This is a genomic window from Yersinia aldovae ATCC 35236 (genome assembly GCF_000173735.1).
GTDB classification, from domain to species: Bacteria; Pseudomonadota; Gammaproteobacteria; order Enterobacterales; family Enterobacteriaceae; genus Yersinia; species Yersinia aldovae.
The window spans coordinates 1-44,661 of the sequence record NZ_ACCB01000034.1; the positions used below are offsets into that span (position 1 = coordinate 1).

Consider the following 44,661-nt stretch of genomic DNA (forward strand, 5'->3'; position numbering starts at 1 on the left):
AAAATAACCCGATTAATGGCTTACACTGGAAAGTGGGACAAATTTCGATTTCAATCCCCCGAAAGCCCGCATTTCTACTTCAATTGTTTCGTTATCTATTGTTTTTATCTCGGTAATCAAGAAAATATTGTGGGGAAGAAATATTCTCGCCTCCTCACTATTTTCTAGCAGGGTTGAAATATCTGTACTGTAGGTCATCCCTTCGGGATAATGGATGGTATATAAGATATTAACCTCTCCATCCTCAAGATTATCCATATTAAAACTCATGGCATACTCCTTTTCCGACGTTGTGCTGAAAAAGGCATCATTACTGACGATTTCCTCCTCTATGACCTGTGTTTCAAAATCAACTTTGTTTCTGACCTCGCCGCGATAAACAACATCAGTATTTTCTGCGCTTAAATGTTTGAACGACCTATTTCTAAGGGAGATATTTATATCTGAATGGCGTTTGAGTGCATTGGTCAATTGTTCTATTTCTATTTTAATTTCTGGCGTGATATTGTTGCTTCGTATGGCATTATTGACTCTGACATAGCCAGCTTCAGTATAGTCTCTGAAGGCAAAGTAATCTTGGAAACTGATTTTTTTATCAGTGCTTAATCTATTATATTTTTCAATCTCATCATGTATATCCAGATTGGTTTTATGCCAAAACCCCTCGCTGTAAATACTTTCCATTTCTTTAATGACGACTTCTATTTCACTTTCCTGAATAGGGCTTCTCCTATGTATGACAGTGAATTTACTTTTTTCAGATTGCTGATAATTATCATCCTCGATATCAGATTCTTTCATACTTGATGTATCATATTCATAGTAAGAATCTGAATCCGAGTCTACATTTGATTCTGAGGTGTCTATGTTTAGACGTTTCATCGGTGGTTCTCCACTAAAACTCGGTGCGTCTGGATCGCCTAAAAGATAGCCAATACTGCCATTAATCCTTTTAATATCCCTTTGGCTTTCGGTTTTGAGCTCACAGATAATAAGGCCGTTTTTTCTGTATTAGCACTGAGTTTAGGTGCTGTGGAGATTCTGGTGGGGGATAGCGCTTTTGTGGTCGGTTTAATTGGTAGCTTTCCTATGGAAAATTTAAATCCTCTAGGTTGTGGTGTTGGCCCTCCAGATAGAATACCCAGGCCAACCTCCAAAGCAATTTCTTCATCTGTTCTTGCGGGTAATTTCCCCTCATCTTCGGGCACCTCTTTACATGTATGCCCCCTACGCCATTTACAGTGTTGGTGCTGAAATTCTTTCCAATCTTGCCCCACTCTACGTTTAGGTTCTATTGGTCTGGCGTGGGTATCATTAATAAATAGTATTATTAATGGCAGAGATATCATTGCTATTTTATTCATGCAGTATCCTTTTGTATAGATACAATAATTTTTGCTTTAAATGTTTCTGGCGTGATGACGTTATATTTTTTTCTTGTGTAAATGAATTTTATTTTTTAAAACGAGGGGAATAAGCTATAGATGACAAAATATAATGGAATTTATAGTAATATTAATATAGAGCCTGAGTGATATTCTTTATTTAGGGATAGAACCCATTACGTAATTGACTGGGCGTGATATTAAAAGTGCGCCGTAAAGCAGTAGCAAAGTTAGCAGGGCTGGTATAACCCGCAATAGTTGCCGCTTGATCGATGCTGATCCCTTCTTTCTGGATAGCCAGCATGGCGCGTTTTAAACGGCAATGGCGCAAATACTCAAATACCGTAATGTTGTAGCTTTCACGAAAACGTCGCTGCAAAGTGCTTTGACTCATATTGACCAAACGCGCCAATTCACCCATCGATAGATGGTCTGCCTCGCCACTTTCCAGCCAATCACGTACTTGCTGGATTCGATTCATGCCACGTAAAGAGACTTTATTTTGCTGTAACGCCTGCTGCTCCAGCGAACTGAATGCTTCGATAATTAAGCCAATACATTGTGTTTCACAATGCAAACGTTCCAGTGGGGTTGAAAAGGGCGGAGCACTCGCTATTTTCTGCGCGATGGCTTGGGCGTGAACTGATGGCCGCCATAAATGAATCGCCAGATGTTGCTGAGTAAAGTTGTATAACGTATCCCAAGAACCGGCTTGCGGTAATAGATCGCCATACAGCCATTCACGGTCAAAGGTGAGGGTCAGAGTGCGCTCATGGCTATTGTTCTTACCGTGGCGAGTAAATAGGGTGTTTTCAGTCAGGGAAACCAGTGAGGCATCGCCCTTTTCCTGCAAATGCAGTTCTTTACCGCCAAATGAGATATGTGCACTGCCACTGACCACAATGGCTAGTTTCAGCGCCGGATTGAGCTGATTCTGGGTTTTGATATCGTAGAGGTTAGTCACATTCGCGGTATGCAGGATCAGATGCGGATTCAGACGTAATACCTGAAAATCGCCATACAAAACCGGATCAGTGGACAATGACTTCGCGCCACTCAGTTGATAGTCGCTGGCCACCAGATTTGACTGTTGCACAATTTGGTCGCGATAAATCGGTTTGGATGACGGGGAAATATTGCGCAACTTGTTTTTTTTCACCGCCGACATGATGGCCTCTCTAACGATATTCATGTTTTGACAACATTGACTTTATAACAAAGGGTTTTGCTGTTTAGACAAACCTTTTTCCCGATTGCAAATGTAACAATTAGCGCGATGAATTGATAATGAAAATAATTATCAATCTTGTTCGTTTTTGTTGCCCTATGAATAGATTGGCAGAGACTTTCCTCTGCTGACATTGGTTGTGGGCGTTTGCATCGGGGAAAGTGTAATGAAAGTAAAATGGCAGCGGCGCTCTCTGACGACCTTAGCGAGCTTGATTGGTCTTTGTATTTCGACTCCGCTTTGGGCGCAGACACAAGATACCACTCAGGCAGGGTCTGATACAGCCGCAACACAACAACAAGAAACAACGGCTAGCGACAACAAAGCAGCCACCGGCGATACCTTGGTGGTCACGGCCCAGCAGCAAGTCCGTCAAGCACTTGGCGCATCGACTATCACGGCGGAAGATATCCGCAAACGCCCTCCGGCCAATGATTTGTCTGAAATTATCCGTACCATGCCTGGCGTTAACTTGTCCGGTAACTCAGCCAGCGGTCAGCGCGGGAATAACCGTCAGATTGATATTCGTGGCATGGGGCCTGAAAACACCCTGATTATGATTGATGGTATTCCGGTGTCGAGCCGTAATGCCGTGCGTTATGGCTGGCGTGGTGAGCGTGATACCCGTGGTGATACCAACTGGGTACCGGCAAATATGGTTGAGAAAATCGAAGTGTTACGTGGGCCTGCTGCCGCACGCTACGGTAATGGTGCCGCCGGTGGCGTGGTGAATATCATCACCAAACAGCCGGACAAAGAGCTGCATGGTAGCTGGAATGCTTACATGAACCTGCCGCAGCACAGCGAAGAAGGCGCGACTCGTCGTACCGACTTCAGTCTGTTGGGGCCACTCAGTGATACCGTCAGTTTCCGCTTATACGGTGGATACAATAAAACTGATGCTGATGATTGGGATATTAACCAAGGTCATGAATCAGCCCGAACCGGTAATCAGGCTGGCACATTGCCTGCCGGACGTGAAGGGGTTCGTAATAAAGATATCAACGGGTTACTGCGTTGGGAGTTTGCGCAGGGCCAATCCCTGGAATTCGAGGCAGGTTATAGCCGTCAGGGGAATATTTATACCGGTGATACACAAAATACTAACAGCAATGCCATTGTGCGCAGCCTGTATGGCGCGGAAACCAACGTAATGTATCGTGAGAATTTCTCGTTAACACACCGTGGTTTTTGGGATAACGGTGTTAGTTCAACCTCTTATGTCCAGTATGAACAAACTCGTAACTCGCGTATCAATGAAGGATTAGCCGGCGGAACTGAGGGAATATTTTCTAACAACGGCTTTAACACTATTAAGCTGGACAACTATCTGGCCCATTCCGAGGTTAACCTGCCATTTGAGTTAGGGGTTAATCAAGTGCTGACTGTCGGTGCGGAATGGAATGACCAGAAAATGAATGACCCGACTTCCAACATCCAGACGACAACTGAGGGTGGCAGTGTCAGTGGTTTAACGGGAACAGGCCGAAACACGCGCACCTCAGCACAGATAGCCTCAGTGTTTGTTGAAGATAATATCGAGCTGACAGACACCACAATGCTGACCCCCGCGCTGCGTTTTGACCATCACAGCACCGCAGGGAGCAACTGGAGTCCGGGGTTAAACCTGTCACAGGAACTGGGCGATTACTTCACCATGAAAATGGGCATTGCCCGCGCCTATAAAGCGCCAAACCTCTATCAAACCAACCCCAATTACCTGCTGTATAGCCGTGGTCAGGGCTGCTATGGCGGTGGCGGCAGTTGCTACCTGATGGGTAATGATTCTCTGTCTGCTGAAACCAGCATAAACAAAGAGATCGGTTTTGAATTCCATGATGATGGCATTATTGCGGGTATCACTTATTTCCGTAACGATTACCGTAATAAGATTGAGCCAGGTTTAGTTTCCCTGGGAACGGCCAATGGCGGCAGCGGAACTTATGCTAATTCCGATATTTTCAAATGGGAAAATGTGCCGAAAGCCTTGGTTGAAGGGCTGGAAGGTAATCTGACGGTGCCCTTCACTGAGACAGCACAGTGGAGCAGCAATCTGACCTACATGCTGGAGTCGAAGAACAAAAGCACCGGTGATTACTTATCGATCACGCCGGAGTTTACTTTGAATAGTTCACTGAACTGGCAGGCAACTGATGATTTGTCACTGCTATCCACTGTGACCTGGTATGGGCGTCAGAAGCCGAAAAAATATGACTATCAAGGTCTGCCGGTTACGGGTACGGCACGCAATGAAGTCAGCCCTTATGCCATCTTTGGTCTCAGTGCTAGCTATACAGTGACAAAAAATGTCAGTGTCACCACCGGTATTGAAAACCTGTTCGATAAGCGCCAATTCCGTGAGGGTAATGCCCAGAACGTCGCGAATATCGCCGGTGCCGGTGCAGCAACCTATAATGAGCCGGGGCGGACATATTTTGTTAGCTTGAATACCCAGTTTTAAATGTCCCTTCATACTTGGGGCCGCAGGGGTGTTAGCTACACGCACTAACCCGAATCACTTACTCATGTAAGCTCATCGGGATTAGTGTGCTTGCTGCCTACCTGCAACCCCAATTATTTTGGACATTAGTTTTTTGTTACAGCAGAAACAGTCATTATCGGCTGTTTCTGCTTTATTTATCGCCACAATATGTTCCCCTCCTCATTCCGCGTTCTAAAAGCCCCATCAACAGCACGAGATTTTCACCGAGAGATGGTATCCATTCCTAATGTATGGTTATTATGCGGGGAGGTTTTGCGGATGTTCGCCCGCTTGCAAGGGGCTAACTGAGAGCGGTTATCAATAGTTCAGGTGATTACACTGCGCTCAACGATTCAGCAAAAATTTAATGTTGCTTTTATGTGAACGAATTAACACTGAGTTCAAATACTGGTATGCTGGCTGAGCGAAACTGGGCATCTTACCTTACACCTGGTGCATCATTGATGATGGCTGGTGACTACAGATAAGCCTGGCAAAATATATGATAATTAAAGCGAGGAGAGAGTCGTGCTAGAAGAATACCGTAAGCACGTGGCCGAGCGTGCCGCTGAGGGTATCGTCCCCAAGCCATTAGATGCATCACAAATGGCAGCGCTGGTTGAATCATTAAAAAATCCGCCTGCGGGCGAAGATGAATTCCTGTTAGATCTGCTGATTAACCGTGTTCCCCCCGGTGTTGATGAAGCAGCTTATGTTAAAGCCGGTTTTCTGGCGGCCATCGCCAAAGGTGAAGCCCACTCCCCACTGATTACCCCTGAGAAAGCAATCGAACTGCTTGGTACCATGCAGGGCGGTTATAATATTCATCCGTTGATTGATGCATTAGATAATGAAAAGCTGGCTCCGATTGCGGGCAAAGCTTTATCTCATACCCTGCTGATGTTTGATAACTTCTACGACGTGGAAGAAAAAGCTAAAGCGGGTAATCCGCACGCTAAAAAGATCATGCAGTCCTGGGCGGATGCCGAATGGTATCTCTCCCGCCCACCTTTGGCTGAGAAAATCACGGTAACCGTATTCAAAGTCACCGGTGAAACCAATACCGATGACTTGTCGCCGGCTCAAGATGCCTGGTCACGTCCTGATATCCCACTGCATTCACTGGCAATGTTGAAAAATGCCCGCGAAGGCATTCATCCGGATCAGCCGGGCAGTGTTGGCCCAATCAAACAGATTGAAGAGCTGAATAAAAAAGGCTTCCCGCTGGCCTACGTTGGCGATGTGGTCGGAACCGGTTCTTCTCGTAAATCAGCCACCAACTCGGTGCTGTGGTTTATGGGCGACGACATCCCTTACGTGCCGAACAAGCGCGCTGGTGGTGTGGTACTGGGCAGCAAAATTGCGCCCATCTTCTTTAACACCATGGAAGATGCGGGTGCACTGCCGATTGAAGTGGATGTCAGCAACCTGAATATGGGCGATGTGATTGATATCTTCCCGTATCTGGGCGAAGTGCGTCATCATGATACTGGCGTGATTTTAGCCACTTTCGAACTGAAAACTGACGTGTTGCTGGATGAAGTGCGCGCCGGTGGCCGTATCCCATTGATCGTCGGCCGTGGTTTGACCACCAAAGCGCGCGAAGCGCTGGGCCTGCCCGTCAGCGAAGTCTTCCGTGTGGCGAAGCCGGTTGCTAAGAGCAACAAAGGTTTCTCGCTGGCACAGAAAATGGTGGGCCGTGCCTGTGGCGTTGCCGGCGTGCGCCCGGGTGAATACTGTGAACCTAAAATGACCTCGGTCGGTTCACAAGACACCACCGGCCCAATGACCCGTGATGAGCTGAAAGACTTGGCGTGTCTTGGTTTCTCCGCTGATTTGGTGATGCAGTCATTCTGTCATACTGCCGCCTATCCGAAGCCAGTAGACGTGACCACTCACCACACATTGCCTGACTTCATTATGAACCGTGGCGGCGTGTCACTGCGCCCAGGTGATGGCATCATTCACTCATGGCTTAACCGCATGTTGCTGCCAGATACTGTCGGTACTGGCGGTGACTCCCACACCCGTTTCCCTATCGGCATCTCCTTCCCGGCGGGTTCGGGTCTGGTGGCCTTTGCCGCAGCAACAGGTGTCATGCCGCTGGACATGCCGGAGTCGGTGTTGGTGCGCTTTAAAGGCAAGATGCAGCCGGGGATCACGTTACGCGATCTGGTGCATGCTATCCCTTACTACGCGATTCAGGAAGGCCTGCTGACAGTTGAGAAACAAGGCAAGAAGAATATCTTCTCTGGTCGAATTCTGGAAATTGAAGGCTTGCCAGAGCTGAAAGTTGAACAGGCATTTGAACTGGCTGATGCTTCCGCCGAGCGTTCTGCTGCTGGTTGTACCATCAAACTGGATAAAGCGCCGATCATTGAATATCTGCAATCCAACATTGTGTTGTTGAAGTGGATGATAGCTGAAGGTTACGGCGATCGTCGTACACTGGAACGCCGTGTCAATGGTATGGAAAGCTGGTTGGCTAACCCGAATCTGCTGGAAGGTGATGCGGATGCGGAATATGCTGCGGTGATCGAAATCGATCTGGCGGAAATAACCCAGCCGATTCTGTGTGCGCCAAACGATCCGGATGATGCGCGTTTGCTGTCTGATGTGGCTAATAGCAAAATCGATGAAGTGTTTATCGGTTCCTGCATGACCAACATCGGCCACTTCCGTGCGGCTGGTAAGCTACTGGATCAGCACAAAGGCCAGTTGCCAACTCGCCTGTGGGTCGCGCCGCCGACTAAAATGGATGCCGCGCAACTGACCGAAGAAGGTTACTACAGCGTCTTTGGCAAAAGTGGTGCTCGTATCGAGATTCCGGGCTGCTCATTGTGTATGGGTAATCAGGCGCGTGTAGCCGATGGGGCGACGGTGGTTTCTACGTCGACCCGTAACTTCCCGAACCGCTTGGGGAATGGGGCGAATGTGTATCTGGCGTCGGCTGAACTGGCAGCGATTGCATCACTGCTTGGGCGTCTGCCAACTCCTGATGAATATCAAACTTATATGGCTCAGGTTGATAAGACCGCAGCAGATACTTACCGCTATCTGAATTTTGATCAGTTGAGCCAATATACGGATAAAGCGGATGGTGTGATCTTCCAAACCGCCGTCTAAACCGCTATATTCCAGCACTCACGGGAGGCCTATGGTCTCCCGTTTCTATTTTAAAAGTGAAATATTGCCGCTATTTACTGGCTTTGCGAGCTTGCGCTAAGCGAGATAACTCAATACGGTTACAATAATTAAAAGAGCATTAGGAGGACGTGCTATGGACTATGAATTCTTGCGTGATTTAACCGGGCAAGTGCTGGTCAGATTCTCCATGGGACATGAAGTGATCGGCCACTGGCTCAATGAAGAAATTAAAGGCGATTTAGCCAAACTCGATCAAATTGAAGCCGCAGCGGCTGAAGTCAAAGGCAGTGAACGTCAGTGGCAGCTGGATGGTCATGAATATACCTTGTGGCTGGACGGTGAAGAAGTGATGGTGCGCGCCAATCAATTAGATATTGAAGGCGACGAGATGGAAGAAGGCATGAATTACTATGACGAAGAAAGCCTCTGCCTGTGTGGTTTAGAGGATTTTCTGCTGGTGTTGCAAGGCTACCGTAACTTCATCATAACTAAATAAAATACCGACCCAAAGAACGTGGAGTTGCAGGTAGGCAGCAAGTGTAGCTAACAACCCTGCGGCTTCAGGCCCGAAGGGGAGTGCGGCTGGCAGACCAACATAACAACGAGCCGAGCACGACCATAGCAACCCCCGGCCAGAATGCGGCAGAGGGAGGAGTATTGAGCCATAAACTGGCAATCAGTATTGATAACAACGGTGTGAAGTAAGAGAGGGCAGCGACCAGTGTGGCGTTGCCTTTTTTCATGGCGATATCCCAGCACAGATAGGCCAGCGCGGTATTGGCCCCCATCAGTAACAGCTCAAAAGTGGCGCGTTGGGTGAAATGCAACTTACCGGGTGTCAGCATAAAGAACATCACCCACAGGCATAGCGCACAGGCGAGCAAAAACAGTGGTAATGCCCCAGGCCCTCGGCTGTATACCCGCACCAGATTGGAGTAACCGGCCCAGGTAAAGGCCGCAATTAGCGCCAGACTATAAGCCAATGGGTTACTGCTAATATTGGTGCGCAAAACAGTGATATCCAGTCCATCACCGCCACTGACTACCCAAATCACCCCAAACAGGGCCAGAGCCGCGCCGAGCCACAGCCACCACCGTACGCGGAGTTTAAGTAACGGCACCGCCAACAGCAGTGTCAGGCTCGGCCACAGATAATTGATCAGGCCTATCTCCAGTGTCTGCTGACGGTCATTGGCCATACCGATGGCTAAGGCAAAAGCCACCATATATACCACAAACAGCAAACCACAACCGTACAGATAAGCCGGATGCTGCCCACGCAGAGTCGGTTTACCCGCCACCAGCCACACTAAAATGCCACTGACACTGTAAATGGCTGCTCCCGCGCCAAATGGCCCCAAGGTTTCAGATAGCCCGCGCGTCAAGGCGACACTCATGCTCCAAAGCAGGATCGCAATAATGCCATACAGGGTCGGGAGGCGGTTCATAACAGGGGCGTCATCCTTGAAGTGCTAACCGGGCAAAATACTGTCTGCCCGGTTAATTGGGGTCAAATTGGGTGTATTAGTGATTAATAGCATTTAACTTAATGATATTACTCAAACTACATCACACTTCCGGAATATTGCGGCCATAGTAGATTTCCTGCATTTCTTTATATAGCAGGCGGGTGATGCTTTCTCTTTCTTCTGCGCTCAGCTCTTCTGGCTTGGCATTAAACAGATAATGCTTTAGATCGAAATCTTTTAGCATCATCTTGGTATGGAAGATATTTTCCTGATAAACGTTCACATCCATCATGTGATAAAGCGACTTCATATCGTCAGACATAAAGTTCTGAATAGAATTAATTTTATGGTCGATGAAGTGCTTTATCCCATTGATATCACGAGTGAAACCGCGCACGCGGTAATCCATGGTGACGATATCGGATTCCAACTGATGGATCAGGTAGTTCAGTGCTTTTAGCGGTGAAATCACCCCGCAGGTTGAAACTTCAATATCTGCGCGGAAAGTACATAAACCGCCTTCTGGGTGACTTTCCGGATAGGTATGGACACAGATATGGCTCTTATCCAGATGGGCAACCACCGCATTTGGCAGCGGGCCTGGGTGTTCGGAGGTATCGACATCACGCGGATCGACCGGTTCTTCGCTGACCAAAATGGTGACACTGGCACCCTGAGGATCGTAATCCTGACGCGCGATATTGAGAATGTTTGCGCCAATGATCGAGCACGTCTCAGTTAAGATTTCAGTCAGGCGATTGGCGTTGTATTGTTCATCGATGTAGGCGATATAGCCATCGCGGTCATCAGGTGTTTTGGCATAGCAAATATCGTAAATGCAAAAACTCAGACTTTTGGTCAGGTTGTTGAAGCCGTGCAACTTAAGCTTGGACAATTGGGTTCACCTCCTTATTAATGCTCAATATGTCGCCGTTAATGCATTCAGCAGATACTGTGGCAAGGCAAAGCTGCCGACATGAATGGCGGGATTATAGTAACGGCAAGTCAGACCGGCTTCGACAAAGCGGTTTTGCAGCGTGGTCAGATCCAATTGGCGCAATGCCGGGTTTTGTGTCGCCCAGGCAAAGGTCATGATACCGCCGTAATAGGTCGGGATTGCGGCCTGATAAAAACTCACATCACTGAAATAGTGGCTAAGTTTGTTATGACTATCGACCGCTTCATCTTGTTGCAGGAAGCAGACACCGTTTTGTGCCACGAAAATACCGCCGTCGTTCAGACTGCGGGCGCAACCCGCGTAGAACGCAGAGGTAAACAGGCTTTCACCAGGGCCGATAGGATCAGTACAGTCAGAGATGATGACATCGAATTTTTCAGCGGTCTGATTAACGAAGTTAACGCCATCATCTATCACTAATTTGAAGCGGGGATCGTCATAAGCACCAGCGCTATGATTGGGCAGATATTGGCGGCAGAACTCAACTACTCCGGCGTCAATCTCCACCATAGTGATTTGTTCAATATTCTTGTGGCGGCTGACTTCGCGTAGCATCGCACCATCGCCACCGCCGATGATAAGTACTTTCTTCGCCTGACCGTGGGCCAGCAGAGGAACGTGAGTCATCATTTCGTGATAGATAAACTCATCGCGTTCGGTGGTTTGCACCACGCCATCCAGCGCCATGACCCGCCCCAGTACTGGATTTTCAAAAATCACTAAATCCTGATGCGCGGTTTTTTCGCGGTAAAGTACATTTTCTACTGAAAAATACTGACCGAAGTTGGCATGTAATGTCTCATACCATAGTTCTTCCTGTGACATGTTCGGGGCTTCTCCTTCGCAGTAACAGCCATGAAAAATGGGGCAACATCATAGCCAACTCTGCCTGAGGTTGCACGGCGGAATTTCAGGCAGGTGGGGTAAAGCAGGATCGTTAGTTTGCGTATGCCAATAAACTTAAAGAGTCACGCGCCAGAGATTTGCATTTACCAGGGGCTGGAATAGCGATACCTCGTAGGTCACGGTAGCTCTCTTCACCCAATGCTTTCATATTGAAGCTATTATAGTTGCGTAGGTCCCAACGATTCTGTTGAGCAAAATAGACAATGGCCCGTTTGATCTCGTTATTAGGTAAATCGTTATAACCGCAATCATTTTTCAGATAAACAAAAACGGCGGTCAGATCAGCAAGATCTTCCGCTTCAGATTCACTTAAGGCAGAACTGGCAGATGAGAATCCGCACAGAGCGAGCAGCAGTATAACTAACGTTGTTCTTTTCATGGCGGAAATAGGCTTATTAATCGTCAACAGACGTTATCACACTGCGATGCCACTGACTAAATTTTATTACATGGGGAGCGATTCACCGCATGATGATTGCTTCTTGACCTTCCCGTAAGGGGAGGGTTTAAGCTCACCTCTATACTGCGGTTTTATGCGCCAAGCCGGTGCTTACTTACACTCTAGAATGGAGACGACCATGCATCGCCGTGATTTTATCAAGTTAACGGCCGCTCTTGGAGCCGCCACTTCACTGCCTTTATGGAGTCGTGCGGCATTGGCTGCCGATTTTACCCCCTTACCGATCCCGCCGTTGTTGCAGCCGGATGCTAATGGTCATATTAATCTGAATATTCAGACGGGCACGATGGCGTGGTTACCCTCAGCCGCCACTCAAACCTGGGGCTATAACGGTAATTTACTGGGGCCAGCTATTCGCTTGCAGCGGGGTAAACCGGTCACTATTGACGTAACAAATTCCTTACCGGAAGCCACGACCGTACACTGGCATGGCCTGGAAATCCCCGGTGATGTTGATGGTGGGCCACAGGCGCTGATTCAGCCGGGAGCAAAACGTCAGATTGCTTTCACTCTTGATCAACCGGCGGCAACTTGTTGGTTCCACCCCCATACTCACGGTAAAACGGGCCATCAGGTGGCGATGGGGCTGGGGGGGCTGGTGCTGATCGATGACAGTGACAGCGAGAAGCTTCCGCTACCAAAACAGTGGGGCGTTGACGATATTCCGGTGATTTTACAGGATAAATTGCTGGGTAAAGAGGGCCAGATTGACTATCGACTGGATGTAATGACGGCGGCGGTGGGCTGGTTCGGCGACAGAATGTTTACCAATGGTGCGCGCTATCCGCAACAAATTACACCGCGTGGTTGGGTGCGGTTAAGGCTGCTGAATGGGTGTAATGCGCGCTCACTGAATCTGGCTCTCAGCGATGGCCGCCCGATGTATGTGATTGGCAGTGATGGCGGGTTACTGGCTGAACCGGTGATGGTACGTGAATTGCCGATACTGATGGGCGAACGCTTCGAGGTGCTGGTAGATACCTCTGATGGTAAGCCACTTGATCTGGTGACTTTGCCGGTAAAACAGATGGGAATGACACTGGCACCGTTTGATAAACCGTTACCGGTACTGCGCATTCAACCGTCATTGGCCGCTGGCAGCAAAGTGTTACCTGACTCGCTAGTTATCGTGCCAGCGCTGGTTGACGCCACGGGCCTGCAAGAGCGCTGGTTCCAACTGATGATGGACCCTAAGCTGGACATGTTAGGAATGCAGGCGCTGATGAGCCGCTATGGAATGCAAGCAATGGCGGGTATGAGCATGGATCACGGCGCGATGAAAGGGATGGAGAGTGGCAATATGGCCGGTATGGACCACGGCAATATGAAAGGCATGGCGAGTGGCGCGATGAAGGCCGCTCCTGCCTTTGATTTCAGCCATGCCAACATGATTAACGGCAAAGCGTTTTCAATGACCGAACCGGCGTTTGACGCCAAACAGGGCAAATACGAGAAGTGGACCATTTCTGGCGAGGGCGACATGATGCTGCATCCTTTCCATGTTCATGGCACGCAGTTCCGTATTTTGACAGAAAACGGCAAGCCACCGGCGGAGCACCGTCGTGGTTGGAAAGATATCGTTTGGGTGGAGGGCGCACGCAGTGAAATATTAGTGCGATTTAGTCAGCTTGCTCCCGCCGCGATGCCGTATATGGCCCACTGCCACCTGCTGGAACATGAAGATACCGGCATGATGCAGGGCTTTACTGTCAGCGCTTAAGTCACTCCCCGGTGAGTTGGCCGGGGATATTCTCTCTTTTATACTTCTAGCAGTTCAGTTAAGGCGGGTTGGAGTATCTGATGACCGCTTTTATCTTTCTTAATGATAAATCCCTGATAATAGCTAAAGCTATCTCTCTGAATTTCTTCTATCAGCCATTCTGAACGTTGGAGAGCGAGTAGACTTTTGGCGGTCAGCCACATCTTGCTGATAAGAAAACAGATAATCACTATCGCTAACCCCACTATCACCCAGAGCATATACGGGGTATCAGAGGGGGCCAGTTCAACGGTTTGTGTTAGAGCTAAATAAAGGGTTACAGCTTGCAGCAACAGTTTGATGACCAGAAAACGGCGGAAGAAGGATGTGAGATGCACGATGCTGAGAAAGCAGGGGTTTTTTAAGGAGGTACGCGTTTCTTGCACCGGGATCCCCCGGACATAAACCATCCATTGTGTCTTTTCTGTCATCAGATAAACCACCCCTTTCTCTGCCATTCGGTGCAAATGTAATGAAACCCAAACACTGAAGACCAAACCGACAATAAGGTAGTAAAAGATCGGGGCGCTCAGGCCAAAAAAGGCGACAAACAAGCTGATGGCGGCGATTACCGTAAAAGTGACGGAATAAAGCCAGATGCTGGTTGATTGATAATTCATTCAAACATTCCTTGTCGAGGGGCTATCCAGAGAAAATACCTGAGCCAAATTTATGGCGCTAGTATATCTCTCAATACGCCAGCTGTTTATCTTTGTTATACTTTCGCCCCGCCACTCCGCGGGGAGAGTGGCAGGATGTCCTGTGAATTGTGTTAAACTAGGGGCATCAATCTGTATCAGTGAAGCTATCTGCACCGGCGACTCATTGATATAAAATCAATAAATTTAAATAGGTATGTTGGCTGTGAAACACACTGTAGAAGTCATGATTTCCGAGCAGGAAGTCAAAACCCGAATTGCCGAATTAGGCCGCCAAATCTCCGAACACTACCGCGACAGTGGCAGTGAAATGGTGCTGGTCGGGTTACTCCGTGGTTCATTTATGTTTATGGCTGATTTATGCCGTGCCATTGATGTTTCCCATGAAGTCGATTTTATGACCGCTTCTAGCTATGGCAATGGCATGAGCACCACCCGCGATGTGAAAATCCTCAAAGACTTGGATGAAGATATCCGCGGCAAAGATGTGCTGATTGTTGAAGATATCATCGACTCAGGTAATACATTAAGTAAAGTGCGTGAAATTCTGCAACTGCGTGGCCCTAAGTCATTGGCAATCTGCACATTGCTGGATAAACCGCAGCGCCGCGAAGTGCAAGTTCCGGTTGAGTGGGTCGGTTTCACCATTCCTGATGAATTCGTGGTGGGTTATGGCATTGATTATGCACAACGTTATCGGCATTTGCCGTATGTTGGCAAAGTCGTGATGTTTGACGAGTGATCGGCTACTGCGCGTTGTACGTGCTCAGTCTGACTTAACTTGCAACATCTTGTTCTGATATTTGTAGTGATTCGCTAATGCCGTCTTGAATTACAGATTTAGCAGAGGTTGTTGATGGGAGAGGGTGCGCTCAAATCCTCTCCCATAGTGACTGATCAATCTTGTTTATCAGAATCTTGCTGTAACAACTTCGGTAATGCTTGGTGGTAAAGGGTTTCAAGTTCGTCCTGCCCACGGGCGGAGACTTTTAAATCACTCAGTAAGCCGTCCTCAATACCGTATACCCAGCCGTGGATTATCACTTTCTGCCCGCGATTCCAGGCGGCACGAACAATGGTTGAGTGACCAAGGTTGTATATTTGTTCTATCACGTTGATTTGACATAAAACATTGCTACGTTCTTGCTCGGTGGGTAGTTGCTCCAATATAGGGCGATACTTATACCAGATGTCTTTGATATGCAGTAACCAGTTATCAATAAGCCCCAATTCGAGATTTTTTTGCATCGCCGCTTCAACACCGCCACAACCCAAGTGACCGCAGATAATGATATGCTCGACCTGCAAAACGTCGATGGCGTATTGCACCACGGACAAGCAGTTCAGATCGGTATGGATAACCAGATTGGCTACATTGCGGTGAACAAATAATTCACCCGCCTTCAGGCCAGTTAACTGTTCTGCGGGGACTCGGCTGTCTGAACAACCAATCCACAGAAAACGTGGTTTCTGTGCTAACGCCAAGTGTTCAAAAAAACCAGGATCGTCTTTACTGATGGCTTTTGACCAGACGTCATTATTCGCGAGGAGCTTCTCTATTTCTTTCATTAGTATAAATAGCCTGTAATGAACGGATTGCGATAGGATAATATACGATAAGGATCACGATTTTGAAATCGGAACAGTGGCCCTGTTGATCGCACCTTTTTATCTGCGCAACATCTTCTCTGTATCTAACTGCTTCTCCTGCCCCCGTAACTTGCCCTGACAGGGAGGGTTATGCAAGCCACGGACGTGCTGTGACCGCTGGGGGCTTCATAGAATAAGGTTCTTTTTTACTTATGACATATGCACTGGAAATAACGCAACTGACCAAAACCTATGCAGGTGGCGTTCAGGCACTGCATGGCATTGACTTGCACGTAGAGGCAGGCGATTTTTATGCTTTACTTGGGCCAAACGGCGCAGGTAAATCCACCACCATCGGTATTATCAGTTCATTGGTGAATAAAACTTCCGGTAAGGTACAGGTTTTTGGTTACGATATTGATAATGACATCGTAAATGCCAAACGCCAGCTCGGATTAGTGCCACAAGAATTCAACTTTAACCCGTTTGAGACGGTGTTACAGATTGTTGTCACGCAGGCGGGATATTACGGTGTCACCCGCCGCGAAGCGATGCAACGAGCGGAAAAGTACCTCACTCAATTAGATTTATGGAGTAAACGCAATGAGCGGGCTATTCGTCTCTCCGGTGGGATGAAGCGCCGTTTGATGATTGCGCGTGCGCTGATGCATGAACCTAAGTTACTCATCCTCGATGAGCCGACTGCTGGGGTGGATATTGAGTTACGCCGCTCCATGTGGGGCTTCCTGAAAGAGCTGAATGCGCAGGGAACCACCATCATTCTGACTACCCATTACCTGGAAGAGGCAGAGATGCTGTGCCGCAATATCGGTATTATCCAAAATGGCAAGCTGGTAGAAAATACCACTATGAAACAGTTGCTTGGCAAGCTTGAGTCAGAAACTTTTATTTTTGATATTGGCGTGAAAAGCCCGCTGCCGAAACTGGAAGGCTATGGCTATCGTCTGACCGACACCTCAACTTTGGAAGTGGATGTTAAGCGTGAGCAAGGTCTGAATGGGTTATTCAGCCAACTGAACGCACAAGGAATTCAGGTACAAAGTATGCGTAATAAGGCTAACCGCCTGGAGGAGCTATTTGTTAACTTGGTTAATGGCAACGGGGGAGATAAAGCATGACCCGCTTGTATTGGATAGCATTGCAGAGTATTTGGATCAAAGAGATCACGCGTTTTGCCCGTATCTGGGTCCAAACATTAGTGCCGCCGGTCATTACCATGTCGCTCTATTTCGTCATTTTCGGTAACCTGATTGGTTCCCGAATTGGTGATATGGGCGGTTTTGATTATATGCAGTTTATTGTCCCCGGCCTGATTATGATGGCAGTGATCACCAACTCTTATGCCAACGTTGCCGCCTCTTTTTATGGTGCGAAGTTCCAGCGCAGTATTGAAGAGCTGTTGGTTGCGCCAGTTCCCACCCATATCGTGATTGTGGGTTATGTGGGTGGTGGCGTGGCGCGTGGGATTTGTGTGGGCATTTTGGTGACGATTATCTCATTGTTCTTTGTGCCACTGCATGTCCACTCCTGGTCAATGATTGCACTGACATTAATGCTGACGGCAATTCTATTTTCCCTCGGTGGATTACTGAATGCGGTGTTTGCCAAGACGTTTGATGATATCAGCCTGGTTCCCACCTTTGTGCTGACTCCCTTGACTTATCTGGGCGGGGTATTTTACTCGTTATCCTTATTGCCCCCGTTCTGGCAGGCGGTATCAAAACTTAACCCTATCGTCTACATGATCAGTGGATTCCGTTATGGATTCCTCGGAATTACCGATGTACCACTGGTGTTGACCATTGGTGTTTTAGTCGTTTTCATCGCGATATTTTATGCGTGGGCTTGGTATTTGATAGAGCGTGGTCGCGGCCTACGCACCTAATCCCCTGCGGCCTTGGCGCTACAGCGGTGTTGGCTACGTCCACTTACCCGAATCACTTACTGATGTAAGCTCATCGGGATGCGTTGACTTGTCGCCTTGCTGTAACGCCAATGACTTTGGGTATACCTGCGGCCTTGGCGTTGCAGGTGGAATGCCCGCCTGCAACGCTAACTATTTATCTGTTTTCGTAAATTATTAGTTAGTTAATTGTTGTTAATGCTGGAATTTTGTCGTAAGAAATAATGTCGCCATTCAATATCCTCTTTCTCAACGTCCTGCGTCTCGTGCTATGCTGGCGCACCAGATTCTCCCTTTTCAATTCAGCGCCGAAAGCGCATAAGTAGAACGATAATGTGGCATAAAAACAGAATAGCTATTGGGATGCTACTCAGTATTGTCATGTCGGTAATGATACCGGCAGCCTATGCAGATCTCTTACCAAACGAATCGATCCTCACGCCCAGATATATGGTTGCAGAACGCGACAGCGAAGTTTATTCGTTGGTCGGTGAACGGGTGATCCCGGTCGGTGAAATTAAAGAAGATCAACTGATTCAAATATATCCTGCTGCGGCAGAATATTATGAGTTCAAATTTGGTAATGGCATTGGTTTTATTGATAAAGATGATTTACGCGATATCACTAAGGCACGAAAAAGTAACGATTTCCTGGGTGATTTGAATAAACCATTACCAAATCAAAATATTCTGATTAAGCGTGAAACGCATGTTTATTTGGCCCCAGATGTGCGCAGTGAGCAATTTGGCACTTTGGCAGATAATCTGCGCTACCCAATTGTGGGTAAATTAAAAGACCGGCTTAATAACACCTGGTATCAGGTCAATATTGGCGATCGTCTGGGTTATATCAGTAGCGCCGATGCTGAGATAGACAATGGTATTCCTATTCTGACGTATCACCATATGTTGAAGAATGAAGAGAACAAACGTTTTCGGAATACATCAACGACGACTTCAGATGTGGCGTTCAGTAATCAGATGGCCTATCTCAAGCAGGCGGGTTATGACACCATTTCTCTCTATCAGCTTGAAGGTTATCTCAATAACCAGATTAATCTGCCAGCCAAAGTGGTCGTGCTGACATTTGACGATGGCCTTAAATCGGTTCATCGCTACGCTTATCCGATATTGAAAGAGAATGGTTTCCGGGCCACGGCGTTTATTATCTCATCACGTATTAAGCGCCATCCGCAGAAGTGGAACCCGGACACTTTACAGTTTATGAGTATCTCAGAACTGAAAGAGATTCAGGATGTATTTGATATTCAGTCGCATACGCATTTTCTACACCGGACTGATAATAAACGTAATCCTATTTTATTGAGCCGCTCTTACCATAATATCGTTTTTGATTTTGAACATTCACGGCGAGCATTATCACAGTTTAATCCGCATGTGATTTTTCTGTCATATCCCTTTGGTGGTTTTAACCAAACAGCGATTAATGCAGCGAAGAGTGCTGGTTTCCATCTGGCGGTGACCACCATGCAAGGCAAGGTTAAACCGGGCGATAATCCGTTTACGCTTAAGCGGCTTTATATTTTGCGTACCGATTCAATACCGACAATGGCGGAACGTATCGCCAATGAGCCAGGCCCGGTAGCTGTCAAAGCACCTCCGGTTGAGATGGAGTCTGATTAGCCGTTTCATATCGTGACATTAATATATGAAAAAGGCGCTTTAGTTAAGCGCCTTTTCTATTGGGACAAGGTCAAGCACGGAAGGGGTTAAGCGACCTGAACCGGCACCGCTTTGGCCTTACGCAGCAACGCATTTTGGCCTTCAAAATAGGCCACTTTCGGGCGGTGCAGACGGGCATCAGCATCAGACATCTGTACATAAGAACAGATGATCAGTTTATCGCCGACACACGCGCAACGCGCTGCTGCACCATTTACCGAGATAATCCGTGAACCACGCTCGGCGGCAATAGCATAAGTGGAAAAACGCTGACCATTATCAACGTTATAAATATCAATAGCTTCGTATTCAAGGATACCAGCGGCTTCCAGGAAATCCTGATCGATGGCGCAGGAACCTTCATAGTGCAAATCAGCTTGAGTGACTTTGACCCGGTGCAGTTTGCCTTGCAACATAGTGCGTATCATAACTCTTACCTTTGACCCTGATTAAATCTGGTGCCAGACCCTATAATCTACTGATACAAGGGAGGCTCAACCACCTACGAATAAAGTGTGCGGCTCAGTTTTGCTGATTTTATGCAACTTGTCTATGGCTGACTTTAATCCTGTAGGGATTGTTCATTTAAAGACAAATACGGTGACGCCATAGCCAGCTCTGGGGGGAACCGCATTGAGATATCAGCTTCGCAAATCAACTTGTTGATTATCAATTAGCCGCGCTTTACCCAGCCAGGCTGCCATCAAAATAACCGCTTGTTTGCTGTCAACAGTCAGAGGCTGCAAGGTGTTGGCATCGCGGATAAACAGCTCATCTGGAGTGAAACCAGCGCTTTGCAATTGCTCTGCGGTATCTTCCAACAAATCACCAATCTGCCGTTCGCCTATCATCAATTTATCTGCCAGCGCTCGCATTATCTTACACAGCTGTGGCGCGATTTTACGCTCTTCAGCAGTGAGGTAACCGTTGCGGGAGCTTAGTGCCAAGCCGTCTTTAGCGCGTACAATCGGCACACCAACGATATTGATGTCATAGCCCATATCCGCCACCATTTTGCGGATAAGTGCCAGCTGCTGATAATCTTTTTCGCCAAAACAGGCCACATCCGGCTGAACCAGATTGAACAGTTTGCTGACGATTGTCGATACACCACGGAAGTGACCGGGGCGGCTGGCACCTTCTAAAATGGTAGAGAGTGCCGGGACGTCGACATAGGTTTGGCTTTCCAGACCGGCTGGATAAATATCTGCGGCAGCCGGTGCGAAGACCAAATCCACACCGTGGCGAGTCAGTTTTTCACAATCTTCCTGCAAGGTGCGTGGGTAGCAGGCTAAGTCATCCGGGCGTTCAAATTGCAGCGGATTGACAAAAATACTCACTACCACCACATCGGCACGGGTTCTGGCATCTTCCACTAATGTCATATGACCTTCGTGCAGATTGCCCATCGTGGGAACCAGAGCAACTCGCTTGCCTTCCTGCCGCCAGCGGCGAATTTGCTGGCGCAGCAGCGGCAGAGTTTCAATTATCAGCATTCTCTTCTCCGGTAATGAATTTCTTATCATAATAACTTACTGGAATGTGTGCTCTTCAGCCGGGTACACACCGCTCTCAACTTCTTGAATATAGAGCTTGATGGCAGCGCGAATATCACCTGCACTTTGCGCCAGGAAGTTCTTGCTAAATTTAGGGGTGTGGCCGCAGGTAATCCCCAGCGCATCATGCATAACCAGAATTTGACCGTCGGTTACATTACCAGCACCAATGCCTATCACGGGGATCGCTAGCTCTTCAGTTACTCTCTGCGCCAGCTCTACCGGCACGCATTCCAGTACCAGTAATTGCGCCCCGGCATTTTCAAGCGCCAGCGCATCTTTTAGTAGCTGATTCGCCGCAACTTCTTCTCGGCCCTGAACTTTGTAGCCACCAAAAACATTAACGGATTGTGGGGTTAACCCCAAATGCCCACACACCGGTACGGCACGCTCCGTAAGCATTCGAATCGTGTCGCACAGCCAACTTCCCCCCTCCAGTTTTACCATATTAGCCCCGGCCCGCATCAGCTCGGCGGCGTGGGTAAAGGTCATCTCTGGTGTGGCGTAACTCATAAACGGCATATCAGCTAATAACAGGCAATGAGGCGCACCACGGCGCACCGCACGGGTATGATAAGCCACATCAGCAACGGTGACTGGCAGGGTAGAATCGAACCCTTGCAGCGTCATTCCGAGTGAATCCCCTACCAGCAGCACGTCGATGCCCTGCTCGATGAATAACTGGGCAAAACTGGCATCATAGGCAGTCAGTGTTGCAAACTTACGCTGCTCAAGCTTCCGTTGGCGTAAGTGGCTTATGGTGGTGGCTTTCATCACTCTGTCTCCTGAAGTCGTCCTGTTTATAAAGTTATCTACTTTATAAACAGGCGGATAGACTAATAACGGTGAGGTTATTCGTCGTGAATATAAGATTAACTGTATATCATTCTACTGCAACCTTAGCACCACGGCGAGTAGTGCTATTTTATTTTTATAATCATTAGGATAGCGACGTTTTACTCGGTGAAAATATTAAGATGTGGGGTTGGCTAAAAGATGCAATAAAGAAAAGTGAGAGAGAAGTAGTGGCGATACGGAATTACCAAAGCACCAAACCATTTTTATCTATCCGTTTAAGGCATTCAGATAACGCTTCGCCATCGGGGAAAATAAGATCAGGTGCAATATCTGCCAACGGGTAGAGCATAAATTCGCGCTCTTTCAAACCATAGTGTGGCACAGTAAGGCGATCGGTTTTAATCACCAGTGAGCCATACAGCATGATATCCAGATCCAGCGTGCGTGGCCCCCAGCGCTGTTCTTTCCTCACCCGCCCTTGGTTACGTTCAATCGCCTGTGTGTGGTCTAACAATTGCTCTGGCGGGAGGTCAGTATCTAACGCCACCACAGCATTAAGGAAATCGGGTTGATCTTGCGGGCCTAACGGCTTGGTGCGATAAAACGGCGAACACGCCACTAACCGGGTGCGCGGCAGATGCTCCAACGCTTCCAACGCCGTTTTGACCTGTTGCAGTGGCATGGACTGGTTACTGCCCAGCGCGATATAGACCCGGTTCATGATGCGAATTATGCCCCTTCTTTACGTGGTGCAGGTTTCCGTGGGCGGCGAGGACGTGAACGCCGTGGTGCCGGATCCGCACCTAATGTATTTAGCATGTTTTTCTGTTGCAGTGGCGTAGCTTCCTGGAATTCTCCCCACCACTGTGCCAGGCGCTGCAACTCATGGTTTTTTTCCACTTCGGAACGCAGCAACAGTAGGTCATAAGCGGCGCGGAACTTTGGATGCTCCATCAGTTTATGTGCCCGTTTGCCCTGACGACGCGACAGGCGCAGTTGCAGTAACCAGATATCCCGCACCAGCGAGGTAATACGCTTTGGAATTGCTAACGAACGGCACTCTTCATCCAGCACATCATTCATTGCCAACGCAAAAGCATCGTAATAGGCCAGGCCGCTTTCTTGCGTCAATTTCTGCGCATGTTCGATCAATGGATACCAAAGCATAGCGGCAAATAAGAATGCTGGATTGACGCGTTGATCATTATGCAAACGATGGTCGGTATTTTTCAGCACCTGTTCCAGGATGCGTTCCATCGGCGAGTCATGCTCTTCGGTGAAGTGACGCGCAATCAGTGGGAATAGGGGCTGAAATAGCTGATATTCACACAGTTTCAGATAGGTTTTATAGCCATAACCCGATTGCAGCAGTTTGAGCGATTCTTCAAACAGGCGGGCGGGCGGGATCTCGCGTAGCAAGGAGGCCAGACGTGGGATCGGCTCGGCAGTTTCTGGGCTAAGAGCCATATCAAGTTTTGCGGCAAAACGAACAGCACGCAGCATCCGCACTGGATCTTCACGGTAGCGGGTTTCAGGAGAGCCAATTAGACGGATAATGCCTGCTTTCAGATCACGCAAACCGCCGGTGTAATCGCGCAATGCAAAATCAGAAATACCGTAATACAGGCTGTTAATGGTGAAATCGCGGCGTTGGGCATCATCTTCAATCGTACCGAAGATATTATCGCGCAGTAGCATACCATTTTGCGCCTGCTGAGAAGAATTCTTGTCGCTATCTTCCGCAGGTTGTTGTTCATGGTGACCACGGAAAGTCGCGACTTCAATGATTTCCGGGCCGAACATCACATGAGCCAAACGGAAACGACGGCCCACCAGACGGCAGTTGCGAAACAGCTTTCGTACCTGTTCTGGAGTGGCGCTGGTGGTGATATCAAAATCTTTAGGTTTCTTGCCCAGCAATAGATCACGGACACCGCCGCCCACCAGATAGGCTTCATAGCCCGATTTGTTCAGGCGATAAAGAACCTTCAGCGCATTATCGCTGATATCTCTGCGAGAAATATTGTGTTGATCTCGCGGAATAATCGTCATCGAACTCTGTTGTGAAGAGGGCACAGCATGATTTTTGTGGCCGGTATTTGTTCTGGTGGGCCTTCTCTCTTTGCGCGCCACGTTATCTTCACCGGGCACTTTATCTTTACAGGCACTGTTATCACGGGCCGCATTGTCACGGACAGTTTTGTCATCGCGAATCAGTACCTTACGGCAAAAGTTGGCTACTCGGGTAAAAATGGTACACCTCGATAGTGGCTAATAAATAACAGAACTACAGAAAAACAGCGGCTAATCATAGCTCACCGTGCTTCTTTTGAGAATGCTGTTGTGTTTTCAATGGGGGCTATCGCCCCCTGACGCGGGATTGAGGCCAGCGTCCAATGTTCGACTGCAAAACGTAATAATAACGGCAAATCAAGATCTTGCCAGCATTCTGGCAAGGGTTGACGCAAAAAATTCAGCGCATCAACTAAAACGGGCCGTGGATCGCCATTCGGCAGCGGTATAGCATGATTCTGCTTGGAAAGCTTATTACCCTCATTATTGAGCGCCAGCGGCAGGTGTAAGTAGCTGGGGGCCGGCTGCTGCAACTGCTGATAAAGGGCTATCTGGCGAACTGTCGGTTCAATCAAATCAGCCCCGCGCACCACTTCAGTCACCCCTTGAAAAGCATCGTCAACCACTACTGCCAGATTATAAGCGAACAACCCATCACGGCGACGAATAATAAAATCCTCTTCGGCCAGCGCGGGTTCGGCATACAGTTCACCCAGTAATTTATCACAAAAGACGTAAATCGGCTGAGTCTGTCGTAAACGAATGGCGGCCCCATGCGCGGGCAAATGGCGATCACGACAATGGCCGTCGTAGAAGCCTCCAAGGTGTTGGATTCTGCTGCGGGTGCAGGTGCAGTAATAACTTAATCCTTGCTGCTTCAACCAATTAAGGGTGGCACGATAAGCGTCATGACGCTGTGATTGATAGATAATCGGGCCATCCCAGTGCAGGCCATAATGGTCTAATGCGGCCAAAATGCGGGCGGCAGCGCCAGGGATTTCACGCGGGGGATCAATATCTTCAATACGTACCAGCCAGCTCCCGCCTTGGGCACGGGCTTGCAGGTAGCTACCGAGTGCGGCAATCAGCGAACCGAAATGCAAATCACCTGACGGAGAGGGTGCAAAGCGCCCTACATAGCCTGACTGTCGAGCATTGATATTTTCGGACATAAAAGGGAAGGGAGACCCAACGTGATAAATACGGTGCCGGAGGTGACTCAGGCACCGTGTCATATCCTTGGTATTTGGAGCTGTAGGGTTGTTAGCAACGCTCTCTCACCCGAATCAACTTACTTGAGTAAGCTCACCCTGGGGCCAGCACTGTTCAAAATGGTTTACAACCAATTTGTCATTTGCTTGCTGCCACCTATAGCTCCAACTTCTTTGGATATACAGATTATTGCTGTATTAGCCTGCCATCTGCTTTTCGCGGATTTCGGCAAGAGTTTTACAGTCAATGCATAAATCTGCAGTTGGCCGTGCTTCCAGACGGCGAATCCCAATTTCTACGCCACAAGACTCGCAGAAACCGAAATCGTCATCCTCGACTTTCTTCAGCGTTTTCTCGATCTTTTTAATCAGTTTACGCTCGCGGTCGCGGTTACGCAGTTCAAGACTGAACTCTTCTTCCTGCGCAGCACGGTCTACCGGATCTGGGAAGTTAGCAGCTTCGTCTTGCATATGCGATACAGTACGATCTACTTCATCCCTGAGCTGGTTGCGCCATGCTTCAAGAATCAGCTTGAAATGCGACAACTGGGCGGCGTTCATATACTCTTCGCCTGGCTTCTCTTGGTATGGTTCTACCCCAGCGATGGCGAGAATGCTCAAGGACGAGGTTTTACGTTTTTGCCCTTCTTGCATGATGCTTCTCCTACAATCATACGCACTTTCGAAATCCCCAATAGGGGGAAAAATCAGGCCGCTATAAATAACAGAAGGAAGGTAGGTTGGCAATTATTCCTGTCGCCTGCTTGACAATGATGTGAAGGAAGGCGTATTTGGCGAGCCACTCAATTCAATAATCGCTTCTTTATTCAGCGCTTGTTGATTAGAGCGTTTCGTCCAGTAATAGCGGTAAACGGGCATCCAGCGCGATACCGTCAGGCGATAGTTGAAAACCATAACAAATAACCTCCACTCCTGCTTGCTGAGCCTGAGCCAGCAATTCTGCATAGCGACTGTCAATGTGTCGGGCCGCAGAGACTTGTCTGATACCCGTATGCAATACGGCAAAAAAAAGTACTGCCCGGTGACCGTGGGCAACCATGCTTTGTAGTTCTCTAAGATGCTTTTGCCCTCGCAGAGTGACAGCATCTGGGAAATACCCACAGTGTTGTTGTAATAAGGTCACCGACTTGACTTCAATATAGCAGTTAGACCTATTTTCTGCCTGTAATAACAAGTCTATACGGCTGTTCTCATCCCCATATTTAATCTCTCTTTTGACAGAAGTGTAACCAGATAATTCAATTAGCTGGTTATTATCTATCGCTAAACTAGCTAACTCATTGGCACGTAGAGTATTTACGCAAATCCAATCACCGGTTTGGGTTTGAGTTAGCTCCCAACTGTGGGGATATTTCCGTTTCGGATTGTCCGATGTTGAGTACCAGACCGTATCCCCTGGAGTTGCACAACCGGTCATTGCTCCTGTATTAGCGCAATGAATGGTCAACGCTTCTCCGGCGGGCGTCACAATATCAGCTAAAAAGCGTTTATACCGCTTAATAAGTGTGGCTGGCTGTAACCTTGGGTTAAAAGATAACAATTTGGTGTCAAACAGCATTAAATTTCCTTTTCCTCACGGGCAGCCAGCGGCCAACTTTGCACTATTTTATAGCGGGTGCGGCCTCGGGCGAAGACGGATTCATACAGTGAAAAAGAATTCACAGGGAAAATTTCATTTGTGGTTCTGGCCGGAATGGCGACGGGGCGAATAGCTCCGCGGAATAAGGTGACATGGGGATGAAAAGGCAGTGGTGTTTGGTAACAGCCACTACGCGCTGCTTGCGAACGCAGTAACTGAGCCAACTGTAACAGTCCGCGCGGGGGATTTTTACAGCCCAACCACACCACGCCGGAGCCGGGCCAATGGCCGATATCATCCAATGTGACATTAAAACCAGGCTGACTGATGCGCCCGGCTTGTTGCTGTAAGACCTGTGCTTTGGCGTGACTGACCTCGCCGAGAAACGCCAGCGTCAGGTGAAGGTTAGCCGCAGCAATAGGTCGGCCAGCTTGTGGCGGGAAGTTATCTGCTCGCCATTGCACCATATTTTGTTGCAAGGTATCAGGCAGTGTCAGGGCAAAAAACAGACGCCTAAAGCTAGTTTTATCAACGGTATTAATCATTAGGCTGGCATAATCACTCGGCTAAATACGCTATACGGTCATGATGTTACAATGACTGACGATGAAAGTAGAGAGTATGGGGAAGAATGTGGTGAGTCAGAGAGAAAATAATGCGCAGATGGGCGCTTTACCGGTAGGTGAAGTGCTCAGTGAGATTTTGTCTGCGTTGCGAACCTCACCGCAAGTTTTGCTCCATGCCCCTACCGGGGCCGGTAAATCGACGTGGCTACCGCTGCAAATTCTAAAATATAGCGGATTGCCAGGCCGGATTATTATGTTGGAACCCCGACGGCTGGCGGCGAAAAATGTGGCTTACCGTTTGGCTCAGCAATTGGGTGAACAGCCGGGGCAGACCGTGGGTTACCGGATGCGAGCCGAAAGCAAAAGCGGGCCGAATACCCGCCTTGAGGTGGTAACCGAGGGTATTTTGACCCGCATGCTTCAGCAAGATGCCGAGCTTACCGGCGTTTCATTGGTGATTCTCGATGAATTTCACGAACGCAGTTTGCAGGCTGATTTGGCGCTGGCGCTGTTACTTGATGTGCAGCAAGGGCTGCGTAATGATCTCAAACTGCTGATTATGTCCGCCACGCTGGATAACCTGCGCCTTTCTGCATTGCTGCCATCCGCCCCAGCGATTGTCTCTGCCGGGCGCAGCTTTCCTGTCGATCGCAGCTATCAGCCCTTATCGAGCCATGAACGGCTGGAGGACGGTGTTGCGAATCGCGTTAAACGATTATTGAACGAGCAAACCGGTTCTTTGCTGCTCTTTTTACCCGGTGTCAGTGAGATTCATCGCGTTATGGAACGGTTACACGGCCAAGTTGCCCGTGATACTGACCTTTGCCCACTGTACGGCGCACTGCCGCTCAGTGAGCAGCAAAAAGCCATTCAACCGGCCCCGGCTGGGCGGCGCAAAGTGGTGCTGGCAACCAATATTGCTGAAACCAGTCTGACCATCGAAGGTATTCGGTTGGTGGTGGATAGTGGGCTGGAACGGGTGGCGCGTTTTGATGTCAAAAATGGCCTGACCCGTTTGGTAACGCAACGCATCAGCCAGGCATCGATGGTGCAACGAGCCGGTCGTGCCGGGCGGTTGGAACCGGGCATTTGCTGGCATCTGTTTGCCAAAGATCAGGGCGAGCGGGCTGCGGAATACAGCGAGCCGGAAATCCTTAATAGTGATTTATGTAACCTGTGGCTGGAACTGCTGAACTGGGGATGTCAGGATGTGGCGCAACTGAGTTGGCTGGATCAACCGCCATCGGCTGCTCTGGCTGTCGCCCGCGACTTGTTGCTGCGGTTAGGGGGCATCAATGTGAACGGCCATTTAACCGGAGCAGGGCGCACGATGGCGACGCTGGGCTGTGACCCCCGCCTGGCCGCCATGTTGTGTGCCGGTGCAGCACAAAGCCCCGACGCACTGGCAACGGCGGCGCTGCTGGCAGCCATTTTGGAAGAACCGCCGCGTTCCGGCCAGATTGATTTACATGATTGGCTTAGTCACCCGCAACCCCACTGGCTGCGGCGAGCAAGGCAGTTGACGCAACGCTTTAATCAACGCGCTGGCAGTATTGACAGCTCACTGGCAGGCCAATTGTTGGCGCAGGCTTATCCGGACAGGGTGGCGCAACAGCGAGGGCAGGATGGTCGCTACCTGCTGGCTAACGGAATCGGCGCGGCAATGGCACAAGACGAGGCGTTATCCCGTGCCCCTTGGCTGGTGGTTGCCGGGTTACTACAAAGCCACAGCGGGCCGGATGCGCGCATTTTACTGGCATTACCGATTGACATTGAATCGTTGGCTAAGCAATTACCACAGCTCGTTGAAGAACGCACCGTGGTGGAGTGGGATGAAGATAAAGGCACGCTGCGCGCCTGGCGGCGCTGGCAAATTGGGCGATTAACCTTACGGGCGCAACCATTAGCGAAACCGAGTGATGAAGCATTGCAATCGGCATTGCTAAACTGGGTGCGCGAGCAAGGGATGCAAGTCCTTAATTGGGATGAAAATGCCGAGCAGCTCCGCACCCGCTTACAATGCGCCAGCCGCTGGCTGCCAGAAGAGCCGTGGCCTGCGGTGGATGATGACAGTTTACTGGGCAAACTGGAGCTATGGTTGCAGCCGTCGTTATCCGGTGTGCGGGATTTGCGCAGATTACGGCAAGTGAATATTAGTGAGGCATTAACCCGTTTGTTGAGCTGGCAGTTACGTCAACGGCTGGATACTGAGCTGCCAACTCATTACACTGTGCCCACCGGTAGTCGTCTGCCAATCCGTTATTATATTGATCGGCCCCCGGTGTTGGCTGTGCGTTTGCAGGAAGTGTTTGGTGAACAGCACAGTCCGATGTTGGCAAGCGGGCGGGTGGCGGTAGTGCTAGAGCTGCTCTCCCCGGCACATCGGCCATTGCAGATTACCGGCGATCTCGCCGCTTTCTGGCAAGGGGCCTATCGCGAGGTACAAAAAGAGATGAAAGGGCGCTATCCCAAACATGTCTGGCCGGATGATCCCGCGAATACCCGGCCAACACGCAGGATCAAGAAGTATCAGGATAACTAACAACATCTGGCCAACAGCCAATAATTTCAGATGTTTCCCCTTTCTATTCGATAAATTGGGGAATATATGATACCCAAAGTAATTCGAGTTGCAGGAAGGCAGCAAGCCAGAGACAAATTGGTTGTAAACCACTTTGAACAGCGCTTGCGCTGGCCCGCAGGGTGAGGCTCTGATGAGGCTCATAGTCCCGATAAGCATACTGTAGTCAGTGATTCGGGTGATTGAACGCAGCCAACGCGTATGCAGCTTGAAGTATGACGGGTATAAGTCGCAATAATCGCCAACGCGCGTGGAGAGAAAGACATGTCTGGGGATGACCGCGAGCCAATTGGACGTAAGGGCAAGAAAGCCCAACCCAAAGCTGCACCGAAACGGCCACTGCGCCGGCGGCGTGATGAAGATGAATACGAAGAAGAGCATTTTGATGACGAAGAGTATGACGATGATGACTACGATGATGAGGAAGAACCGATGCCAAGAAAGGTAGCATCACGTCCGCCACGTAAAAAACGCCGCTGGCTCGGCTTGTTTATCAAACTGTTCTTGGTCGGTGCCGTGGTGCTGGCTATTTACGGGGTTTACCTCGACTCGCAAATTCGCAGCCGTATCGATGGCAAAGTCTGGCAATTGCCCGCTGCCGTTTATGGACGTATGGTTAATCTCGAACCGGGCATGTCTTATAGCAAAAAAGAGATGATCGATTTGCTGGAAGGGATGCAATACCGGCAGGTCACCCGTATGACACGCCCGGGTGAGTTCACTGTTCAGGGTGACAGCATTGATATCCTGCGCCGGCCGTTTGATTTCCCGGATGCGAAAGAGGGGCAGATCCGCGCCCGTTTGGTGTTTAAAAACGATCGTCTGGCCCAGATCCAAAATCTGGATAGCCAGCGTGATTTTGGCTTCCTGCGCCTTGATCCTAAGCTTATCACCATGTTGCAATCCCCGAATGGTGAGCAACGCCTGTTTGTGCCGCGAGCCGGTTTCCCTGATTTGTTGGTCGATACCTTGCTGGCAACCGAAGACCGCCATTTCTATGAACATGATGGTATCAGCCCGTACTCTATTGGCCGTGCAGCTATCGCCAACCTGACCGCCGGAAAAGCGGTGCAGGGCGGCAGTACTCTGACACAACAGTTGGTGAAAAACCTGTTCCTGACCAATGAGCGTTCGCTGTGGCGTAAACTTAACGAAGCTTATATGGCGTTGCTGGTCGATTACCGTTACAGCAAAGACCGGATACTGGAACTGTATCTGAACGAAGTCTATCTCGGTCAGAGTGGTAGCGATCAGATTCGGGGTTTCCCGCTGGCGAGTCTCTATTACTTCGGCCGCCCGGTAAACGAACTGAGCCTTGATCAGCAAGCCATGCTGGTGGGTATGGTCAAAGGGGCATCGCTGTACAACCCGTGGCGTAACCCAACACTGGCACTTGAGCGGCGTAATTTGGTGCTGCGTTTGTTGCAAAATCAGGGCATTATCGACGCCGAGCTTTATACCATGCTCAGTGCTCGCCCGTTGGGTGTGCAGCCCAAAGGCGGCGTCATTACGCCCCAACCGGCCTTTATGCAGATGGTACGTCAGGAGCTGCAACAGAAGCTGGGCGACAAGATAAACGATCTGTCCGGTGTGAAGATCTTCACCACGCTGGATCCGGTTTCACAAGATGCGGCAGAAAAAGCCATCGAAGACGGGATTCCAGCGCTGAAAGCGGCCCGTCATCTGGATGATCTGGAAGCGGCAATGGTGATAGTTGACCGCTTCAGTGGTGAGGTACGTGCTATGGTCGGTGGGGCGCAGCCGCAATATGCCGGTTTTAACCGCGCAATGCAGGCTCGCCGTTTGGTCGGTTCTCTTGCCAAGCCGCCAACCTATCTGACCGCCCTGAGCCAGCCGGATAAATACCGCCTTAATACCTGGCTTGCAGATCAACCGCTGTCGATCAAATTGCCAAACGGCACATCGTGGCAGCCGAAAAACTACGATCGCCAGTTCCGGGGGCAGGTGATGTTAGTCGATGGGTTGGCTAACTCGCTGAACGTGCCAACGGTCAATCTGGGTATGTCGGTTGGGCTGGATCAGATAAGTACTATGTTGCAGCGTCTGGGCATCCCGAAAGCGGTAATTACTCCGGTTCCGGCCATGTTGTTGGGCGCAATAGATCTGACGCCAATCGAAGTGGCGCAGGAGTATCAGACTATCGCCAGTGGTGGCAATCGTGCGCCGCTGTCTGCTGTGCGCTCAGTGATTGCAGAAGACGGCACCGTGCTGTATCAGAGCTTCCCGCAGGCGGAGCGCATGGTGCCTGCACAGGCGGCTTATCTGACACTTTATGCAATGCAACAAGGGGTTGCGCGCGGGACATCCCGTTCGCTGTCGGTAAAATTCTCTAAATATACGCTGGCGGCTAAAACCGGTACCACCAACGACCTGCGTGATAGCTGGTTTGCCGGTATCGATGGTAAAGAAGTGGCAATCGCCTGGGTTGGGCGTGACAACAATGGCCCGGCGAAACTGACCGGTGCCAATGGTGCGTTGACACTGTATCGCCGCTATTTGGAGAACCAAACTCCGCTGCCGTTGGTATTGCAACCACCGGAAGGGATTAGCCAGATGAACATTGATTCGGCGGGTAACTTTGTCTGCGGTGATGCCAGTGGTATGCGCTCCATCCCTGTCTGGACTGAGAACCCACAAGGGCTGTGTCAGGCGGCTCAACCTACTCAGGCAGATACCAAGCCGGATGGCGATGGTGTCGCAGGTTGGATCAAAGATATGTTCGGTCAGTAATGTTTTGCTGATTGGCACGGTTGTGATAACCGTGCCAATCACTGTCGTTCCTCTGCCTCCCACAATTCCAGCCTATTCAATCGCCACGGTATTGCGCTTGCAGTTCGCTGTGAGTTACGCATAAACTACCTGCTTTGATAATTATTTCACTTTGATAACTATTATCGTTTCGATTCACTTTCTCGCTATCTTCCGATAACGTTTGGGTCGTAATAACCATCAAATTTGTTAACTTTTAATTGCGCACAGCAGGGTACCATTTTGGACCAACAGGCAAGCCAACCCAGCACTTTCATGCTTCGCGAACTGAGTTTCTCGGTTCCCAGCCGAACCTTATTACAGCCACTGTCACTTACCTTTCCACAGGGAAAAGTCTGCGGCTTAATTGGCCATAACGGTTCCGGCAAATCGACACTGTTAAAAATGCTGGGTCGCCACCAACTGCCTTCCAGTGGCGATGTTCTGCTTAATGATGTGCCGCTGGCTCAATGGGATAGCAAAGCTTTTGCGCGCGAAGTAGCGTATTTGCCGCAGCAGTTACCGGCAGCCGAAGGGATGACCGTGCGTGAGCTGGTGGCGATTGGCCGCTACCCATGGCATGGTGCGTTAGGCCGTTTTGGTCAGAAAGATCGCCTGCAAGTAGAAGAGGCGATTGCGTTAGTCGATTTGAAACCGCTGGCAGGGCGTTTGGTGGACAGCTTGTCCGGTGGTGAGCGGCAGCGGGCTTGGTTGGCGATGCTGGTGGCGCAAAATAGCCGTTGTTTGTTGCTTGATGAGCCGACTTCTGCGCTGGATATCGCACATCAGGTAGAGGTTCTGGGGCTAATTCAGCACCTCAGTCACGAACGTGGCCTGACCGTCATTGCCGTGTTACACGATATCAATATGGCCGCTCGCTATTGTGACCATTTGGTCGCGCTGCGCGGTGGTGAAATGATAGCGCAAGGCCCGGCAGACTGCCTGATGGAGGGCAAGGTCTTGGAGCAAATCTACGGTATCCCCATGGGGATCTTGCCACATCCGGCCGGTGGCGCGCCGGTAAGTTTCGTTTATTAATGAAAATGTTGTCAACCTTGGTTCAACGCCACTCATCGGCACCGGATTATACTCGCCGCCGATTACTCACTGCTTTGGCATTGTCGCCGCTACTGTTTGCCCTACCGGGACGGGCGACGAATGTGCCTCAAATTGATATAAATCGCATAGTTGCACTGGAATGGCTACCGGTTGAATTACTGCTGGCACTGGGGGTAACCCCTTATGGGGTGGCGGATATTCATAATTACCGGTTATGGGTTGAAGAGCCTAACTTACCTGCCAGTGTGATTGATGTCGGTCAGCGTACTGAGCCAAATCTGGAGTTATTGCAACAGATGGCTCCGTCGCTGATTTTAATGTCGCAAGGCTATGGCCCTTCGCCAGAAAAACTCTCGCCAATCGCGCCTTCCATGAATTTTGCTTTTAATGAACAGGGCAGCTCCCCGCTGGCGGTAGGTAAAAACTCATTACGCACTCTGGGGCAGCGCTTGGGGCTAGATGCTGTTGCAAATCAACATATTGCAGACTTTGACGACTTTATAGCATCAGCCCGCTTGCGGCTGTGTGATGATTGTCAGTCACCCTTATTGATGTTCACTCTGCTCGATACTCGCCATGCGCTAATTATCGGTCAGGGCAGCCTGTTTCAGGATGTTTTGAACAGCTTAGGCATTGAAAATGCCTGGCAGGGCGAAACCAATTTTTGGGGCAGCACCGTGGTGGGCATTGAGCGTCTGGCGACGATAAAGTCGGGCCGGGCAATCTATTTCGGGCATGGTAATAGTGAAATGTTACAACAAGTTGCCCGTACCCCGCTGTGGCAATCCATCTCTTTTGTACGCGACAATCAGTTACGAACAGTACCTGCGGTCTGGTTCTACGGTGCGACGCTGTCAGCGATGCGCTTTGTCCGTTTATTGGAACAGGCATGGGGTAAATCATCATGATGATGAATACCTCGCGCAAGAGCCTTCCGCTACCTGTGGGTTTACTGAGTTTGCTTTTGATTACAGCAGTAGCATTGACGCTATACAACTTGTGCCAATTATTACCGGTTTCATTGTGGGCTGAGGCGTTGTGGCGGCCAGATAGTGATGATGTGCGCCAAATGTTATTTTATTACAGTCAGTTACCCAGATTGGTCGTCGCGCTACTCACCGGTGCCGGGCTGGGGTTAGTGGGGGTGTTATTCCAGCAAGTGCTGCGTAATCCACTGGCTGAACCGGCCACGCTTGGCGTAGCCGCCGGTGCCCAACTTGGCTTGACGGTCGCGACCTTGTGGATGCTACCGGGCGGTGAACTGACCCGCCAACTGGCGGCAATGGCCGGAGGGACGGCTATCGGCGCGTTGGTTTTTGGCGTGGCTTGGGGTAAACGCTTATCGCCTGTTACCTTGATTTTAGCGGGATTGGTTCTCGGCCTGTACTGCGGTGCGGTAAATGGTTTGCTGGCGCTATTTAACTATGACCAACTGCAAGGACTGTTTTTGTGGAGCAGCGGCGCGTTGAACCAGCAGGACTGGAGTACCGTACAGTTTATTCTGCCACGCTTATTGATCACCTGCGTATTGGCTGCGTTACTGATTCGCCCATTAACCCTTTTGGGGCTGGATGACGGTATTGCCCGTAATTTGGGCTTGGGATTATCATTGGCACGCCTGAGCGCATTGGGTGTGGCAATCCTATTCAGTGCAATGTTAGTTAACGCGGTAGGTGTGATTGGATTTATTGGTCTGTTTGCGCCGTTACTGGCAAAAGTTCTCGGTGCGCGACGGTTAGCACAGCGCTTGATTCTGGCACCGATCATCGGGGCGTTACTGTTATGGGTTACCGATCAGAGCATCATCTGGCTGACGCAAGTTTGGCGGGAGATTCCTACCGGTGCTGCGACCGCATTAATCGGCGCTCCGCTACTGTTGTGGCTGCTGCCGCGTTTACACAGTGCTAGCGCCCCAAATATGGATTTTGGCGGCCATGTTCCGGTTGAACGCCAGCGTTTGCGATTATGGGCCGGTGCCGGTTTACTGTTATTGCTGGCGGGGATGATTGTCGCGTTGATGTTTGGGCGTGATAGCCAGGGCTGGAGTTGGGCCAGCGGTGATCAGATACAGGCGTTGTTACACTGGCGCTGGCCACGGGTGCTGGCAGCATTGGCTGCTGGCATGATGCTGGCGGTAGCAGGAACTTTAATCCAAAAACTGACCGGCAACCCAATGGCTAGCCCTGAAGTGCTGGGCATTAGCTCGGGGGCGGCGTTTGGTGTCGTGATTATGTTATTCATCGTACCGGGTAATGCATTGGTGTGGTTGCTACCTGCGGGTAGTTTAGGCGCGGCGGTAACGCTGTTACTGATTATGGTGGTTGCCGGGCGAGGGGGGTTCTCTCCGGGTCGAATGCTGTTGGCGGGCATTGCGATCAGCACCGCCTTTACCACCGTAATCACCATGTTGCTGGCCAGTGGCGATCCACGTATGCGAGGAGTGCTGGCATGGATTTCAGGTTCAACCTACGCTGTTGGTAGCCAGCAGGCATTGACCACTGGGCTAATTGCCGTGATATTGATAGCGTTAGCACCGCTGTGCCGCCGCTGGTTAGTTATCCTGCCACTGGGAGGGGCAACGGCCAGATCATTAGGTATGGCGCTGGCACCGAGCCGGTTAGCGATTTTACTGCTAGCCGCCTGTTTAACCGCCGCCGCTACGCTGACAGTCGGCCCGTTAAGTTTTCTTGGCCTGATGGCACCCCATATGGCTCGTATGCTCGGTTTCCGCCGTGCAATCCCCCAACTGATGATTGCCGCAATGTTGGGGGGCCTACTGATGATATTTGCCGACTGGTGTGGGAGGATGTTGCTATTTCCTAACCAGATCCCGGCAGGGTTATTAGCGACGTTTATCGGTGCACCGTATTTTGTTTATTTATTACGCAAACAAGGGCGGTGATTTTACTGTCAGTCAACTGTACCACCAATGTGATATACAAATATGATATTGGGTGATGCAGTTTTAAAAGAAATCCCCACGATTTCATCACATATTTTGTCCATTAATAATCATGGCAGTAATGTTATTTTGTGAATAATATTCGTTCATTTTATAGCACACTGCTTTGGTCGGGGATATTCATAATATAATTAACATCGATAATAAAATGATGCATTCTCCTTTTTATCTGTGTCATTAATTCCTGGTATATTGTCGGGTGTTAGCCTGTTTTTTTTCGGCCATAAACAGACCAAATAACAACAACCGATAGAGCATAGAATGCTAAAATACATAATATGGCTGTAATGACAGACCCGGTCATTGCCAGCGAAGAACCCATGATTTTAGGAATAAAGAAACCACCAGACGCACCGATAACAGAAATAAAACCCAATGCTGTTGCTGTGTCTGCAACCGCATGGCGCTGGGCATCTTCATCACTACCGCCCTGTGCTTTAATCCGGTTAGCAGAGACTTTACGAAATACGACGGCGATCATCTGGTAGGTTGAACCACTACCAAAACCAGCAGTAACAAATAACATCATAAAAATACAGAAGAAAGCTGCGAACGAGCCGTTGTTGTTAGCATCTGGTAAGGTGAAGATCAGCATCAATATCAAGATTGCCATCAAGACAAAATTTGCCGCCGTCACTAAAGCCCCGCCAAAGCGGTCAGCAAGGATTCCACCTAAAGAACGGGCCAATGCCCCAAGAAATGGCCCAAAAAAGGCGAAATATAAAATCTCGATCTCAGGAAACTGGACGGTCGATAACATGGCAAAAGCTGCCGCATAGCCAATAAAGGAGCCATAAGAGGCGAAATACAACAGCCCCAGTACCCATAAGTGACCATTTTTTAAAATTCCCAATTGACTATTTAATGAGGGTTTCTGTATTGCGAGGTCATTCATACCAAACCAGGCCAGTAAGGTTGCGATGCTCAACGGAATCACCCAGATCCATGCTGCATTCTCTAGCCACATTCTTTCGCCATTGGCTAATTCTTTACCTTCACTGCCAAAAAAGCTGAATAAAGAAATTGAGATTATAACGGGTACAATCAATTGCATGGCACTGACGCCCAGATTACCAAAACCACCGTTATAACCGAGAGCTTGCCCCTGTTTATCCTTTGGATAAAAGAAGCTGATATTTCCCATGCTGGATGCAAAGTTTGCACCGGCGAAACCGCAAAGGAGTGCAATAAGAACAAAGGTTTCGAAGGTTGTGGACAGGTCTTGCACGGCAAATCCTAGCCAGGCGCAAGGAATAATCAAAAAGCCAGTGCTAATTGCAGTCCAGCGGCGACCACCGAAGATGGGCACCATAAAGGAATAAGGAATACGTAATAATGTTCCTGACACAGAGGGTAATGCTGCCAATAGAAATAATTTCTCTGAGGCGAAAGTAAAACCAATATGATTCAAATTTACGGCTAATGCGCTAAATAACATCCAAACGCAGTATGCTAATAGCAGGCAGGCAATGGAAATATATAAATTTCTCTTGGCTATATGTTGCCCTGTCTGCTCCCAGAATGTTGTGTTTTCTGGTTGCCAGTGGGACAGTAAACTACCTTTTTCATTGTTATATACATTCGATGTTTGCGTCATGAAATCCTCTTTCTAATTCATTTAGATTCGCTCTCATTCTTTTGAGTTATTACCAAGATCTGAGAGTAAATGTTGTAGCCCATCTCAGCTTCCTATTGTTATCACAGCACATAATATGTATTTAATATTTGTTTTTTCATTAATACAACTTAAATTAACTTGTTATTTCATTAAAAGTAATTAATTTAAAATTAATAATGTTATTAATTGTTTTATGATAGACATTTATGTTTTTAATCATGACGAAGTGATAGATAAACTATTTGTTTTAGTATCTTTGGGCGGGCAGATTGAAAAAAACCTAAATTCTGTGGAAAACAGAACTCAGGTTTTCTGTTGTAGTTTAAAATCACCTCAGTAAAGAGATGGCTTTCTATCTATTTGAAATCAAGTATCCATCAATATTAAAGTTTAGCGAAGCACCGGCGGGCGGCATCGATAGTCTTCTGGATATCTTCTTTACTGTGTGCCACAGACATAAAACCTGCTTCAAATGCGGAAGGAGCCAAATAGACGCCTTCGTCCAGCATCAAATGGAAGAAACGTTTAAAGCGTTCAACGTCACAATTCATCACATCCTGATAGCAGGTAACAGTTTCAGCGTGAGTAAAGAAAATACCGAACATGCCTCCGACATGATTTACCACTAGCGGGATATTCTCTGTTTTAGCTGCTTTTAACAGACCGTTTGCTAATGAGTCGGTCAGTTCAGTCAGCGTTTCATGTATACCCACCTGTGCGACTGCGGTCAGACAGGCAAAACCGGCTGCCATAGCGATAGGATTACCGGACAGCGTGCCAGCCTGATAAACCGGGCCAGTCGGTGCCAGCGCATCCATAACATCACGACGGCCGCCGAAAGCACCTACCGGCATACCACCACCAATGATTTTACCCAGGCAGGTCAGGTCAGGAACTACTTTGTAGTAATCCTGCGCGCCGGCTAAGGCGACACGAAAGCCGGTCATGACCTCATCGATAATCAGCAAGGCACCGAATTCATCACATAATTCACGCAGGCCAGGCAGGAACTCCGGTAACGGCGGAACGCAGTTCATGTTGCCTGCAACCGGTTCGACGATGATGCAAGCGACTTCCTGTGGGTATTGCTCAAAGGCTTCCCGCACGGAGGCCAGACAGTTATAGGTACAGGTTAGGGTATGTTTGGCAAAATCGGCAGGGACACCTGGAGAGTTTGGTTGGCCGAGGGTCAATGCGCCGGAACCTGCTTTTACCAGCAGGCAATCTGCGTGACCGTGATAGCAACCTTCGAATTTGATGATTTTATCGCGGCCAGTAAAGCCCCGTGCCAGGCGGATAGCACTCATGGTAGCTTCTGTGCCAGAGTTGACCATTCGTACCATGTCCATTGTTGGCACCAGATTAGTGACCAACTCAGCCATTTTGACTTCCATTTCAGTTGGCGCACCGAAACTTAAACCACGTTCAACGGCTTCAATCACCGCCTGGCGGATAGCCGGATGATTGTGGCCCAAGACCATCGGCCCCCAAGAGCCAACATAGTCAATGTAAGCTTTCCCATCGACATCAAACAGATAAGCGCCGTCAGCACGTTCAATAAATAGCGGAATGCCCCCAACACCGGTGAATGCACGTACCGGAGAGTTAACCCCGCCTGGAATTAACTTTTTTTGCCTCGGCATACAGAGTTTCAGATTTATTCATAAACTGGCTCCTAAATTGGTATTGGCTCACTCAGGCCAAATGAAGAATGCTGCTTATTCTAAAGAACTGACAGCGGTTATCAAATGATTGGGCATATTTAACGCTTAGCTTGCGCGGCGTGCCGCAAATCATCAGAAATAACAGTCGCTATCAATAAAAGCGTCTTTCTGAGCCAGATCATTTCTCCAGCGCTTAAGCAGGCGCATCATATGTAACTGCGTTAGACTTACGCAATTGCATATTTGTATTACTTATTAACTAATCGATAAACATATTAATTATGACTGATTCAACATCAAATATTGCTGCTGAAAGTGTCACTGAACTTAAGCGTGGTCGCTTTATCAGAGCATTGGTTAATCGTGATAAGACGCCGTTGGTGATCCTTCTCATGGCCGCTCTCGTCGGGGTTATCACCGGTTTACTCGGTGTTGCATTTGATAGAGGCGTTGATTGGATTCAGCAACAGCGGTTGGCAACACTGGCGAAGGTGGCTGACTATGCGATTCTGGTGTGGCCGCTGGCTTTTATTATGTCGGCTCTGCTGGCAATGATGGGCTATTTTTTGGTTCGTCGTTTTGCGCCGGAGGCGGGTGGTTCGGGGATACCCGAAATTGAGGGGGCGATGGAAGAGGTGCGGCCGGTGCGCTGGTGGCGGGTTATTCCGGTTAAATTTATCGGCGGCCTCGGCACCTTGGGGGCGGGTATGGTATTAGGTCGTGAGGGACCGATGGTACAGATGGGGGGGAATAGTGGGCGCATGGTTGTGGATATCTTTCGGTTGCGCAGCCCTGAAGCCCGCCACTCATTATTAGCCACCGGTGCGGCAGCCGGTCTGTCTGCGGCATTCAACGCACCTCTGGCTGGGATTTTGTTTGTTATTGAAGAGATGCGCTCGCAGTTCCGTTACAGCCTGGTTTCGATCAAAGCGGTCTTTGTTGGTGTCATTACTTCGACTATTGTTTATCGTTATTTTAATGGCGAACGTTCAGTTATTGATGTCGGTAAGTTGAGTGAAGTTCCGCTGAATACCTTATGGCTCTACCTGCTGTTAGGTATTGTTTTTGGTGCCGTGGGGGTGATTTTCAATGCATTAATATTCCGTACACAAGATATGTTTATGCGTTTTCATGGCGGTGATTGGCGTAAACTGGTGTTGATTGGCGGCCTGTTAGGAGGAATGTGCGGTTTATTAGCATTGATTCATGGTGAGGCAGTTGGCGGTGGTTTTGCGCTGATCCCTATCGCGGTGGCGGGCAACTTTAGTATTGGTATGCTGCTATTCATATTTATTGTGCGGGTTGTCACTACCTTACTGTGCTTTGGTTCAGGTGCTCCGGGCGGGATATTTGCACCGATGCTGGCATTAGGAACCATTCTTGGAACCGCCTTTGGTCTGGCCTGCGCGCATCTATTCCCGCAATATGGCATTGAGGTAGGGACTTTTGCCATCGCAGGTATGGGGGCACTGTTTGCCGCTTCAGTTCGTGCGCCGCTGACCGGTTTGGTGCTAGTTTTGGAAATGACCGATAACTATCAACTTATTTTACCAATGATAGTGACATGCCTGGGGGCGACATTAATCGCGCAGTTTATGGGGGGGAAACCCTTGTATTCTGCTATCTTAGCCCGCACATTACAAAGACAAGCGCAAGCGGTGGTGGTTGAAAATGATGCTCAAACAGGCAGATAATATATAACATTAGCCAGCAATACTTGAATGAATTACTCAGGTATTGGATAATTGATCCTTAGATCAGGCTGCCATTGTAGTAACCTGCAACTCGAACACCGGTTGGGAGTGATGAGTATGAGCGATGAAACAGTACTGCCCCTACAGTTTACCGAGGCAGCGGCGAAGAAAGTTAAACTGCTGATTTCTGATGAGGAAAACCCGAATCTGAAACTGCGGGTTTACATTACCGGTGGCGGATGCAGCGGGTTCCAGTATGGCTTTACTTTTGATGACCAAATCAACGATGGCGATATGACCATTGAGAAGCAAGGTGTTGAATTGGTAGTTGATCCAATGAGTCTGCAATATCTGGTTGGTGGTGCGGTGGATTACACCGAAGGGTTAGAAGGTTCACGTTTTATCGTCACTAACCCGAATGCGAAGAGCACTTGTGGCTGCGGTTCCTCCTTTAGCGTTTAGTCCATTTGCCGAAATATTGGTATAAAAAAACCGCAACCTTCACCGTCGCGGTTTTTATCATCTGAATCGCCATTCTACAGTAAATCAGTTGTGTTATCGGACTATTGCTACTCAGCGATATGTTGCCTGGCGCAATAAAGGAATGACTGATTATTTAAGAACTTGAAGATCTGAATTACATAAATTCAGCCAATGAATCTATCAATGTTCTATTTCAAATGTGGGCAGTTTTAAGCGCCAGCGGATAGCGGCAAGCCGAATTCCGAGGGTAATGCCCATGCCCAGCATCATCGCCTGTTGCAATGGCATATTAAAAGTATAGAACGCGGTGGCATGAACGATGCCACCAATGATACAGGCTGTGGCATAAATCTCAGTTCGCAGGATCATGGGGATCTCGCGCGCTAAAACATCACGAATAATTCCGCCGCCAACACCGGTGATAACCCCCATACAAATTGCCACTAATGGGCTGGCCCCGGCAGCAAAGGCTTTATTTACGCCGATACCCACGAATACCGCCAAACCAATGGCATCAAGCACTGGTAGAATCCATTTCGGGGTGCGTCGGGGCTGGCGGACTAACAAAATAGTTGCCAGACAAGTCACCATTGCGACCACCAGATCGGTTGGATCTTTTACCCAAAACACGGGGCCATTAGCCAGTGCCATATCGCGAATAGTGCCGCCACCGACGGCGGTAACCACCCCCAATACCAGTACCCCGAATGGGTCCATGCGTAACTTCCCTGCCAGTAATACACCAGAAATAGCAAATACCGCAGTACCTAAAATATCCAGCCAATAAACCAGCATTAATGTGACTCCGCCACCGGGGTTGGGATACTGGCCATTTGTTGGCACAGCTGTTTAGCGGCCAGCAGAATACGTGGGCCTGCACGATTAAACCAGTCCTCATTAAGGGTTATGACGGGTGCGTCAATTTGTGGCTGCCAAAAAGCGCTGACGTTATCGGCTTGTGACTGTGTTCCACCGACGACGATCAGCTGTGGTTGACGGGTCATTACTTGCTCTCGGCTGACCTGCGGCCAAGGGACGGGACTTGCGGCAAAAATATTTTTACCGCCGCACAGCGAAACGACTTCGCTCTGCAAGGTGTGGCCAGAGCTGGTAAATAAGGGTTGTGTGCCAAATTGGAGGAAGGTGCGCAGTGGCTTATTACGTGCATAACGGCTGCGTAACTCCGCTACCTGCTGGCGGAACTGCTCCGCTGCCTGATGTGCCTGCTCTGGATGTGGGCTGTATTGCGCCAATTTATCCAGATCAGATGCAATCTGATCAAGGTTAATCGGATCAGAATAGAGGATCGGAATACCAAAAGCTGCCAGTTGATCCAGTGGACGCTGTGGATTACCGCCGCGCCAGGCGAGGATCAGATCTGGCTTTAAAGCCAGAATTCGCTCGACGTTAACTCCCTGCCATGATGCCACATGTTCAAGCTGTTTGGCTGCTTCTGGATAATCGGAGTAAGCGCTCACCGCTACCAATTTATCGCCTAAACCGGCGGCATACGCCAGCTCAGTGGTGCTGGGTGATAAACTGACAACTCGCTGTGCAGCCCAGAGGGGGAGTGTCAGCAGGCCGGTCAACAATATTGCACCCAGCCGTATCATAGAAACCCTACTGAACGGCATCATTAAGCGGGTTGACCCAGAGTGGCCAACATTGCTTCTATCATCCGAGTGGATTGTTTAGCCGCAACCACCAGGAACTCGTCAAAACTGAGGTGGGATTCCTGATCAGCCACGTCAGAAATGGCGCGAACGACAACAAAGGGCGTTTTGAACAAGTGGCATACATGGCCGATGGCGGCGGCTTCCATCTCTACCGCCGCTACTGTCGGGAAGGTTGCACGGATGCGTGCCAGAGGCGCTGCGCCATTAATAAAAGCATCACCGCTGCAAATCAGGCCGCGCACTGCGTTCAGATTCAATTGTTTGATGCAGTTTTCTGCCAATGCAATCAGCTCGGCATCAGCAACGAAAGCTGCCGGGCAGCCCGCCATTTGGCCGGGTTCATAGCCGAAAGCGGTCACATCAGCGTCGTGATAGCGCACTTCGTTGGAAACAACGATATCGCCGACTTTCAGGTTGGGGGCCAGGCCACCCGCAGAACCGGTGTTAATCACCATATCAGGCTGGCAATGCTCTAACAGCAAAGTCGTGCCCATTGCCGCAGAAACCTTACCGATGCCAGATTTAAGTAATGCAACGTCAATGCCATTCAATTGGCCGGTGTAAATTTCACAGCCAGCACGCGCCAGTGTTTCACGGTTTTTAATCTGGTCGCGCAGCAACGTCACTTCTTCTTCCATTGCGCCTATAATGCCTACTTTCATATGTATTCCCGCTGATTTAAAGAGTGAATTAGTCTGTAA

General features: G+C 49.2%; 35 protein-coding genes and 2 pseudogenes. 15 read left to right on the forward strand and 22 right to left on the reverse strand.

Annotated features, from left to right (window positions below):
- Nucleotides 1-12: 12 nt before the first annotated feature.
- Both YALDO0001_RS14730 and YALDO0001_RS14735 read right to left on the reverse strand, forming a co-directional pair.
- A pseudogene (locus tag YALDO0001_RS14730) lies at nucleotides 13-1,364 on the reverse strand (ADP-ribosyltransferase).
- A gap of 181 nt (nucleotides 1,365-1,545) precedes the next feature.
- Nucleotides 1,546-2,553: an AraC family transcriptional regulator gene (locus YALDO0001_RS14735; RefSeq protein WP_042840176.1), complete on the reverse strand. Its 1,008-nt coding sequence runs from the start codon at nucleotides 2,551-2,553 to the stop codon at nucleotides 1,546-1,548.
- 226 nt (nucleotides 2,554-2,779) lie between these two features.
- On the opposite strand from YALDO0001_RS14735, the gene YALDO0001_RS14740 reads away from it, so the two are divergent.
- From YALDO0001_RS14740 to yacL, 3 genes are all read left to right on the forward strand, one after another.
- Nucleotides 2,780-5,074 (forward strand): TonB-dependent siderophore receptor, encoded by a 2,295-nt coding sequence (locus YALDO0001_RS14740; protein ID WP_004704229.1) that lies wholly within the window; start codon nucleotides 2,780-2,782, stop codon nucleotides 5,072-5,074.
- 549 nt (nucleotides 5,075-5,623) lie between these two features.
- Nucleotides 5,624-8,221 (forward strand): bifunctional aconitate hydratase 2/2-methylisocitrate dehydratase, encoded by a 2,598-nt coding sequence (gene acnB, locus YALDO0001_RS14745; RefSeq protein WP_042840177.1) that lies wholly within the window; start codon nucleotides 5,624-5,626, stop codon nucleotides 8,219-8,221.
- A gap of 154 nt (nucleotides 8,222-8,375) precedes the next feature.
- Nucleotides 8,376-8,738: a protein YacL gene (gene yacL, locus YALDO0001_RS14750; protein ID WP_004704231.1), complete on the forward strand. Its 363-nt coding sequence runs from the start codon at nucleotides 8,376-8,378 to the stop codon at nucleotides 8,736-8,738.
- A gap of 64 nt (nucleotides 8,739-8,802) precedes the next feature.
- Here yacL and yddG read toward each other — a convergent pair whose 3' ends face one another.
- From yddG to YALDO0001_RS14770, 4 genes are all read right to left on the reverse strand, one after another.
- Nucleotides 8,803-9,690, reverse strand: a complete 888-nt coding sequence (gene yddG, locus YALDO0001_RS14755) for an aromatic amino acid DMT transporter YddG (protein WP_004704232.1) — start codon at nucleotides 9,688-9,690, stop codon at nucleotides 8,803-8,805.
- Nucleotides 9,691-9,811: 121 nt separating this feature from the next.
- Nucleotides 9,812-10,606, reverse strand: coding sequence for an adenosylmethionine decarboxylase (speD, locus tag YALDO0001_RS14760; protein ID WP_042547835.1), 795 nt, complete (start codon nucleotides 10,604-10,606; stop codon nucleotides 9,812-9,814).
- 24 nt (nucleotides 10,607-10,630) lie between these two features.
- A complete protein-coding gene (speE, locus tag YALDO0001_RS14765) occupies nucleotides 10,631-11,494 on the reverse strand; it encodes a polyamine aminopropyltransferase (protein ID WP_004704234.1) in 864 nt (287 codons plus the stop codon).
- 112 nt (nucleotides 11,495-11,606) lie between these two features.
- The gene (locus tag YALDO0001_RS14770) at nucleotides 11,607-11,954 is read right to left on the reverse strand and encodes a YacC family pilotin-like protein (protein ID WP_042840178.1); all 348 of its coding nucleotides are present in this window, start codon (nucleotides 11,952-11,954) and stop codon (nucleotides 11,607-11,609) included.
- Nucleotides 11,955-12,153: 199 nt separating this feature from the next.
- Between YALDO0001_RS14770 and cueO the strand changes: the two genes are divergently transcribed.
- The gene (gene cueO / locus YALDO0001_RS14775) at nucleotides 12,154-13,755 is read left to right on the forward strand and encodes a multicopper oxidase CueO (RefSeq protein ID WP_042840180.1); all 1,602 of its coding nucleotides are present in this window, start codon (nucleotides 12,154-12,156) and stop codon (nucleotides 13,753-13,755) included.
- Nucleotides 13,756-13,793: 38 nt separating this feature from the next.
- Here the strand turns inward: cueO and YALDO0001_RS14780 are convergent, their stop codons facing one another.
- Nucleotides 13,794-14,414: a hypothetical protein gene (locus tag YALDO0001_RS14780; protein WP_004704237.1), complete on the reverse strand. Its 621-nt coding sequence runs from the start codon at nucleotides 14,412-14,414 to the stop codon at nucleotides 13,794-13,796.
- Nucleotides 14,415-14,649: 235 nt separating this feature from the next.
- Here YALDO0001_RS14780 and hpt point away from each other — a divergent pair, with 235 nt between their 5' ends.
- Nucleotides 14,650-15,195, forward strand: a complete 546-nt coding sequence (gene hpt, locus YALDO0001_RS14785; protein ID WP_186366999.1) for a hypoxanthine phosphoribosyltransferase — start codon at nucleotides 14,650-14,652, stop codon at nucleotides 15,193-15,195.
- Between the two features lie 155 nt (nucleotides 15,196-15,350).
- Here the strand turns inward: hpt and can are convergent, their stop codons facing one another.
- The gene (gene can / locus YALDO0001_RS14790; RefSeq protein ID WP_004704240.1) at nucleotides 15,351-16,022 is read right to left on the reverse strand and encodes a carbonate dehydratase; all 672 of its coding nucleotides are present in this window, start codon (nucleotides 16,020-16,022) and stop codon (nucleotides 15,351-15,353) included.
- Between the two features lie 233 nt (nucleotides 16,023-16,255).
- On the opposite strand from can, the gene YALDO0001_RS14795 reads away from it, so the two are divergent.
- From YALDO0001_RS14795 to YALDO0001_RS14805, 3 genes are all read left to right on the forward strand, one after another.
- Nucleotides 16,256-17,182 (forward strand): ABC transporter ATP-binding protein, encoded by a 927-nt coding sequence (locus YALDO0001_RS14795; protein ID WP_004704241.1) that lies wholly within the window; start codon nucleotides 16,256-16,258, stop codon nucleotides 17,180-17,182.
- Nucleotides 17,179-17,949, forward strand: a complete 771-nt coding sequence (locus tag YALDO0001_RS14800; RefSeq protein WP_042547842.1) for an ABC transporter permease — start codon at nucleotides 17,179-17,181, stop codon at nucleotides 17,947-17,949. Before YALDO0001_RS14795 ends, YALDO0001_RS14800 begins: the two co-directional genes overlap by 4 nt.
- Nucleotides 17,950-18,300: 351 nt before the next feature.
- Nucleotides 18,301-19,611, forward strand: a complete 1,311-nt coding sequence (locus tag YALDO0001_RS14805) for a polysaccharide deacetylase family protein (RefSeq protein WP_004704246.1) — start codon at nucleotides 18,301-18,303, stop codon at nucleotides 19,609-19,611.
- Between the two features lie 86 nt (nucleotides 19,612-19,697).
- On the opposite strand, the gene panD is transcribed toward YALDO0001_RS14805, so the two are convergent.
- The 9 genes from panD to thpR form a co-directional block, all read right to left on the reverse strand.
- Nucleotides 19,698-20,078, reverse strand: coding sequence for an aspartate 1-decarboxylase (panD, locus tag YALDO0001_RS14810; protein WP_042547844.1), 381 nt, complete (start codon nucleotides 20,076-20,078; stop codon nucleotides 19,698-19,700).
- A gap of 213 nt (nucleotides 20,079-20,291) precedes the next feature.
- Nucleotides 20,292-21,146, reverse strand: coding sequence for a pantoate--beta-alanine ligase (panC, locus tag YALDO0001_RS14815; RefSeq protein WP_004704249.1), 855 nt, complete (start codon nucleotides 21,144-21,146; stop codon nucleotides 20,292-20,294).
- A 36-nt stretch (nucleotides 21,147-21,182) separates the two neighbouring features.
- Nucleotides 21,183-21,980, reverse strand: coding sequence for a 3-methyl-2-oxobutanoate hydroxymethyltransferase (gene panB / locus YALDO0001_RS14820; protein ID WP_004704251.1), 798 nt, complete (start codon nucleotides 21,978-21,980; stop codon nucleotides 21,183-21,185).
- A 265-nt stretch (nucleotides 21,981-22,245) separates the two neighbouring features.
- Nucleotides 22,246-22,725, reverse strand: a complete 480-nt coding sequence (gene folK / locus YALDO0001_RS14825) for a 2-amino-4-hydroxy-6-hydroxymethyldihydropteridine diphosphokinase (RefSeq protein WP_004704253.1) — start codon at nucleotides 22,723-22,725, stop codon at nucleotides 22,246-22,248.
- A gap of 8 nt (nucleotides 22,726-22,733) precedes the next feature.
- Entirely contained in the window at nucleotides 22,734-24,056 is a 1,323-nt protein-coding gene (pcnB, locus tag YALDO0001_RS14830) for a polynucleotide adenylyltransferase PcnB (protein ID WP_231585779.1), read from the reverse strand.
- 263 nt (nucleotides 24,057-24,319) lie between these two features.
- Complete coding sequence (gluQRS, locus tag YALDO0001_RS14840) at nucleotides 24,320-25,249, reverse strand: tRNA glutamyl-Q(34) synthetase GluQRS (RefSeq protein WP_004704258.1); 930 nt, start codon at nucleotides 25,247-25,249, stop codon at nucleotides 24,320-24,322.
- Between the two features lie 237 nt (nucleotides 25,250-25,486).
- The gene (gene dksA, locus YALDO0001_RS14845; RefSeq protein WP_002209354.1) at nucleotides 25,487-25,942 is read right to left on the reverse strand and encodes an RNA polymerase-binding protein DksA; all 456 of its coding nucleotides are present in this window, start codon (nucleotides 25,940-25,942) and stop codon (nucleotides 25,487-25,489) included.
- Between the two features lie 187 nt (nucleotides 25,943-26,129).
- Nucleotides 26,130-26,867: a DNA/RNA nuclease SfsA gene (gene sfsA / locus YALDO0001_RS14850; RefSeq protein WP_004704266.1), complete on the reverse strand. Its 738-nt coding sequence runs from the start codon at nucleotides 26,865-26,867 to the stop codon at nucleotides 26,130-26,132.
- Nucleotides 26,867-27,433, reverse strand: a complete 567-nt coding sequence (gene thpR / locus YALDO0001_RS14855; RefSeq protein WP_042840182.1) for an RNA 2',3'-cyclic phosphodiesterase — start codon at nucleotides 27,431-27,433, stop codon at nucleotides 26,867-26,869. Before thpR ends, sfsA begins: the two co-directional genes overlap by 1 nt.
- A gap of 76 nt (nucleotides 27,434-27,509) precedes the next feature.
- Here thpR and hrpB point away from each other — a divergent pair, with 76 nt between their 5' ends.
- From hrpB to fhuB, 5 genes are all read left to right on the forward strand, one after another.
- Nucleotides 27,510-29,996: an ATP-dependent helicase HrpB gene (gene hrpB, locus YALDO0001_RS14860; RefSeq protein ID WP_042840184.1), complete on the forward strand. Its 2,487-nt coding sequence runs from the start codon at nucleotides 27,510-27,512 to the stop codon at nucleotides 29,994-29,996.
- A gap of 303 nt (nucleotides 29,997-30,299) precedes the next feature.
- Nucleotides 30,300-32,786 (forward strand): bifunctional glycosyl transferase/transpeptidase, encoded by a 2,487-nt coding sequence (gene mrcB, locus YALDO0001_RS14865; RefSeq protein ID WP_004704270.1) that lies wholly within the window; start codon nucleotides 30,300-30,302, stop codon nucleotides 32,784-32,786.
- 261 nt (nucleotides 32,787-33,047) lie between these two features.
- The gene (gene fhuC / locus YALDO0001_RS14870; RefSeq protein ID WP_042840185.1) at nucleotides 33,048-33,842 is read left to right on the forward strand and encodes a Fe3+-hydroxamate ABC transporter ATP-binding protein FhuC; all 795 of its coding nucleotides are present in this window, start codon (nucleotides 33,048-33,050) and stop codon (nucleotides 33,840-33,842) included.
- On the forward strand, nucleotides 33,842-34,771 hold the full coding sequence (gene fhuD, locus YALDO0001_RS14875; RefSeq protein ID WP_042840186.1) for a Fe(3+)-hydroxamate ABC transporter substrate-binding protein FhuD: 930 nt from the start codon (nucleotides 33,842-33,844) through the stop codon (nucleotides 34,769-34,771). Before fhuC ends, fhuD begins: the two co-directional genes overlap by 1 nt.
- A complete protein-coding gene (fhuB, locus tag YALDO0001_RS14880) occupies nucleotides 34,768-36,765 on the forward strand; it encodes a Fe(3+)-hydroxamate ABC transporter permease FhuB (protein ID WP_042840188.1) in 1,998 nt (665 codons plus the stop codon). Before fhuD ends, fhuB begins: the two co-directional genes overlap by 4 nt.
- Before the next feature lie 262 nt (nucleotides 36,766-37,027).
- Here the strand turns inward: fhuB and YALDO0001_RS14885 are convergent, their stop codons facing one another.
- Nucleotides 37,028-38,422 carry a NarK family nitrate/nitrite MFS transporter gene (locus YALDO0001_RS14885; RefSeq protein ID WP_004704275.1) on the reverse strand — a complete coding sequence of 465 codons (1,395 nt, stop codon included), beginning with the start codon at nucleotides 38,420-38,422 and terminating at the stop codon, nucleotides 37,028-37,030.
- A 404-nt stretch (nucleotides 38,423-38,826) separates the two neighbouring features.
- Nucleotides 38,827-40,108: pseudogene (hemL, locus tag YALDO0001_RS14890) on the reverse strand (glutamate-1-semialdehyde 2,1-aminomutase).
- A 280-nt stretch (nucleotides 40,109-40,388) separates the two neighbouring features.
- Between hemL and clcA the strand changes: the two are divergent.
- Both clcA and erpA read left to right on the forward strand, forming a co-directional pair.
- Nucleotides 40,389-41,801: a H(+)/Cl(-) exchange transporter ClcA gene (gene clcA / locus YALDO0001_RS14895; RefSeq protein ID WP_004704279.1), complete on the forward strand. Its 1,413-nt coding sequence runs from the start codon at nucleotides 40,389-40,391 to the stop codon at nucleotides 41,799-41,801.
- Nucleotides 41,802-41,918: 117 nt separating this feature from the next.
- On the forward strand, nucleotides 41,919-42,263 hold the full coding sequence (erpA, locus tag YALDO0001_RS14900) for an iron-sulfur cluster insertion protein ErpA (RefSeq protein ID WP_004704282.1): 345 nt from the start codon (nucleotides 41,919-41,921) through the stop codon (nucleotides 42,261-42,263).
- Between the two features lie 201 nt (nucleotides 42,264-42,464).
- Here erpA and YALDO0001_RS14905 read toward each other — a convergent pair whose 3' ends face one another.
- The 3 genes from YALDO0001_RS14905 to mtnN are packed head-to-tail and all read right to left on the reverse strand — an operon-like array spanning nucleotide 42,465 to nucleotide 44,622.
- Nucleotides 42,465-43,079 (reverse strand): TRIC cation channel family protein, encoded by a 615-nt coding sequence (locus tag YALDO0001_RS14905; protein ID WP_042840189.1) that lies wholly within the window; start codon nucleotides 43,077-43,079, stop codon nucleotides 42,465-42,467.
- Complete coding sequence (gene btuF, locus YALDO0001_RS14910; protein WP_004704284.1) at nucleotides 43,079-43,897, reverse strand: vitamin B12 ABC transporter substrate-binding protein BtuF; 819 nt, start codon at nucleotides 43,895-43,897, stop codon at nucleotides 43,079-43,081. Before btuF ends, YALDO0001_RS14905 begins: the two co-directional genes overlap by 1 nt.
- Nucleotides 43,898-43,920: 23 nt before the next feature.
- Entirely contained in the window at nucleotides 43,921-44,622 is a 702-nt protein-coding gene (gene mtnN, locus YALDO0001_RS14915) for a 5'-methylthioadenosine/S-adenosylhomocysteine nucleosidase (protein WP_004704286.1), read from the reverse strand.
- Nucleotides 44,623-44,661 lie beyond the last annotated feature (39 nt).

Bases quoted from the DNA above. Each gene is read 5' to 3' on its own strand.
- speE (WP_004704234.1), bottom strand. From the start codon at position 11,494: ATGTCACAGGAAGAACTATGGTATGAGACATTACATGCCAACTTCGGT.
- mrcB (WP_004704270.1), top strand. From the start codon at position 30,300: ATGTCTGGGGATGACCGCGAGCCAATTGGACGTAAGGGCAAGAAAGCC.
- cueO (WP_042840180.1), top strand. From the start codon at position 12,154: ATGCATCGCCGTGATTTTATCAAGTTAACGGCCGCTCTTGGAGCCGCC.
- sfsA (WP_004704266.1), bottom strand. From the start codon at position 26,867: ATGCTGTTTGACACCAAATTGTTATCTTTTAACCCAAGGTTACAGCCA.
- hrpB (WP_042840184.1), top strand. From the start codon at position 27,510: ATGGGGAAGAATGTGGTGAGTCAGAGAGAAAATAATGCGCAGATGGGC.
- yacL (WP_004704231.1), top strand. From the start codon at position 8,376: ATGGACTATGAATTCTTGCGTGATTTAACCGGGCAAGTGCTGGTCAGA.
- yddG (WP_004704232.1), bottom strand. From the start codon at position 9,690: ATGAACCGCCTCCCGACCCTGTATGGCATTATTGCGATCCTGCTTTGG.
- YALDO0001_RS14805 (WP_004704246.1), top strand. From the start codon at position 18,301: ATGTGGCATAAAAACAGAATAGCTATTGGGATGCTACTCAGTATTGTC.
- YALDO0001_RS14800 (WP_042547842.1), top strand. From the start codon at position 17,179: ATGACCCGCTTGTATTGGATAGCATTGCAGAGTATTTGGATCAAAGAG.
- pcnB (WP_231585779.1), bottom strand. From the start codon at position 24,056: ATGACGATTATTCCGCGAGATCAACACAATATTTCTCGCAGAGATATC.
- panC (WP_004704249.1), bottom strand. From the start codon at position 21,146: ATGCTGATAATTGAAACTCTGCCGCTGCTGCGCCAGCAAATTCGCCGC.
- hpt (WP_186366999.1), top strand. From the start codon at position 14,650: ATGTTGGCTGTGAAACACACTGTAGAAGTCATGATTTCCGAGCAGGAA.
- YALDO0001_RS14905 (WP_042840189.1), bottom strand. From the start codon at position 43,079: ATGCTGGTTTATTGGCTGGATATTTTAGGTACTGCGGTATTTGCTATT.
- YALDO0001_RS14885 (WP_004704275.1), bottom strand. From the start codon at position 38,422: ATGACGCAAACATCGAATGTATATAACAATGAAAAAGGTAGTTTACTG.
- can (WP_004704240.1), bottom strand. From the start codon at position 16,022: ATGAAAGAAATAGAGAAGCTCCTCGCGAATAATGACGTCTGGTCAAAA.
- erpA (WP_004704282.1), top strand. From the start codon at position 41,919: ATGAGCGATGAAACAGTACTGCCCCTACAGTTTACCGAGGCAGCGGCG.
- mtnN (WP_004704286.1), bottom strand. From the start codon at position 44,622: ATGAAAGTAGGCATTATAGGCGCAATGGAAGAAGAAGTGACGTTGCTG.
- folK (WP_004704253.1), bottom strand. From the start codon at position 22,725: ATGAACCGGGTCTATATCGCGCTGGGCAGTAACCAGTCCATGCCACTG.
- panD (WP_042547844.1), bottom strand. From the start codon at position 20,078: ATGATACGCACTATGTTGCAAGGCAAACTGCACCGGGTCAAAGTCACT.
- fhuD (WP_042840186.1), top strand. From the start codon at position 33,842: ATGAAAATGTTGTCAACCTTGGTTCAACGCCACTCATCGGCACCGGAT.
- YALDO0001_RS14780 (WP_004704237.1), bottom strand. From the start codon at position 14,414: ATGAATTATCAATCAACCAGCATCTGGCTTTATTCCGTCACTTTTACG.
- YALDO0001_RS14770 (WP_042840178.1), bottom strand. From the start codon at position 11,954: ATGAAAAGAACAACGTTAGTTATACTGCTGCTCGCTCTGTGCGGATTC.
- YALDO0001_RS14795 (WP_004704241.1), top strand. From the start codon at position 16,256: ATGACATATGCACTGGAAATAACGCAACTGACCAAAACCTATGCAGGT.
- YALDO0001_RS14735 (WP_042840176.1), bottom strand. From the start codon at position 2,553: ATGTCGGCGGTGAAAAAAAACAAGTTGCGCAATATTTCCCCGTCATCC.
- YALDO0001_RS14740 (WP_004704229.1), top strand. From the start codon at position 2,780: ATGAAAGTAAAATGGCAGCGGCGCTCTCTGACGACCTTAGCGAGCTTG.
- fhuB (WP_042840188.1), top strand. From the start codon at position 34,768: ATGATGATGAATACCTCGCGCAAGAGCCTTCCGCTACCTGTGGGTTTA.
- clcA (WP_004704279.1), top strand. From the start codon at position 40,389: ATGACTGATTCAACATCAAATATTGCTGCTGAAAGTGTCACTGAACTT.
- gluQRS (WP_004704258.1), bottom strand. From the start codon at position 25,249: ATGTCCGAAAATATCAATGCTCGACAGTCAGGCTATGTAGGGCGCTTT.
- dksA (WP_002209354.1), bottom strand. From the start codon at position 25,942: ATGCAAGAAGGGCAAAAACGTAAAACCTCGTCCTTGAGCATTCTCGCC.
- panB (WP_004704251.1), bottom strand. From the start codon at position 21,980: ATGAAAGCCACCACCATAAGCCACTTACGCCAACGGAAGCTTGAGCAG.
- thpR (WP_042840182.1), bottom strand. From the start codon at position 27,433: ATGATTAATACCGTTGATAAAACTAGCTTTAGGCGTCTGTTTTTTGCC.
- btuF (WP_004704284.1), bottom strand. From the start codon at position 43,897: ATGATACGGCTGGGTGCAATATTGTTGACCGGCCTGCTGACACTCCCC.